Here is a 57,319-nt window from a genome sequence, read left to right on the forward strand (position 1 = left end):
TACGCCGACGCGTCCCGCGCCGGTGACCTCGGCACCGTCGCGGTGCAGGTCGGCGACGAGTTCGTGCCGTACTCGCCCGAGGCTGCCGCCGCCATCGTCGACGCCTCACCGTTCGTCGAGGGCCGTGCCGAGGGCGACCTCGCGATCGAGCTCGACCGCAGCCCCTCCGAGGGCGGCGTCTACCCGATCGTGCTGGTCAGCTACCTGGTCGCCTGCCAGGAGTACGCCGAGCCCGAGAACGTCGAGCTCGTCAAGGCCTACCTCAGCTACATCGCGAGCCCCGAGGGCCAGGATGTCGCGGCCGCGGACGCCGGCTCCGCGCCCATCTCGGACACGCTCCGCGAGAAGGTCGTGGCTGCGATCGACTCGATCCAGTAGCAGGTTCGTGCCCGACCCCGACGGTTCCACCGAACCCGGGGTCGGGCACGACCGCGTCTCCAGATACAGCACTCACAGAACCCGAGGATTGCGCCGGATGAGCACCGCATCGACCGTCATCAAGGCGAAGCAACGACCTGGCGATCGGGTCTTCTCCGGGTCGGCCGTGTTCGCCGGGTCCATGATCCTCGTGACCCTCGCGGCCGTGGCGATCTTCCTCATCGTGCAGAGCCTTCCCGCCCTGTTCGCGACGAGCGAGGACGCCTCGATCCTTCCCACGAACTTCTGGGCCTACGTCGGCCCGCTCATCTTCGGCACGGTGTGGGCGTCGGCGCTCGCACTCCTGATGGCTCTGCCGGTCTCGATCGGCATCGCGTTGTTCATCTCGCACTACGCGCCCCGGCGGCTCGCCTCGGTGCTCGGCTACATCGTCGACCTGCTCGCCGCAGTGCCCTCCGTGGTCTTCGGCCTGTGGGGCATCGGCGTGCTCGCGCCCGCGGTGCAGCCCCTCTACTCCTGGCTGGTCGACAACCTCGGTTGGTTCCCGTTGTTCGCGGGCCCCGTGTCGGGCACCGGACGCACCATCCTCACCGCGGCGATCGTGCTCGCCGTGATGGTGCTGCCGATCATGACCGCCATCAACCGCGAGGTCTTCCTGCAGACGCCGGTGCTCCACGAGGAGGCCGCGCTCGCGCTCGGTGCGACGCGCTGGGAGATGATCCGCACGGCGGTGCTCCCCTTCGGCCGTTCCGGCATCATCTCCGCCTCGGTGCTCGGACTCGGCCGCGCGCTCGGCGAAACCATGGCCGTGGCCATGGTGCTCTCCGCCAGCGGCGCGTTGACCTTCGAACTGCTCACCTCCGTGAATCCGTCGACCATCGCCGCTAACATCGCACTCAGCTTCCCCGAGGCGTACGGCCCGAACGTCAACGTGCTCATCGCCACGGGCCTCATCCTCTTCATCGTGACCTTTGCGGTCAACGCGTTCGCCCGCTGGATCGTCAGCCGTCGCAAGGAATTCTCGGGAGCCAACTGATGACGATGACGACCAAGCCCGACACGCCCGCCGCAGTCACGACCCCCATCCAGAACTCGCTCACGGCGGGGCGTCTCCCGACCCCGGCCCCGTGGATCATCCTCGGCGCGGCGATCGCGGTCTCTGCCGCGATCTTCGGTGTGATGGCTGTCGCCGGCGGAAGCGGCTACAACTGGGGCGGCGCCCTCCTGGTCGGCGCGCTCCTCTACATCCCATCGGTCTGGCTCTTCTCGGTGCTCGTCGAGGGCCGCCGTCGCGCCATGGACCGCCTCGTCACGGCGCTCGTGACGGGAGCCTTCGTGCTCGCGATGATCCCGCTCGTCTCCCTCACGATCACGGTCGTGACCTTCGGGCTCGCCCGTTTCGACGCCGAGTTCTTCACGAACTCGATGAGGAACGTCACGGGAGAGGGCGGCGGTATCGTCCACGCGATCGTGGGAACCCTCCTGATGACCGGAACCGCAGCGCTGATCTCGATCCCGATCGGCCTCATGACCTCGGTCTACCTCGTCGAGTACGGGCACGGGCGACTCGCGCGCGGGATCACCTTCCTCGTCGACGTCATGACCGGCATCCCGTCGATCGTCGCCGGCCTGTTCGCCTACGCGGTGTTCTCCATCTTCCTCGGCCCCGGCACCCGCACCGGCATCGCCGGCGCCGTCTCGCTCGCGGTGCTCATGATCCCCGTCGTCGTACGCTCGAGCGAGGAGATGCTGCGACTCGTGCCGAACGAACTGCGCGAGGCGGCCTACGCCCTCGGCGTGCCCAAGTGGCTCACGATCGTGAAGGTCGTGCTGCCCACCTCGATGGCGGGCATCACGACCGGCATCATGCTCTCCATCGCGCGGGTCATCGGCGAGACGGCGCCGCTGCTCATCGCCGCGGGATTCACCGCGAGCGTGAACTACAACATGTTCGACGGCCGCATGCAGTCGCTGCCCGTATTCGTGTACACGCAGTATGCGAACCAGGGAAATCCGCCCCAGGCGTACCTCGACCGTGCGTGGGCGGCGGCCCTCACCCTCATCCTGATCGTCATGGCGCTGAACCTCATCGCCCGACTCGTCGCCCGCTTCTTCGCCCCGAAGTTCGGCCGCTGAACCGCCAGTTAGGAAACCCGTGTCCAAGCGCATCGAAGTCCGCGACCTCAACGTCTACTACGGCAAGTTCCTCGCAGTGGAGGGTGTGAACATGGAGATCGAGCCCCGCAGTGTCACGGCGTTCATCGGCCCTTCCGGCTGTGGCAAGACGACCTTCCTGCGCACGCTGAACCGCATGCACGAGGTGGTGCCGGGCGCGCGCGTCGAGGGCGAGGTGCTCATCGACGGCAACAACCTCTACGACCCCGACGTCGACCCCGTGCTCGTGCGCCGCCAGGTCGGCATGGTGTTCCAGCGCCCGAACCCGTTCCCGACGATGTCGGTCAAGGACAACGTGCTGGCGGGCGTGAAGCTCAACAACCGGCGCATCTCGAAGTCCGACGCCGACGAACTCATGGAGAGGTCGCTGCGCAGTGCGAATCTCTGGAACGAGGTGAAGGACCGCCTCGACCGCCCGGGCTCGGGCCTGTCGGGCGGCCAGCAGCAGCGCCTCTGCATCGCCCGTGCGATCGCGGTCTCCCCCGAGGTGATCCTCATGGACGAGCCGTGCTCGGCGCTCGACCCCATCTCGACGCTCGCGATCGAGGACCTCATCGAGGAGCTCAAGCAGGACTACACGATCGTCATCGTGACCCACAACATGCAGCAGGCATCTCGGGTCTCCGATCGCACCGCGTTCTTCAACATCGCCGGCACGGGCAAGCCCGGCAAGCTCATCGAGTACGACGACACCACGACGATCTTCTCGAACCCGTCGGTGAAGGCCACCGAGGACTACGTCTCCGGACGCTTCGGCTGATCGCCGAAACCCTGTTACCATCGAGTCACGGTGTCGGCCCACCCCCGTCGGCATCACCCGCGATTCCCACCCTCCAGCGGTGAGCTAGTGGCTGCGGCGCGTACGGCGCCGCCCCACGACTCGGCAGTCACCGCATGGTGCGTATCTTCGTTCAGTGGCGACCACCCGCCCCGCACCCCGCTTCGACGCATCCGTGCGTCCGCCGTTCGAAGGATCCGACATGACCGATCGCGCCAGCGACACCAGTCCCATCTCCCTGACCGACGCCGAGATCTTCGCCGCCCATGACGGCGGCAAGCTCGAGATCGCCCTCACGTCGCCGCTCGACACGAGACGCGACCTCTCCATCGCGTACACGCCCGGCGTCGCGCGGGTGAGCCGCATGATCCACTCCGCCCCCGAGACGGCCGAGCAGTACACGTGGGCGAGCCGCCTCGTCGCGGTCGTGAGCGATGGCACCGCCGTGCTCGGCCTCGGGAACATCGGCGCGGCCGCCTCGCTGCCCGTCATGGAGGGCAAGGCCGCACTCTTCCGCCGCTTCGGCGGGCTGAACTCCATCCCGCTCGTCATCGAGACGACCGACGTCGACGAGATCGTCGAGACGCTCGTGCGGCTTCGCTCGAGCTTCGGCGCGGTGAACCTCGAGGACGTCTCCGCGCCGCGCTGCTTCGAGCTGGAGGCCAAGCTCATCGAGGCGCTCGACATGCCCGTGATGCACGACGACCAGCACGGCACGGCCGTCGTGGTGCTCGCGGCGCTCACGAACGCCGCGACGCTCGTCGGGCGGGAGCTCGAGTCGCTCCGCGTCGTGATCGCCGGTGCGGGCGCGGCCGGCATCGCGGTCGCCGAGATCCTGCTCCAGGTCGGTGTCTCCGACGTCGTGCTCCTCGACTCGCGCGGCATCGTGACGACGGCCCGCGACGACCTCACCGGGGTGAAGTCGGCATACGCTGCACGCACCAACCCGCGCGGGCTCGCGGGTGGCATCGCCGAGGCCCTCGACGGTGCGGACGTCTTCATCGGCGTCTCCTCCGGCAGCGTGCCCGAGTCGGCGCTCGCGACCATGTCGAGCGACGCCATCGTCTTCGCCCTCTCGAATCCCGACCCCGAGGTGCATCCTGAGATCGCCGCCCGCCACGCCCGCATCGTCGCGACGGGTCGCAGCGACTTCCCCAACCAGATCAACAACGTGCTCGCGTTCCCCGGCATCTTCCGAGGCACGCTCGACGCGCGCGGGACGCGCATCACGACCGGGATGAAGATCGCTGCAGCCCGGACTATCGCGGGCATCGTCGGCGACGACCTGGCGCCCGACCACATCGTGCCGAGCCCGCTCGACGAGCGTGTCGCTCCCGCCGTGGCCGCGGCGGTCGTGGCCGCGGTGACCGACCGCCGTCCGCAGCCGTAGGCTCAGTCCCGGGGGCTCAGCAGGTACGCGTTGAGTTCCCGGGCCTCGTCGGCGTCGTAGGGCAGGTCGCGGTCGTCGAGGTGGGTGACCCCGGCGGCGAGCCGGACGCTCGACACCAGCCACACGGCATCCGCCGTCTCGAGGTCGTAGACCGGGATGTCGCGATACTCGGTCTGCCGGCCGGTCGCCCCGAGGTGCTCGAACAGGCTCTGCTGCGTCGTGCCGTGCAGGATCGCACCGGATGGCGCGGGCGTCGACCACACATCGCCACGACGGATGATGACGCTCGACGTGGGCCCCTCCATGACGTAGCCATCGCTCGTGAGGAAGATCGCGTCATGGGCGCCGCGCCGCTTCGCCTCGCGCAGGGCGGCCATGTTCACGGCGTAGCTCAGGGTCTTCGCGCCCAGGAGCAACCAGGGCGCCCGTTCCGCCGTGCCGCGGCCGTACCCGCGATCGAGGGTGACGGCGCGGATGCCGCGCCGCCGCACCTCGACGAAGCCCGCCGCCGGCGCGACGTGCAGCCACGCCGTCGGGGCCGGTCCGTGCTCGACACCGCGGCTGAGCACGAGCTTCAGCGCGAACTCGCCGGTGGGCGGAAGTGCGGCCACGGCGCGGGCGATGGCGGCCTCCCACTGCGGAAGGTTCGGCTCTGGCAGCTCGCAGATGCGGGCCGAGTTGCGCAGTCGTTCGAGGTGCGGTCTCGTCTCCTGCGCGTGGCCGTCGACGACGCCGATGGTCTCGAAGATGCCGTCGCCCCGCTGCGTCGACAGCTCCCCCACGCGCAGGGCGGGCATCGATGCGTCGACCTCATGGAACGTCGCGTCCAGCCGCGTGATGTCGGCGTCAGCGGGCAACGGTTCGATGAGGAGCGTGATGGTATCGGCCATGCTCCGATGCTACGCGGGCGATGGCGGCCGAGACCGCTGGGCGGCGGCCGCCAGCGGCTCCGGGCGGCGGCGGCTCGCAGTCGCCCGGGGCTCGCAGTCGCCCGGTAGTACTAAGGCCGGGCCGCAGAACGCCTCTCGGCGCGAGGCCGCTCGAAGCGGCGAATATTGGAGCCCGGGGTTACTGCGGCCCGGCCTCGTCAAGTGTAAACGAGATCGACGGGTCTGAAATTCCCGCGATGCGGATGCCTCGTGCTCAGTCGAGCGAATCGCGGCGCCAGAGTCGTGCGCACGAGGCGAACTCGTCGGCCAGCTGCGTGAGGCGGAGCGCTCGTTGCGTCAGCCGGCCCGATCGCTCGGGATGAGCGGCGTCCGAGGCATCCGCGTCATCGGCAAGGCTGGCGAAGCCGGCGGCGACGACCCGCGCGAACGCGGCCGCGCGCTCGAGTGCGGCGGCGAAATCGCCGCCGAAGAGTCCCCGGAGGACCTGATCGGCCAGGTCCTGTACCTCGGCGGGACCGGCCGGGATCGGGGCGCCGGCGACGACCTGGTCGATCGTATGCGACACCTCGGTGCCCCGCTGGAATCCGAGGCTCACGCCGAGCGGATCCTGCCGGATGAGCGCTCGCAACAGGTACACGCGCCAGAGCGCTCCCGGCAGGCTCTTCGGAGAGGCGTGCGACCAGAGCTCGGCGATCGCATCGATGCCGTGCTCGTCGGTATACGAGACGAGGCGCGCGACGACCGCGGGATCGGGATTGGAGCGCACACGCGACAGCAGGGCCGCGGCGGTGTCGTGGGCGACGTGGCTGAGGTGCGCGGGGTCCTCGGCGCCGAGGAAGCCCTCGAACATGCCCGGCGGGAACCGCGTGGGTCGGTGGAAGTCTGAAGCCATCGCCGCAAGGGTACTCCTCGTCGCTGGACGGCGTCGGCGCGTGCCCACGGGGATCGTCTCGCGGTGACGTTCCGGTGACCCTTCCTCGGTGTGCGCCGACGGTCGCGGTCAGCCGGCGATGGCGGCCGCGCGAAGCAGGAGTGCGACCGCCAGTTCGCCCCCATCCGCTCGTAGGTGACTTTCGCGTGCCGGTTGCGGCACCGGACTTCGCACTTCGCGATCTCGGCCGTGACCCGCTGCCACGAATACGCCGCCTTCGCGAGTCTCATCACCTCCGCCGCCTTCTCGATGTGCGTCACGATGATCGACGGTGCTTCTCGAGGTTCCCGGCGTAGTACCGTCGAGCCCTGGCCGCATTGCACGCACGACAGACCGACTGCCGCCCGTCGGGCGACGCTGATCGCACGTTGAACTGCGAGTGCTCGAGTGGGAGGCCTGCGGGTCGAGCAGGTCTTCACGATTCCTCCTGTCGCAGCCTGAGGGCAGCGTAGAACCTGCCACGGGCGTTGGAGCGGATTCGACGACGGCCAAGACCTTCGGCACCGTGGACCGCTTACGCGCTGGACATCGGAGACGGCAGCAGGAGGGAGCCCGACGGTGCGGGCTGTTAGGGTGATGATGCCCCTATAGCTCAGTTGGTTAGAGCAACGGACTTCAAAACAGAAAATGGAGCGCCAGCGCCGAAATGCGTTGGATGACCGCCGCTATATGCTGGAACACCCTGAGAGCCCGAGGTACTCGCCCTCCTGGGCAGTGACAATCCGAGGGATTGGGCAATCAGCAGGTAACCGCGAGGGAACCTCAGAGACTACACGCGGCGCACCTGACCGGAGCCAGGCTCCGAAGGTGAAGATATAGTCCAGACTGCAAGCCGCTCGACGGTGGCTGGGGAAACCCAGTGCAGCAGGTTAATCCGTGGGTCCAGGGTTCGAGTCCCTGTGGGGGCACACACCACGTCGCACCGGCCGTGTGAGGACGAGAGCATGCCATGACCAGTGTTGTCAAGGCCTGTCGCTCCTTCACGGCGCCGCGTAGAACGGTACGCATCGGATCCCGAGGGGTCCGACCAGGTGGCCGGACCGGTCGGCGCAGCGCAGACGACCACGCGCTTCCCAGGACGCGTCGATCGGCTCCGGTCCACCGGGGCGACGACCGGCCCCGACGACGACCGGTGACGCAACTCGATGGGGATGGTGCCACGTCGCACGGTTCTGACGTCCGAACGGGTTCTCGCACGCGAAACCCCGGACACCGCCCGGCGGACGTCCCCGCCGTGGCGGCTCCGCCCCAGGTTCCCCTTCCTGCACCACGTCGTGCAGGTGAGTCTCACCGTAACCCCCGAATCCGGCGCACACCAGCGTTCCCCACCCGTTCTGGGGGGGCGACAGACGTGACGCGGTGCCTCCACGCTCCGTGCGGCGTCAGCCGACGAGCGCCCGGAACCCCGTCATGAGGGCCAACCGCTCCGCCGACGTACGGGCGAGCGGGGTCACCGCGAGGCTCGTCACGCCCGCCTGGCGAAAGGCGTCGACCCGCTCGGCGACGTGGGACGTCGGTCCGATGAGCGAGATCGCCCCGACGAGCTCATCGGGCACTGCGGCCGCGGCCTCCTCCTTGCGCCCGTCGAGGTAGAGGTCCTGGATCCGTGCCGCGTCGGCCTCGAAGCCGTATCCGGCGATGAGGTCGTTGTAGAAGTTCTTGCCGCGGGCGCCCATGCCGCCGATGTAGAGGGCGAGTTGCGGCTTCACGGCCGCGATCGCCGCCGCTGCGGCATCCGGCCGATCGGTGATGGCGAGCGCCGGGCTCGCGAACACGTCCAGCGGCGCGAGGCCGGCGTCGCGCTTCACCGCTCCGGCCGCGAGCGCGGCGCCCCAGGTGCCGGCGGCTCGCTCGGGGTGGAAGAACATCGGCAGCCAGCCGTCGGCGATCTCGGCGGTCTGCTCGACCGACTTGGGCCCGAGCGCCGCGACGGTGATTGGGATGCGCTCGCGCACCGGATGGTTGATGAGCTTCAGCGGCTTGCCGAGCCCGGTGCCCTCCCCCGCCGGCAGCGGGATGCGGTAGTTACGGCCCTGGTGCACGACGGGCTCGCGCCGCCACGTCATGCGGCACACGTCGACGATCTCGCGGATGCGGCCGACGGGCGCGTCGTAGCGCACTCCGTGGAAGCCCTCGACGACCTGCGGACCGGATGCCCCGATGCCGAGCTCGAACCGGCCGTCTGACACGTAGTCGAGGCCGGCGGCGGTCATCGCGGTGAGCGTGGGCGTTCGCGTGTAGAGCTGCAGGATGCCGGACGCGAGCGTGATGGTCGACGTGCGCGCCGCGAGGAAGCCGAGCTGGCTGACCGCGTCGAACGAGTACGCCTCCGGTACCATCACGAGGTCGACGCCGGCCGCCTCGAGCTCGGCGACCTCGTCGGCGGTGTCGCGGAAGCCGCCCGCGTAGTTCAGGAACATGCCGACGCGCATCCGTCACTCCTCTTCGTGTGCTGGTCGGCCGACGACGTGCGCGGCCCCTCAGAGGTTAGCTGACCGCCCGCGGGGTGCGCGCGTCGTTGTGCGTGATCGACGAGGGTCGCGGGCGAGTCCCGGTTCCTGTCGTGGGTTGCGTGCATCGTGCGTCTTCAGCGGTCTCCGAGGCGGATGCCGCAGGCTGGAGTCCCGCGCGTTCCGCGCCGGTTCGACGACCGGAGGCAGCCGATGACCTGGAGCCTGCTGCTCGACCTCCTCCTCATCGTCGTCTTCATCGCCTCGGCCGTGATCGGCTATCGTTCGGGGCTGCTCCGCACGGCCGCCGGCCTCGTCGGCCTCGTGCTCGGCGGCATCGCCGCGTACTTCGCGATGCCGTGGGTGTCGACGCTCGTGCCCCTGCCCCAGTGGCGCGCGCCTGCCGCGATCCTGGCCGCGCTCGTGCTGCTCTCGTTGGGCGCGTGGCTGGGTGCGGTCGTGGGCCGGGCACTTCGCCACGGCGCGCGGGTCGCGAAGCTCGGGCTCCTCGATCGCGTGCTCGGTGCGATCGGCAACCTCATCGTCACCGCGTTCGTGGTCGCCCTCGTGGGGTCGGGCATCTCGGCCATGGGCGTGCCCGTGCTCTCACCGGCGGTCGCAGGCTCCAGCGTGCTCTCCACCCTCGACCGGGTCAGCCCCGCGCCGGCGCGCAGCCTCCTCGCCGAGCTCCGCACGGCGACGTTCGGCGGGGCGATCCCGTGGCTCGTCGAGGTGCTCGACGCCCCGACGGAGGCACCCGAGCTGCCCACGGGCGGCGTCGGCGATGGCGAGCTCGCGCGCGCCGCGGCATCCGTCGTCCGCATCACTGGCACGGCGTACGAGTGCGGCAGCAACCTGTCGGGCAGCGGATTCGTGGTGGCCGAGGACCGGATCGTGACGAACGCGCATGTGGTCGCGGGCGTCACGGAGCCGATCATCGAGGCGCCCGGCCATCCCGCCGTCGCGGGCCGGGTCGTGGCCTTCGACTCCGAGAACGATCTCGCGCTCATCGCGGTGTCGGGCCTCGCGACGCCGCCGCTCGCGATCGCCGAGGCGGCTCCGGGCGCCGACGTGGCCGTGGCCGGGTACCCGTTCGGAGGCCCGCTCGAACTGCGCCCGGCACGCATCATGTCGATCGGGCCGATCACGATCCAGGAGTCAGGACGCACGTCGACGCGCGACATCGTGACGCTCGCGGCCGATGTCGACCACGGCAACTCCGGCGGGCCGGTGCTCACGGGCGACGGCGACATCGGTGGCGTCGTGTTCGCGAAGTCGGACTCGGTCGCGAACGTCGGCTACGCCATTCCGGTGACGACGCTCGCGCCGCTCGCGGCCGGGGCGCCGCAGCTCGAGGAGCCCGTGGACTCGGGCTCGTGCGTCGGCTGACGCCGCCAGTGCTCAGTCGGCGCTGAATCCCTCGAAGCGGATGCCCCAGGAGAGCTGCCACTCCTCACCCGGCCCGAGCCACCGCAGGCCTCGACCGGAGTTGAACGCCTCGGCCGGCGCCGTCATCGGCTCCACGGCGATGGCGACCTCGCCGTCCTCGCCGGGGAACTCGTGCGTCGTGAACGCCTGTACGTAGTCGAACTCGTCGTCCGCCCAGATCGAGACGCTCCGGCCATCTGGGGCCGTGAGGGTGTGCACGACCGTGCCGTCATGACTCGTCACCTCGCCGAACGCGTCGTCGAGCGTGACGTCGCCGACCCGGCGCCCCTCGCGGAAGTCCCACTCGGTTCCGTCGACGGGCAACTCGCCGGTCGGGAGCAGCCGGTCGTCGACCTCGATGTGACTCGCCGCCTCGAGGCGCAGCGTCAGGTCGGCCGTCGGCACACCGCCGATCTTCAGGTACGGGTGGGCGCCGATCGCGACGGGGGCGGCATCGGCGCCGAGGTTCTCGATGAAGTGCGTGACCTTGAGTCCGTCGGACACAAGCTCGTAGTGCACGGCCGTGCCGAGCAGGAAGGGATAGCCGAGCTGCGGGTAGATGTTCGCCTGGAGGGTGACCGAGTCGCGCTCGCGAGCGATCGGGCGGTACTCGGTGTACCGGAGCAGGCCGTGGATCGCGTTGTTGCGGCTCGGCTCGGTGATGGCGAGGTGGCGCTCGACGCCCTCGTGGGTCCAGACGCCGTCACGGATGCGGTTCGGCCAAGGGACGAGCACGATACCCGCGCCCATGGGTTGCGACTGGTCCTCGGGATACTCCGGCACGAGCTGGATGCCGTTGATGGTGAGGGTGCGGATCCCGGCGGCCACCGCCGTGATCGTGGCCTGGAGGTCGCCGCTTGCCGTCGATGTCTCGAGGACGAACTGCTCGCCCGTGGGAAGAGTCATGGATCCACCTTAGGGTCTCACGCGAGGTGCACCGCGAGCCCCGCAGCCTCGAGCTCGGCGACGAGTTGAAGCGGAGCTGCGGCATCCGTCACCAGCTCGTCGAAGGTGTCGATGGGCGCGATCCGGCCCAGGTGCACCTCGCCGAGTTTGGAGCCGTCGGCGACCACGACGCTGCGCGCGGCCGCCCGCAGCATGAGCGCCTTGACGGCCGCCTCGGGGAGGTTGGCGTTCGTCACGCCGTGCACGGGGTCGACACCGTTGCAGCCGATGAAGGCGAGGTCGACGTGCACCTCGTCGAGCATGGAACCCGCCAGCGGATGCACGAGCGAGTGCTGCTTGGGGCGGAGCGTGCCGCCCGTGACGACCACGGTGAACCGCGGGATCTCGTCTTCGAGCTCGAGCGCGATCGAGAGCCCGTTGGTGAACACCACGAGGTCGTCGAGGTCGTCGCGAGCCCGCAGTGCGCGGGCGATCTGGAGGGTCGTCGTGCCGACGTCGAGGATGATGCTCTGGCCGCTGCGCGCGAGCGACGCCGCGTGCTCGCCGATGCGGCGCTTCGGCTCGACGGATGCCGCGAGCGCCTCCTCGAAGGTGGGCTCGCGGTCGGGCCGCTCGACGACGAGCGCCGACGAGACGGGAACGGCGCCTCCGTGCACTCGGCGGATCTCGCCGCGACGTTCGAGCGCGTCGAGGTCGGCCCGGGCGGTGACGGTCGTGACCCCGAACGCGGCGCTCAGCTCGGCGACGCGCACGAAGCCCCGCTCGGCCACGAGCGCGAGGGCGAGCTCGCGACGCCGGGGAGCATCGAGCGGGGCGGGCGTCGTGGCCAGGGCATCCGTCGCGGCATCCGTCATGAGGGGATTCTGCGCGGTCTTCGCGCACTTTGCAATACGAAACTCGATTGTTTGTCAAACGAAAGTCGCATAGGGTTACCGCGTGCAGACCGACTCCCGCATCGTCGTTCGTCCGGCGCGGCTCGCCGACGGCCGCGAGCTCATCTACTTCGACGACGCCGACACCACGCTGCCGCCCGAACGCGCCGTCGACGAGCGTGAGCTCGACCCTCGCCCCGTGACGGCGCAGATGCGCCAGGACGCGCTCACGGGCGAGTGGATCTCGATCGCCGCGGCCCGGCAGAATCGCGTGTTCCTGCCGCCTGCGGATCTCGACCCACTGGCCCCGCAGCGACCGGGCAACCCGTCGGAGATCCCGAGTGTCTACGACGTCGCGGTGTTCGAGAACCGCTCGCCGTCGTTCGGTCCTCAGTCGGCGACGGATGCCCCGAGCGCCGACGCCCTGGCGTCGCTCCGTCGCATCGGGCTCGAGCGCACGCTGCCCTCGGTGGGCCGGTGCGAGGTGGTGTGCTTCAGCCCCGAGCACGAGGGCTCGTTCGGCACCCTGAGCCGCTCGCGCGCCCGCACCGTGATCGAGGCCTGGGCGCAGCGAACCGCCGCGCTCTCGGCCCTGCCCGGGGTCGAGGAGGTGTTCCCTTTCGAGAATCGCGGCCGTGAGATCGGCGTGACGCTGCCGCATCCGCACGGACAGATCTACGCGTACCCGTACGTGACGCCGCGCACCGAACGGCTGCTCGCGGCCATCGACGCCTACGGGCCCACGCTCATGGCCGACCTCCTCGGGCACGAACGCCGCGGCCCGCGCGTGCTGCTCGCGGGCGAGCACTGGACGGCGTTCGTGCCGTTCGCGGCGCGCTGGCCGATCGAGGTGCACCTGCTCCCCGATCGGCACGTGCCCGACTTCGCCGAGACCACGCTCGCCGAACGCGACGAGCTCGCCACGCTCTACCTGCGCCTGCTCCGCGGGATCGACCGCCTCTACGACACGCCCACCCCGTACATCGCCGCATGGCACCAGGCACCGGTGCACGAGCGTCGCGACGACGTGCGGCTCATGCTCCAGCTGACGAGCCCGCGGCGCGCCGCCGACAAGCTGAAGTACCTCGCGGGTTCGGAGGCCGCGATGGGAGCATGGATCGGGGACGTCACCCCCGAGTCGCAGGCCGAGGCACTGCGCGCGGCCATCGAAGGAGTCGAGGCATGAGCGACATCGCCGGCGCGATGCATCTGTTCGCCGAGCGGTTCGGCCGCCGCCCCGCGGGTGTCTGGTCGTCCCCCGGCCGCGTGAACCTCATCGGCGAGCACACCGATTACAACGACGGGTTCGTGTTCCCCTTCGCGATCGACCGGCGAACCACCGTCGCCCTCGGCGACCGCGACGATCGGCTCATCCGGGTCTCCTCGACGTTCTCGCCCGACGCCGTCGAACTGCACGTCGACGAGCTCTCCCCCGACGCCGTCGCAGGCTGGGCGGCCTACCCGCTGGGCGTCGCCTGGGCGCTCGGCGAGTACGGCGCCGACCTCGAACACGTGCGCGGGGTCGACCTGCACATCGACTCGGACGTGCCGGTGGGCGCCGGCCTCTCCTCGTCGGCGGCCCTCGAGTGCGCCGTCGCGCTCACACTCGACGAGCATTGGGGCCTCGGCTTCGACCGGCCGACGCTCGCGAAGGTGGGCCGCCTCACGGAGAACCGCGTCGTCGGCGCGCCGACCGGCATCATGGACCAGTCGGCGTCGCTGCTCGGCGAAGTCGACTCGGGCGTGCTCCTCGATTGCCGCAGCCTCGACGCCGACGTCATCCCGCTGCACTTCGCGGCCGAGGGCCTCTCGCTCCTCGTGATCGACACCCGCGTCGAGCATGCGCACGCCGACGGCGGGTACGCCGCGCGGCGCGCCTCCTGCGAGGCGGGAGCACGCGGACTCGGCGTCGGCTCGCTGCGGGATCTCCGCGTGGACGACCTCGATCGGGCGGCCGAGGTGCTCGACGACGAGACGTTCCGCCGCGTGCGCCACGTCGTCACCGAGAACCAGCGCGTGCTCGACACCGTTCGCACGCTGCGCGAGCACGGACCGGGCGCCATCGGGCCGTATCTCGACGCGTCGCACGCGTCGATGCGCGACGACTTCGAGATCTCGGTGCCCGAACTCGATCTCGCGGTGGAGACGGCACAGGCGAACGGCGCGATCGGCGCCCGCATGACCGGCGGCGGGTTCGGCGGCTCAGCGATCGCCCTCGTCATCAACCCACTCGTGCCCGTGATCACGCGCGAGGTCGAGGCGGCGTTCGCCGAGCGCGGCTACCGGGCGCCCACCGTCTTCACGGTGCGCGCCGATCAGGGCGCCAGGCGCGACGCCTGAACGCGCTGAACACTCGCAGTGGCAGGTACGGGGATCAGCACACCGGATGCTGCTCCAGCACTCCTCGGGACGGCTGCAGTCGGGGTCGGGCAAGGTCGCGAGTCGCTCCTGCACGGCCGCTCGGCGTTCGGCGCGTGGCTCCTGCGCGAGCCTGGCCGGGCCGCTGTACGTCGGCTGATCCGGTAGGTCGTCCAGACCGCCCGCGGCCCGCCGACTCGATTCGGGCGACCTGCGATTGATCGAGCCCGACGGCGGCGCCACCTCCGCGCATTCATCACGGCCGGAGTCGTTGGGGTCCGCGAGACTCCGGCACTGATGCCGGAGGCTGGCGGTGGGCCACCTCGGACGATCGCTCGCAGCCTGCGGGTCCGACCGTCACCCGAACGTCACGGCGCGGGATGCCACTCCTCGGCGAGGATCCCGTAGGTGAAGCCGTCGATCCAGCCGAGCTCGGTGAACGCGAGGTCGAACATGGACCGCGCGATGGCCGTCGCGTACCCCCTGCCGGCGTGCGCGGGATCGACGAGACAGCCGAGATCCGCCTCCGTCCCGCGCCAGGCGTCGCCGTCCGGCTGGCCCACGCCGTCGCGCACGTTCAGCCACCCGGTGCCGATGACGAGCCCATCGAGCTCTGTCACCGCCGCGTGCTGGTCGGGGTCCTCGACGCCGTCGAGCCACGCCCTTCGGAACGCCTCGGGATCCACGGTGGTGCGCAGCAGCAAGCGGATGACGTCGGGGGGATTGCGCTGCACGAGCACCCCGTCGAGGTCGTCGCTCATCGGCGGCCGGAGCACGAGCGATCCGGCCGCACGCGGCCACGCCACCTGTGCCGACGTCACGCGTCGGCCGTCGCCTGGCCCGGCGGTGGCTCGACCGCCCCAGGCGTGCCGCCCGTGATCCGCACCAGCTCGTCGAACGTGGTCGGGAACACCGTCTTCGCGTGCCCGGCGGCCGCCCACACCCGGTCGTAGCGCGCGAGGTCGGTGTCGACGACCGTGCGCACGGGCGACGGATGTCCCACCGGCGCCACTCCCCCGATGACCTGGCCCGTCGCCTCCTTCACGATCTCCTTCGAGGCACGCCCGATGCGACCGCCGAGCTGCTCGCCGAGCCAGTGCGTGTCGACCCGGTGTGCCCCCGACGTGAGCACGAGTATGGGCAGGTCATCGAGCGTGAACACGAGCGAGTTGGCGATCTGGCCGACCTCGACGCCGAGCGCATCGGCGGCGAGCTGCGCCGTCGTCACCGCGTCGTCGAACCAGACGATGTCGGGAGTGAGTCCGTGGCGCGCGAGCGCGTCGACGACACGGTCGACGGCGGCGTGCGAAGGTGCGGAGGTCTGCTCGGGGGGCATGCATCGATCCTACGAGTGCGAATGCGGCATCCGCCCGCCTCAGCGGTCCTCGCGACCCGTTCACGGGACTGCCGTAGGGTGCGATCGTGAGCACAACCCCTTCCCCCGCACACGACCGGCTCGCCCGCCGACTCGGACTCCGCGACGCCGTCGCGATCGGGCTCGCCGCGATGATCGGCGCCGGCGTGTTCGCCGTGTGGGCGCCCGCCGCGCAGGCGGCGGGGTCATGGCTGCTCGCGGGTCTTGCGATCGCCGCGCTCGTCGCCATCGCGAACGCCGGGTCGACGGCGCAGCTCGCGGTGCGCTATCCCGAGGCGGGCGGCGCGTACCGCTACGGCCGTGAGCGGCTCGGCGCGTGGCCGGGCTTCCTCGCCGGGTGGGGATTCGTGATCGGCAAGACCGCGAGCTGCGCCGCGATGGCGATCACCGCCGCGGCGTACCTCGTGCCGCCCGCGTGGCAGAAGCCGGTCGCGGTCGCTGCGGTGATCGTGCTCGTCGGCGTCAACGTGCTCGGGGTCACCCGCACCGCGCGGGTGGCATCGGTGATCGTGTCGGCGGTGCTCGCAGTGCTCGTCGTGGTGGCCGCGGCGGGGGTGGCCGCGATTGCGGGCGGCGGCTGGGGTGCGGGCGCCATCGGCGAACAGCCCTCCGTCGTGCCTCCGGTCGGTGCACCGGAAACCGCCTCCGCCGCGATCGCCGGGGCCTACGGCGTGCTGCAGGCTGCCGCCCTGATCTTCTTCGCCTTCGCCGGATACGCGCGCATCGCGACGCTCGGCGAGGAGGTGCGCGAGCCGACCCGGACGATCCCGCGTGCGATCGGCGTGGCGTTCGCGATCGTGCTCGTCGTGTACGCAGCGGTGGGCACGGCGGCGCTCGGTGCGCTCGGACCCGACTCGCTCGCGTCATCCGCCGCACCGCTCGTCGACGTGGTCGGCGTCGCCGGATGGCTCTGGACCGAGCCGATCGTGCGCGTGGCTGCGGGCGTCGCCGCGCTCGGATCGCTGCTCGCGCTCGTCGCGGGCGTCGGCCGCACGAGCCTCGCGATGGCGCGCGACGGCGAACTGCCGCGCCGGCTGGCCACGGTGCATCCACGGTTCGGCGTGCCGCACGTCGCCGAGATCACCGTGGGCGTCGCGGTCGTCGTGCTCGTGCTCGTCGCCGACCTTCGCGGCGCCATCGGCTTCTCGTCGTTCGGCGTGCTGCTCTACTACCTGGTCGCGAACGCCTCGGCCCTCACCCAGCCGGCCGGCGAACGGCTCGTGCCGCGCTGGCTGTCGTGGCTGGGGGCCGTCGGATGCGTCGTGCTCGTCGTGACCCTGCCGCTGCCGTCGATCCTCGGCGGTGTCACCGTGTTCGCCGTCGGCGCGGTCATCCGGCTCATCGTCGCGGCGATACGCCGCCGTCGGGGCGGATCGCCGCCCGCCGCCCCGATCCCGAGCGAATAGGCTGAGCGGCATGAGCGCAGATCCCTCGGCCCGAATCCTCACCCTCGCCGGCATCCCGGCCCCCTTCTGCGACGAGCGCGCGTTCGTCGCGGCCGGCGCCGTCATCGTCGGCAACGTGCGCCTCGCCCCCGGCTCGAGCGTCTGGTACAACGCGGTGCTCCGCGCCGAGGCGGAGCCCATCGTGCTCGGCGAGGACTCGAACCTGCAGGACGCGGTCGTCTGCCACGTCGACGCCGGCTACCCGCTCACGATCGGGCGCGGCGTCTCCGTGGGGCACGGCGCGGTGCTGCACGGCTGCACCGTGGAGGACGACTGCCTCATCGGCATGGGCGCGACGGTGCTGAACGGCGCCGTGATCGGCGCGGGTTCGCTCGTCGCGGCCGGGGCGGTCGTGCTCGAGGGCACGGTCGTGCCGCCGGGCTCGCTCGTCGCCGGCGTCCCGGCCAAGGTGCGGCGCGAGCTCTCCGACGAGGAGCGCGACGGCCTCAAGCGCAACGCGGCCCACTACCTGAAGCACGTCGAGGAGCACACCGCGCCCGTCGACTGAGCCGAGCGGGCGTCAGCGCACCGGTTGCCCGCTGGCGCTCGACGCGGTGGCCGTGACGCCGACCTCGGCCACGGTCGCAGCCGAGGCATCCGCGTCGCCCGCGAGCCGTCGACGGAGGCGCCGCACGCGGTGCACCACGATGCGGACGGCGAGCCCGGCACCCCACGCCGCCGCGCCGAGGAGGCTCCGGTCGTACGGGCCGAGCATGCGCCGTCGTTCGTACGCCGTGCGGAGCGTGCCGCCGAGGAGGTCGTGAGCGCGCCCGAGCCGCGGCAGTGGCACGATCTCGCGGGCCTCGGCGAGCGCGTGCAGGCGCCCGGTCCAGTCGTCGGCATCGCGGCCATGGAAGTAGTTGTCGGCGGTCCATGCGGGATCCGCGTGTCGGAAGCGGCCCTCCACCAGGTCCTCCGTGGAGCCGAACAGGCCCGACCCCTCGAACACGGTGTTGATCATCGACGGCGACACGCCGAAGTCGTCGAGGAGGAGCACCGGCATGCCGAGGGCCACCGCTTCCAGGGCGGCCGTCGAGCTCACCGTGACGAGCGCGCCCGCCCGCGCGAGCTTCTCGGCCATGGGGCCGTCCTCGACCACAAGGTTCGGCGGTACCCCGTCGGCGAGGTCCTCGACGAGGTCAGCGTAGTCGTGCTCCTCGAAGTGGGTCTGCGCCTCGCCGCGACGTGCACGCACCTTGACCACGACGCGCCGCTCGAGGTGTCGGCGGGCATGCGCGGCGAGCGCCTCGAGCACGCGGAGCCGGTCGTCGCGCGCGGCGGGCACCTTCGCCTGTGCGGCGAAGACGACATCGGTGCGGTCGGATGTCGCGTCCGAGGCGGCCTGGCTCGCGACCTCCGTCGCGAGGAAGGGAAGGGTGGCCAGTCCGAACCTGCGGTCGAGGTCGAGCTCGGCGGCGTTGGCGCGGAACTCCCGCACCTCGCGGCGGCTGTGCAGCACCACGAGGTCGGTCTGCTCGCGGTAGACCACGGCCTTCGGCACCGCCGGGATCGTGAGGCCGGGGAAGCCGCTCACGAGCACGGGCCGGTCGTCGCGACCCTCGAGGCGTGGCGCCACGACCCGCACGAACGGCCCCCGCAGCGAGAGCAGCACGGCGTGCGGGTCGAACCCGTCGACGAGCGCGTCGAGGTCGTCGAGGTGGAGCACCCGCACGTCGGCCGCGGCGAAGCGGGTGCCCGCGAGCGCGTCGACGAGCTGACGCCCGCTCGGCATCACCGGCGAGGCGAGGATCACGAGTCGGCTCTTCCACGTGGGCGGCAGCGTCGAGGCGAGCGCCGCGCCCCACTTCACGTAGGAGTCGGAGTCGGCGACGACGAGCAGGCGCCGCGCCGCGACAGCCGTCATCGTGGTCGACGACGGAGTCACGCGGCGACCCGGCGGAGCTTCGCGCGCGGTGCCTCCTCACCGGGGAACACACGCTTCACGCCGTCGCCCATGGCGTCGCCGATGATCCGGATGTCGCGCACGAGGTGCGCGAAGCCCTGCGGCTCGAGCGACGCGGCCTGGTCGCTGCCCCACATCGCCCGGTCGAGGGTGATGTGCCGCTCGACGGCGACCGCGCCGAGCGCGACCGCGGCGAGCGAGATCTGCAGCCCGTGCTCATGTCCCGAGTAGCCGACCGGCACACCCGGATAACGCTGCCGCAGCGTGTCGATCATGCGGAGGTTGGCCTCCTCGGCCGGCATCGGGTAGCTCGAAGTGGCGTGCATGAGCACGAGGCGCTCCGTGCCGAGCGTCTCGAGCGCCCGGTCGATCTCCTCGATCGTCGACATGCCCGTGGAGCAGATGACGGGCTTACCCGTCGCGGCGAGTGCGGCGAGCAGCTCGAGGTCGGTGAGCGACGCCGACGCGACCTTGTGCGCGACCACGCCCAGCCCTTCGAGGAACCCGACCGACGGCACGTCCCACGGTGAGGCGAACCAGTCGATGCCGGCGCGCAGCGCGTACGACGCGATCTCGAGGTACTCGCGCTCGCCGAACTCCACGCGGCGGCGGTAGTCGAGGTAGGTCATGGTGCCCCACGGGGTCTCCCTCGGCAGGTCGCGCATGTGCTCGGGCGTCGCGATCTCGGGCGTGCGCTTCTGGAACTTCACCGCCTGCGCACCCGACTCCACGGCCACGTCGATGAGGCGCTTCGCGATCTCGATGTCGCCGTTGTGGTTCAGGCCGATCTCACCGATGACGTAGACGGGGTTGTCGGTGCCGATCTCCGATCGGCCGATGCGGACGGACATGTCGTGCTCCCTCACTCGGGGTCGCGCGAGTGCGCGGGGTCGGATGCGCCGCGACGGGCGCCTGGCTCGCGGGCCGCGAGGATCAGGTCGGCGAGCTCGCGCACGGCGCCGTGCCCGCCGGGGCTCTGCAGCACGTGCCGGGCCGCCTCGAGCGCCTCGGGCGCGGCATCGGGCACCGCGACGGGCCAGCCGGCGAGGTCGAGCGCAGGTACGTCACCGCGGTCGTTGCCGAGGTAGGCGATGCGATCGAGCCGGATGCTGCGGGCCGTCGCCCAGTCGCGGAGCACCTCGCCCTTGGCGGGGACGCCCTGCGCGCACTCCACGCCGAGCTTCTCGGCGCGGCGTCCGACCACGGGGTTCTCCTCGGCGGAGATGATGAGCACGGGGATGCCGGCGGCCCGCAGGCGCGCGATCCCGTGGCCGTCGCTGCGGCTCACGCGCACCGACTCGCGGCCGAGCTGGTCGACCATGACGGTGTCGTCGGTGTGCACGCCGTCGAAGTCGGTGACGAGTGCGTCGACGTCGATGAGCGGATGCCGCGGTCCGAGCTCGCGATCGATCCGCACGGCGAGCGTGCGCGCGCGCTCGAGGTCGGCGTCGTCGTCGATCTCGATGGCGTGGTCGGGGTGCACGGGCTGGACGCCGACGCGGCCGAAGAAGCGGTGCCCTGCCTCTCGGAATCCGTCGGTGGCGAACACGTAGAACGCGCCCGTCTCGGCATACTCGGGCGTGCGGTCCTGCCGGCGCGGGCGGTGGGACATCTCGTGGTTCACGCCCACGGCGGTCGCGCCGATCTCGCGCCAGAGGAACACGTGCGTCGGCGCCGCGGCGAACACGACGTCGCGCTCGCCGCTCGCCACGCGCTCGACGGCCGCGTCGAGGTCGGCCGGGTCGATGAACGGCGACGTCGCCTGGATGAACACGGTGACTGCCGCGGGTTGCAGAGCAACCGAAGGGAGCGTCTCGAAACCCGCCCCCACCCGCTCCAGCTCGTCCAGCGCGTGCAGCAGCGCCGACTCGCTCGTCGCGGTGCTCCCCGCCAGCTCGGCCGGGCGGCCGATCACCTCGGCGCCTGCAGCGCGGGCAGCCTCGGCGATCTCCCCGTCGTCGGTCGTGACGACGACGCGCCCGATCCGATCCGCGGCGAGCGCGGCGCGCACGGCGCGGGTGATGAGCGGCACGCCCCCGACCCGGGCGACGTTCTTGCCGGGCAGGCCCTGCGACCCGCCCCGCGCCGGGATGATCGCGGTCGCGACGTCGGGTGCGGCATCCCCCCGCCCTTTTCGCGTGCCCGAGTGCTGCACGGCGGCGACGGCGGCCGGAGCGTCGGCGAGGTCGATCTGGGCCATGGCGCGAAGCTACGCGCGGCAGGCAGCCGAACGGTGAACGGACGGTGAACGCGAACCGACCGGGAGGTCGATGAGCGGTGCTGCGGCGGCCGCGGAATCCGTTCATCGGGCGGGTTGGGCACCCGAAGATGGCCAGTGCTCCGGCTCCGGTTTCCGCGGGGTCGTGCCCGAGTTCACGGCCGATGTCGGCATCAAGCGGGGCGAGAAGATCGACGACGCCATCATGCGCGACAACGAAGTTCGGATCCTGATCGAGTCCAAGAGTTCCACCGCTCCGCTCAAGGTCGAGCACGCGTCCCGACTCTTCCGCTACTTCGCCGTCACGAACGCCCGCGTTGCTGTGCTCACGAGCGGTCAGATCTACCACTTCTTCACGGACCTCGATGCGCCAGATCGAACAGTCGACGCGTTCGCAGGTTCGCGACATCCGCTCGCCGAAGGCGGCCGATCTTCGCGACGACGCACCGAACTCCGCCCGCCGTCGCGAAACGGAGCCGCCGTCGGCGTGACCGGCGGTGGCGAGGCTCCAGCGCCTACCTGTGTTGCAGGCGCAGTTCCGCGGCCTTCACGACGTTGGCGAGCAGCATCGCGCGGGTCATCGGGCCGACGCCGCCCGGGTTCGGCGAGAGGTGCCCGGCGACCTCGGCGACGGCGGGGTCGACGTCGCCGGTCAGCCTGCCCTTGCCGGTCTCCTCGTCCTGCACGCGCGTGATGCCGACGTCGAGCACGGCGGCGCCCGGCTTCACCCAGTCGGCCTGCACGAGGTGCGGCACGCCCACGGCCGCCACGACGATGTCGGCGCGTCGCACCTCCTCGGCGAGGTCGACGGTGCGCGAGTGCGTGAGCGTCACCGTGGCATCCAGGCCCTTGCGGGTGAACAGCAGGCCGAGCGGGCGACCCACGGTGAGACCGCGGCCGATGACGGTGACGTGCCGACCGCGGATGGGCACGTCGTACCGGCGCAGCATCTCGACGATGCCGGCCGGCGTGCACGGCAGCGGCGAGTGCAGGTCGCCCTCGATGCCGAGCACCAGCCGGCCGAGGTTCGTCGGGTGCAGGCCGTCGGCGTCCTTGTCGGGGTCGATGAGCTCGAGCATGGCGTTCTCGTCGTGGCCGGCGGGCAGCGGGAGCTGCATGATGTACCCGGTCACCTCGCGCGCCGAGTTGAGGTCGCGGATCGCGGTGCGCACGTCGGCCGTCGACGCCGACGTGGGCAGGTCGACGCGGATCGACTCGATGCCGACCTCGGCGCAGTCGCGGTGCTTGCCCGCGACGTAGGAGCGCGATCCGGGGTCGTCGCCGACGAGCAGCGTGCCGAGTCCCGGCACGACGCCGTGGGAGCGCAGGGCGGTGATGCGGGAGGCGAGCTCCTGCTTCACCGCGGCGGCGGTCGCGACGCCGTCGAGCGTGATGGCGGTCATGGTCTCTCCTCCTGGTGGCGACTCCGCGTTCAGAATTCAGAATCCGGTGTTCGGAATTCAGGAGCGCGGAGCGCGGGTGCGCTGGTCGCACCGGCGATTCGGTCAGTTCGGAACGACGCCGACCGCCGCGCTCCTGAATTCTGACCGCCACGCTCCCGAATTCCGAACGCCGCGCTCCTGAATTCCGACCGCCACGCTCCTGAATTCTGAACGGTGGCGGTGGGCTGGTGACTACTGCTGCAGGCCCGGGTACAGCGGGAACGCCGCCGTGAGGGCCTCGACGCGCGAACGGAGCGTCGGGACATCCGCCTCGCCCTTGAGCGCGAGGGCGATGATGTCGGCGACCTCGGTGAACTCGGCGTCGCCGAAGCCGCGGGTCGCGAGCGCCGGCGTGCCGATGCGCAGGCCCGAGGTGACCATCGGCGGGCGCGGGTCGAACGGCACGGCGTTGCGGTTCACGGTGATGAGCGCGTCGTGCAGCAGGTCCTCGGCCTGCTGGCCGTCGATCTTCGAGTTGCGCAGGTCGGCGAGCACGAGGTGCACGTCGGTGCCGCCCGTGAGCACGTCGACCCCCGCGGCGCGCGAGTCGTCGGCGTGGAGGCGCTCGGCGAGGATCTTCGCCCCGCGCAGCGTGCGCTCCTGACGGTCCCTGAAGTCGTCGGATGCCGCGATCTTGAACGCCGTGGCCTTCGCCGCGATGACGTGCATGAGCGGGCCGCCCTGCTGTCCGGGGAATACGTTGGAGTTGAGCTTCTTCGCGAGGTCGGCATCGCGCGAGAGGATGAAGCCCGACCGCGGGCCGCCGATCGTCTTGTGAACGGTCGACGAGACGACGTCGGCGTACGGCACGGGGTTCGGGTGCAGCCCCGCGGCCACGAGGCCCGCGAAGTGCGCCATGTCGACCCAGAGCTGCGCGCCGACCTCGTCGGCGATCTCGCGGAACGCGGCGAAGTCGAGGTGACGCGGGTAGGCCGACCAGCCGGCGATGATGACCTGCGGCGTGTGCTCGCGGGCCTTGTCGCGAACCACGTCCATGTCGACGAGGAACGTCTCGGGGTCGACGCCGTAGGACACGGCGTTGTAGAGCTTGCCCGAGAAGTTCAGCTTCATGCCGTGCGTGAGGTGACCGCCGTGCGAGAGCTCGAGGCCGAGGATGGTGTCGCCGGGCGTCGCGATCGCGCTCAGCACCGCGGCGTTGGCGGTGGCGCCCGAGTGCGGCTGCACGTTCGCGTACGCGGCGCCGAAGAGCGACTTGGCGCGCTCGATGGCGAGGCTCTCTGCGATGTCGACGTACTCGCAGCCACCGTAGTAGCGCCGGCCCGGGTACCCCTCGGCGTACTTGTTCGTGAGCACGGAGCCCTGGGACTGCAGCACCGACACGGGCACGAAGTTCTCGCTCGCGATCATCTCGAGGTACTCGCGCTGGCGTCCGAGCTCGAGCTCGAGCACCTGGGCGATCTCGGGATCGACCTCGGACAGCGGCTGGTTCATCACCGATTGCTGGGAAATGGCGGTTTCGGCCAAGACTGGCTCCTTCATGACATGCGGACCTGTTGGGTGCTGCCTGCTGCGACTCGCGCAGGGACATGCGTACCGGCCCAGGCGTACGGTCGGTCCGTGCCAGTCGCTCCCCGATGGTGACCATCTCAACGCCAGTCGCGACGCTCGCAAGCATAGCAACGGATGCCGCGATCCGCCCGACCGGGTCGGGTCGGTCGCAGACCGCGGCGGCGGCGGGAAGCAGCAGGCTCCGCTCCGCTGCGACCCACTTGGACCCTGCATGACGGCACCGCGCCATGGCAGGATGGGCTCGACCATGTTCGTAAGGATTCCTGCTCTATTACTCGTCGCGGCGGCCGTCGTCAGCGCAGCGAGCGCGTGCGGGTCGCCCGACAGAACGGAGACGCCGTGACCGGCATCGTCCCCGCGCCCACCTCGTTCGAGCTGCGCGGCGAGGACGCGCCGTTCCGGTTGACCGAGGACTCCCGCATCGTGGCGCGGGGCGGCGGCGCGGCGGCCGTCGCAGAGACATTCGCCGCGCGGGCCCGGGCGACCACGGGATTCGCGCTGCCGGTCGTCGGCGGTGAGCCCGCGGCATCCGACCTCGCGTTCGTGATCGCGGGCGGCGAGGCACCGGGCGGGGCGACCGAGGGCTACACGCTCGAGGCCGGCGCCGGCGGCGTGCGACTCGGCGCCGACACCGCCGAGGGGCTCTTCCGGGGCACGCAGTCGCTGCGGCAACTCCTGCCCGCCGAGATCGAGCGAGCGGATGCCCCGAGCACGCCCGCGGGCGGATGGACCGTGCCCGCGGCATCCGTCGCCGACGCCCCGCGCTTCGCCTATCGCGGCGTCATGCTCGACGTGGCACGCCACTTCTTCCCCGTCGAGGACGTGCTCGATCTCGTCGACCACATCGCGCTGCTGAAGTTCAACGTGCTGCACCTGCATCTCACCGACGACCAGGGCTGGCGGCTCGAGATCGAGTCGTGGCCCGAGCTCACCGGTACCGGCGCCTCGACCTCGGTGGGCGGCGACGGCGGCGGCTTCTACACGCGAGACGACTACCGCCGCATCGTCGCGTACGCGACCGAGCGCTTCGTCACGATCGTGCCCGAGATCGACCTGCCCGGTCACACGAACGCGGCGCTCAGCGCCTACCCCGAACTGAACTGCGACGGCGTGGCGCGTGCGCCGTACGAGGGCACCGAGGTCGCGTTCTCGTCGCTGTGCGCCTCGCCCGAGCGCGCCCAGGCGACCGACCGCTTCCTCGCCGACGTCACCCGCGAGGTCGCCGACCTCACGCCCGGCCCGTGGCTGCACCTCGGCGGCGACGAGTCGCTCGCGACGAGCCCCGCCGACTACCGCGACCTGGCGCGACGCATCGCCGCCGCCGGCGCGGCGACCGGCAAGACCGTCATCGGCTGGCACGAGCTGGGCGCGTCACCCGAGCTGCCGCCGGGCACGGTCGGCCAGTACTGGAGCTTCGTGGAGCCGGCGGCGGACGCCGCGGAGCTCACGCGCTCGATCGTCGACCAGGGCGGGAAGATCATCATGTCGCCGGCGGATGTCGCGTACCTCGACATGCAGTACGCCGATGATCGCCAGGGCCCACTCGGCCTCGACTGGGCGAAGGGCCCGACGACCATCGACGAGGCGTACCTGTGGGACCCTGCGGCGATCGTGCCCGGGGTCGGCGAGCACGAGATCCTCGGCGTGGAGGCGCCCGTGTGGACCGAGACGCTGGGCACGATGCCGGAGGTCGAGTTCATGCTGTTCCCCCGCGTCGCGGCGATCGCTGAGGTCGCCTGGTCACCCGCCGAGCGGCGCGACTTCGACGGGTTCCTCGACCGCGTCGCCGCGCTCGGGCGGCACCTCGATGCGCTCGGAGTCGAGTACCACCCCGTGCGCGGGGTGCCCTGGGCGGAGTGGGGCGCCGCGGCGGCATCCACTCGGCTACGTGACGCTGCCGGCCGTGAGGCCGCCCACGAGCCGCTTCTCGATGAGCATGAAGAGCACGACCACGGGGATGATCGCCACGATCGAGACGCCGAACACGTAGTGCCATGACGTCTCGTACTGGCCGACGAACTTCGTGAGGGCCACGGAGAGCGGCTGGTCGCCTGCGGTCGAGAGGATCACGAGCGAGGCCGCGAACTCGTTCCAGCACGCGACGAACGTGAACACGATCGCGGTCACGATGCCCGGCCACACGAGCGGCAGCATGATGCGGAACAGCACCGCGAGTCGCCCGGCACCGTCGATCTGGGCGGCCTCGTCGATCTCCTTGGGCACGCCGGCGAAGAACGAGTGCATGATCCACACCGCGAACGACAGGTTGAACGCTGCGGCGTCGTAGCCGGGGATCGAGCCCGTCATGACCTTGAGGATGGTCAGCGAGTTGAACACGTTGATGATGTTGATGAGCACCGCCACCGACAACGCGCCGCGCAGCTGCGGCAGGACGACGTCCCAGTAGGTGCGAGCGGGGCCGGCGCCGTCCATCTTCGCCGCCTCGAGCACGTCGCCCGGCACGGTGGCGAGGCCCGCGAGGATCGTGTAGGTCGTCGAGCTCGTCGGGGCGTACGCCGACGCCGTGCTCGGCAACATCACCCTCGACCTCGCGTTCATCGGCGTCATCGGCATCGACGCGATCGTCGGCCCGACGTCGCACGACGAGCGCGAGGCCGCCGTGAACGCGCTCATGGCATCGCGCGCGACGCAGGCCGTGCTCGTCGCCGACGCCTCGAAGATCGACAAGCGCGCATTCGCCGCAATCGGGCAACGCCGCCTGTTCTCGACCGTCATCACCGACGCGGCCGCCACCGACGACCAGCGACAGCGCCTCATCGACGGCGGGTACGACGTTATCGTTGCCGAGTGAGGATTCCTGCCACCGTCATCCACTCGGCGCGCGTCGTGAGCGGCCGAGACACGGTCACCGACGCATGGGTGCGCTTCGATGGCAGCCTCGTCGCCGCCCGGGGCATCGGCGAGGGCTGGCGGGAGGCACTGTCACCCGGCGACCAGGTGACGGATGCCGCGGGCCGCCACCTCGTCCCGGGGTTCATCGACCTGCACTGCCACGGTGCGGGCGGCGCATCCGTGGAAGAGGGCGACCAGGCCATCGACCGCGTCCTCGGGGTGCACAACGCGCACGGCACCACGCGCTCCGTGCTCTCGCTCGTGACGGCGCCCGTCGAGGCGCTCGCCGATCGGCTCGAGACCATCGGGCGGGTCGCGGCATCCGACCCGCGCGTGCTCGGCGCACACCTCGAGGGCCCGTTCCTCGACCACGAGTTCCGCGGCGCGCACGACCCAGCCCAGCTGCGCGACGCCGACGCGGCATCCGTCGACCGGCTGCTCGAGGCGGCGAACGGATGCCTCCGCCAGATCACCATCGCCCCCGAGCACCCGGGGGGGCGCGACGCGATCGCCCGGTTCGTCGACGCGGGCGTCGCGGTGGCCGTGGGCCACACGGGCGCCGACTTCGAGACGGCGCTCGCGGCGTTCGACTCCGGCGCGTCCATCCTCACGCACGCGTTCAACGGCATGCGCGGCATCCACCACCGGGCACCCGGGCCGGTCATCGCGGCCATGCACGCCGACCACGTGACGCTCGAGATCATCAACGACGGCGTGCACGTGCATCCCGACGTCGTGAGCCTCGCATTCTCCGGCGCGCCCGGGCGGCTGGCACTCATCACCGACGCGATGGCGGCGGCGGGCGCGGCCGACGGCGAGTACCTGCTCGGCTCGCTCGAGGTCATCGTGGCGGGCGGGGTCGCCCGGCTCCTCGCAGGCGGGTCGATCGCCGGCTCGACGCTCACGCAGGACGAGGCGCTGCGCCGCGCCGTCGTCGACAGCCGCATCCCGCTGGCGGATGCCGTGGGCGCGCTCACCGAGACGCCCGCCGCGGCCGTCGGCCGAGCTGCCGACCTCGGACGCCTCGACCCCGGGTACGCCGCCGACGCCGTGCTCCTCGGCGACGACCTGTCCGTCGACGCGGTGTGGGGCGCGGGCGCGCGGCTCGCCTGAGGAGACCGGGATGGAGCGGATCGGCGACAAGCTCCTGAGCTGGGCGTCCGTGCTCGATCCCGAGGCGCGCGACCAGGCGCTCGCGACGGCGTCGCTCGACATCGTGCACCCGTACGTCGCGCTCATGCCCGACGCGCATCCGGGCCTCGGCGCGACCGTGGGGTCGGTCATCCCGACCGTCGGCGCCGTGATCCCCGCGGCTGTCGGACTCGACATCGGGTGCGGCATGATCGCCGTGCGCACCCAGCTCGGCGCCGTCGATCTCCCCGCCGACCTGCGCGAACTGCGCGAACTGCGCGAACTGCGCGAGTCGATCGAGCGGGCGGTGCCGCTGTCGGCCGGACACTACAACGACGTCATCACGCCGTCGGCCGAGGCGCGCGTGCACGAGCTCGAGGCGCTGGCGGCCGACGCGGGATTCGATCCCTCCGATCCGACACGCAACTGGCGGCTCCAGCTGGGTTCGCTCGGCAGCGGCAACCACTTCATCGAGGTGAGCCTGGACGAGCACGACCGGGTATGGCTGTTCCTGCACACCGGGTCCCGCGGCGTCGGCAAGAACATCGCGGATCGGCACATCCGGATCGCGAGGAACGAGGCGACCGCGAGGCGGCTCGACCTTCCCAGCCGCGACCTCGCGTGGCTCGTGGAGGGCACCGCCGCGTTCGACGCCTACCTCGCCCAGATGCGCTGGGCGCAGCGGTTCGCGCTCCTCAACCGCGAAGAGATCATGGATCGCGTGGTGACGCAGGTCGGGCGCTGGGCGGACACGGGCATCGTCGAGGAGGAACGAATCAACTGCCATCACAACTTCACCCGGCGCGAACGGCACTTCGGCGAGGACGTGTGGCTCACGAGGAAGGGCGCGATCGACGCCGGTAGCGGCGTGCCCGGCCTCATCCCCGGTTCGATGGGCGCTCGCTCGTACGTCGTGGTCGGCAAGGGGAACGCACTCGCCCTGAACTCGGCGCCGCACGGCGCCGGCCGCGTGTACTCGCGCACCGCCGCGCGCCGAACCTTCACGGTCGAGCAGCTTCGCGAGGCGATGGCGGGCATCGAGTACCGTGACACCGCCGCCTTCCTCGACGAGATCCCCCAGGCGTACAAGCCCATCGACCGGGTCATGGCGGACTCGGTCGATCTCGTGGAGATCCGGCACACGCTCCGGCAGGTCGTCAACGTGAAGGCCGGGAACGGGCGCATCCATGACGCGCGTTCCGGAGAAATCTGCTGGAATGTCGGAAGATCCCGCGCCGTTTCGGTTGGTGCGCAGCGTGCCCGCTCAGGCGGGCACGCTGCGCACCAACGGAAACGGCCGACCGGGCGTCATGATCGGCATGTCTCCGCGTCTCCATTCATGAAGCCCGAACCCGAACCTGGAGGCGACGTGCCACCCCTGCGCACCGACCTGTCCGATGGCGCTCTCATCGAGCGCGCCCGTCGTGGCGACCGCGCCGCCTACGGCGAGCTCTGGCAGCGGCACGCGGCATCCGCCCGCACGGTGGCGCGCTCGTACAGCTCGCTCGACCCCGACGACCTGGTGGCCGAGTCGTTCACGAAGATCTACGATTCGATCCTCGCCGGCGGCGGACCGACGAGCGCCTTCCGGCCCTACCTGTTCACGACGCTGCGGAACACCGCCGCGAGCTGGGGGCGCGGCCGACGGGAGACGAACCTCGAGACGCTCGAGTCGTTCGAGGATCCCGCTTCGAGCGACGCCGCAACGCTCGACGCCCTCGATCGGTCGACGACCGCCCAGGCATTCCGCTCGCTGCCGACCAGATGGCAGGAGGTGCTCTGGTACTCCGAGGTCGAAGGCATGGGACCGCAGCAGATCGCCCCGCTCGTGGGCATGAGCGCGAACGCCACGGCGGCACTCGCGTACCGCGCGCGCGAGGGCCTGCGGCAGGCGTGGATCCGGGCGCACCTGCGCAACGCCGAGGCCGAGCCCGAGTGCCGGTGGACCATCGACCGGCTCGGCGGCTACACGCGCGGCAAGCTCCGCGCGCGCGACACCGCCAAGGTCGAGGCGCACCTCGACGACTGCGCGCGATGCACGATCGTCGCGGCGGAGGCACGCGAGGTGGGATCCCGCCTCGCGCTCGTGCTCCTGCCGCTCTCGGCCGGGGTCGGGGGCGCGACGGCGTACTCGGCGTGGCTGTCGCAGGGCGCGCCCGCAGTCGACGTCGCCATGGGTGCGACCGGGCTCCCGGCGGTGCTCGCCGGCGTGCCGGAAGTCGCCGGCGGGGCCGGGGGTGGGGCGACCGGGGGTGGGGCGACCGGGGGTGGGGCGACCGGGGGTGGGGCGACCGGGGGTGGGGCCGCTGGCGGCACGGCGACCGGCGGCTCAGCGACCGGCAGCACGGCGGCCGGCAGTGGCACGGCCGGGAGTTCGCTCGGCATCAGCGGCATCGCCGTTGGCGCGGGCGTCGGCACGCTCGTGGTCGCCGCGGCTGCGCTCGCGGTGTTCATCGCGGTGCCGAACCTCAACGCCGCGAACGAGGCCCCGCCCGCGGTGGTCGCCGAGCCTGCCATCGATGCGGCGCCCGCCCCCGTGCCTGCGCCCATTCCGGCGCCGATCGCGCCACCGGCCGTGCCGGATGCGTCGGTCGACGTCGACATCCCGGTCGAACCCGTCGCGCCGGGGCCGCCCGCACCACCGCCCGTGCAGCCCGTCCCGGCTCCCCCGCCCGTGCCGGTCGATGACGGCCTGCCCGCCCCGTCGTTCTCGGCCGACACCGCAGGCGGACTCGTCGACCCGCTCCTCACCGGCACGGCCAGGGCCGGCGCGAGCCTCGTGGTCACGGCCGACGACGACCGCACGTGGACGACGACCGCCGATGCGGCGGGCGCCTGGAGTCTGGTCGCCAATGACCTGCCGGCTGGCACCACGATGCTCACGGCGACGCAGGCGGATGCCACGGGCGAGGTCTCGCCCGTGGCAGAACCGGTCGCCGTCGACCTCGTCACCCCGGCGCTCGCGCTGCGCCGGAGCGGCCACCTCGTGTGGCATGCGACGTTCACGGGCGTGCCCGGCGCGAGCGTCGAAGTGCTCCTCGGCGATTCGTCCCTCGCCATCGTCGAACTCGACGATTCGGGGTCCGCGAAGGCCGTCGCGCTCACCGGCGACGACGAACTCGCCGACGCGCTCGTGCGCTACACCGCCGGCGGACGCACCGGGCCCACCGCCGGGGCGGTCGTCGAGCCCGGCTGACGCGTCGCACCGAACGCCTCGCGTGCGAGCCCGATCATCAGGAGGGCCAACACAGCCGCGTACGCGAACGGCAGGGCGGCCACGCCCAGGCGGTCGAACAGCACCGCGCCGAGGAGCGCGCCACCGCCGATGCCGATGTTGAACGCCGTCGTGTAGAGCGCGCTCGCGGCGTCCCGATGGCCAGCGGGCGCCACCCGCAGCAGCCGCGTCTGCAGGAGCGGCGGGATCGCCCCGAATGCGACGCCCCACACCGCGAAGGCGACGATCGACGGCCACGCGCCGGGTGCGAGTCCGAGCACGACCAGCGACGCCGAGACGAGCCCCATCGCGATCACGAGCGCCCGCATCGGACGAGCGGCGAGCCGTGAGCCGGCGAGGGCCAGCCCGGCCGCCCCCGCAACGCCGTAGACGAAGAGCAGCGGACCCACGGCGCCGACGTCGAGGCCGACGACCTCGGTGATGAGGGGCGCGACGTAGGTGAACACGGCGTACTGGCCGAGCATCGTGACGGCGGTCACGGCGCTGACGAGCAGCACGGGTCCGAGCGCCACGTCGCCGCGGCGGAACCGCGACGCCGTCTCGCCGTGTTCCCCGAGCACGGGCGGGAGGAATCGCCAGACCAGGAGCCCGCCGACGAGCGTGAGCGCTCCGACGATGGCGAACACCGGCCGCCATCCGATGACGTGGCCGAGCATGGTCGTCGCGGGGACGCCGGCCACGAGGGCGAGCGTGCCGCCGCCGAGCGTGACCGAGACGGCGCGACCGATCTGCTGGTCGGGCACGAGCCGCGCTGCGTACGCGGCCACGAGCGCCCAGAACAGGCCGTGCGCAATGCCGCCCACGACACGGATCGCCACGAGCATCCAGTACTCGGGCACGAGCGCCGAGGCGAGCGTCGTCAGGCCGAGGACCGCGAGCACGGCGACCAGGAGGCCGTGCCGCGGCATCCGGCTCGTGAGGGCCGTGAGCGGCGTCGACGTGACCACGACGGCGAACGCGAACGCGGACACGAGGAGCCCGACGAACGGCTCCGCGACGCCGAGGCCCTCGCTCATGCCGGGAAGGAGCCCGGTGGGCAGCATCTCGATCGTGATGGACAGGAAGACCCCGGCGGCCAGCACGACGAGGCCGGGCCAGGGCAGACGAGGTGCGCGCACGCTCACGGATTCGGTGACGGACATTGTGGATGTCTCTCCGACGGCGTTCCCCTGCGGGTGCGTTCACCGCGCGGGTCGGCTACGCGCTCGTGTGCGCGCCCAGGGCCGTGCGTCGTCCGCCGACCACGGACCAGTCTACCCGACGCAGTACTCTGGGCGGATGACCACGGCTGCCCCGCCCGCGCACCTGTTCCACTGGGTCGTGACGCTCAGCTGCATCGACGGGCCCGGCATCGTGCACGCGGTCAGCGGCGCCATCGTCGCCGCCCGCGGCAACATCACCGAGAGCCAGCAGTTCGCGAGCCACGACACGGGCCGGTTCTTCATGCGCATCCAGGTCGAGTCGCCGGCGGGCCGGTCGGAATTCGAGGCGGCGCTCGCGCCCGTGGCCATGCGCTGGGACATGACGTGGCACCTCGACGAGGTGGGGCGGTCGCTGCGCACGCTCGTGCTCGCCTCAACGGCGGGGCACTGCGTGAACGACCTGCTGTTCCGCCAGCACGCAGGCCAGCTGCCGATCGAGATCCCGCTGGTGCTCTCGAACCACGGCACGCTGCGCGACCTCGTCGACTTCTACGGGGTGCCGTTCGAATCCCTCGCGGTGACGGATGCCGCATCGAAGGCGGCGTTCGAACGACGCGTGCTCGAGGCGGTCGAGGAGTTCGACATCGAGCTGGTGGTGCTCGCCCGGTACATGCAGATCCTCACGCCCGAGCTGTGCGACGCGCTCGCCGGACGCTGCATCAACATCCACCACTCGTTCCTGCCCGGCTTCAAGGGCGCGAACCCGTACCGGCAGGCGCACGCGCGCGGCGTGAAGCTCATCGGCGCGACCGCGCACTTCGTGACGAGCGACCTCGACGAGGGACCGATCATCGAGCAGAACGTCGTGCGAGTGGACCACTCGCGCTCCGTCGCCGAACTCGTCGCGATCGGACAGGACGAGGAGAGCCGCACGCTTTCGCAGGCCGTGAAGTGGTTCGCCGAGCGGCGCGTGCTCCTCGACGGCGCGCGCACGATCATCTTCCGCTGAAGCGGCAGCTAGGCTGGGAAGCCGTGAGCACCACCCAGCCGAACGAGTCCCTGCCGAAGGTCGGGCCGAACGACGTCCTCCGATTCCTCCTCGAGCTGTTCGCCTTCGCCAGCCTCGGGATCTGGGGCTTCGCCGCCTTCCCCCTGCCGTGGCCCGGGGTGCTCATCGGCCTCGGCGCACCCGCCCTGGCGATCCTGCTGTGGGCCCTCTTCGTATCGCCCAAGGCCGTGTTCCGCATCGACGTGTTCGGCAAGGCGCTCGTGGAGATCGCGGTGTTCTCGGCCGCGGCCATCGGATGGTGGATGCTCGGGCAGCCGGTCGTGGCGGTGGTGTTCGCGATCGTCGCGGCGGTGAGCGGCATCATCAACGGGCGCAAGCAACTCGCGGACTGAACGGCGGATGCGAGCCCTCCGCGGCCGGCCGTGGTCAGCGGGTGAGCGTCGGCACCGGCCCGGCGGCATCCGCCTCCACGTCGTCGGCGTGCGCCGCCAGCGCGTCGGGCTCGGCGCCGCCCGCGGTGCGGAAGTGGCCGATGAACGAGAGCAGGACGCCGCCGACGGCCCATGCCACGAGCACGAGCCACGGGAACGTCGTGTCGGCGTCTGGGAAGTACGACAGGTCGCGCAGGAGCGTCGCCGCGGCGCCCGGCGGGAACCACTGGCCGACCGCGCCCCACGGCTCGAGCAGGAACTCGACGGGCACCGCCGCCGCGGAGATCGGGTTGGCGACGAGGATGAACGTGACCACACCGAGCGCGATGCCCGGCCGCCCCATGAGGGCGGCGAACCCCGTGATCGGCGCGGCGATCGCCGCGATCGCGAGCGCGATGGCGCCGGCGTTCAGCCAGTAGTCGCCCTGCAGCACGCCGTACCAGCCCTGCAGGATGCCGGCGAGCGCGAGCCCCGCGACCGTGGAGTACACGGCCACCGCGACGACCCGGCGCACCGCGCCGATCACGAGCAACGTCAGGGCGATGCCGCCGGCCAGGCCGCCGAGCACGAGCGGGAAGATCGCGGCCACGAGCCCGGTGCCGCGCGGGTCGGAGTCGGCGAGCGGTACGACGTCGGTGACCTCGACGGTGATCTGCGGGATCTCGGGAGCCGCGCCGGGCGACCCGGCCCCCGGCCCCGTCTGCCCGGCGGGCGGCGCCTGGCCCGCGACCAGCGCCTGGATCGTGGCGGAGGCCCGCTCGAGCGCCGCCTGCACCTGCGCGTCGACCTGCGCGTCGATCTGGTCCTGGAGCTGCGCGGCGAGGCCCGTGAGCAGCTGGGCCACTGCGGGGCTCGCCGCAGTGGCGATGAGCACCTCGGGGGCGTCGGTGGGCGCGTCGCCGAGGATGATCGCACCGTACGCCTCGCGCCGCTCGATCGCTGCGACCGCCGCGTCGCGGTCGTCGACCCGCTCGAGGGCGACGGCCCCCTCGGCCCGCTCATCGACGGCGGTCTCGACCTGCTCGACCGCCGCGTCGGTGCCGCTGATCGCGACGGGGAGGTCCTTCGGCTCCGAGGTGATCGCGGGCCAGGAGAACGCGAGCACGATGACAGCGACGACTGCCGCAATCAGGGTCGCGGCGCCGAACACGCGCCCGTACGGCGTGTGCGGCGGACGGGTGGTGGAGCGGCGGGATGTGGCGCCGGCGCGGGCGGAGCTGGTCATGACGACTCCCTGATCGCGTGATTCGCAAGAAAAACGAACCTTCGTTCTTTATACTGGAACGCGATCCTATGCATGTCAAGAACGTTCATTCTGTTTGGGGGTCCGATGCCGAAGGTGACCGAGGCGTATCGTGAGGCGCGGCGCGACGAGATCATCGGCGCCGCGCTGCGCTGCTTCTCGACCCGCGGATTCCAGCGCACCTCGATGGCCGACATCATCGCCGAGTCCGGCCTGTCGGCCGGCGCGATCTATGGCCACTTCGCGGGCAAGAAGGAGCTGTTCTCGGCGGTCGCCACGCGCATCCTCACCGCCCGCCGGAGCGAGCTGCAGGCTCGTCGGCGGGAGGGGCCGCCGCTGTCACCCGGGCAGGTGATGGCGACGCTCATCGACGGGATGCGTCGCGAGCCGTTCAGCGGCGTGCTGATCCAGCTATGGGCCGAGGCCGCCATCGACAAGGAGATGCGCGAGCCCGTCCACGAGGTCCTGGCCTTCGTGCGCGAGACGGTGCGCGCCGCCTTCGCCGAATGGGCCGCCGCCGAGCCCGGGCGGGTCGACAGCGATCCCCGGGAGTGGGCCGCCCGCCTCACACCCGTGGCCCTGGGCCTCATGCCGGGATTCATGGTGCAGCGAGCCATCGCGGCCGACTTCGACGAGGACGCCTACCTCGCCATGCTCGCCGAGGCGCTCCCCCACTGATCCGGGTCCGCCGGGCGCCGGCTCAGATGCCCTGCCAGCGAGGCTTGTTCGACCACGCGTGCCGGTAGTAGGCGAGGTTCACCAGCTCCGACGCCGCGGCCTCGTCGACCACGACCGTCGCGTGCGGGTGCAGCTGGATCGCCGAGCCGGGCTGGCTCGCCGTCACCGGGCCCTCGACCGCTGCCGCCACCGCATGCGCCTTCGCCTCGCCGAACGCGAGCAGCACGAGGTGCCTCGCCCGCAGGATGGTGCCGATCCCCTGCGTGATGCAGTGCATCGGCACGTCGTCGGGTGCGTCGAAGAAGCGGGCGTTGTCGGCGCGGGTGCGCTCGGTGAGGGTCTTCACGCGCGTGAGGGAGGCGAGCGACGAGCCCGGCTCGTTGAAGCCGATGTGACCCGTGCGTCCGATGCCGAGGATCTGCAGGTCGACGCCGCCCGCCGCGCCGATGGCCGCCTCGTAGTCGGCACCGGCATGCTCGATCGACGCCGGATCGCCGTTCGGCACGCGCACGAGTTCGGGCGTGAGACCGAGCGGCTCCACCACCTCGCGCGTGATCACGGCACGATAGCTCTCGGGGTGACCGGCCGGTAGCCCCACGTACTCGTCGAGCGCGAATCCACGCACCCCGCGCACGTCGATCGACTCGTCGGCGATGCGGTCCGCGAGGGCGCGGTAGGTCGCGAGCGGCGTCGAACCCGTCGCGAGGCCGAGCACGGCGTCGGGCTTGGAACGGATGAGGGACACGATCGCGTCCGCGACGAGGCGGCCCGCGGCCTCCTCATCGCCGACGATCACGACTTCGGCCATGGCGGTTCTCCTACGAGAGCGGCACCGACGGCGGCCGCCGGGAATCCGAGTGGGATGACCCGCACCCGCGACGCGAGGTCGAGCGAGGCGAGGAAGGCCGATTCGGCGGCCCACCCGTTCAGGATACGACGGGTGCCGTCGCCGAGCCGGTCACCGAGCGCCGAGAGCCCACCGCCGATGACCACCTCGTCGACGTCGGTCGCGAGCACGAGGAGACGCACGGCGGCCGCGACGCCCGCGAGGAAGCGGTCACGTGCGTCCACCGCTCGTCCGTCGCCCGCCGTCGCGGCTGCGAACAACGCTCGCGCGGGCTCCGGGTCGGCCGTCGGCCACATCCGTGCGACCGCCGAGCCCGAGGCGACGGTCTCGAGGCATCCGCGCTGGCCGCACGCACAGGTGACGCCCGACGGGTCGACCGGGACGTGCCCGATCTCGCCCGCCACGCCGTGCCCGCCCCGCAGCAGCCGCCCGCCGATCACGATGCCCGCGGCGAGGCCGGTGCCGAGGTTCAGGTACGCCATGGAGTGCGCAGCGACGCCGTCGGCCGCGCCGAGCAGGTGGTGCGCACCGAGTGCGGCAGCCTTCACGTCGTTCTCCACGCGCACCTCGACACCGAGTCGATCCGCGAGCCGCGGTCCGAGGTCGAGCCCCTCGAGGCCGAGGTTCACGGCGTGCGTCACCAGGCCGGTCGCGGCGTCGACCGTGCCGGGGATGCCGATGCCGATCGAAGAGATCGCGGATGCCTCGACGCCCTCGATCCGGGTCATCCGCTCGACCGTTCGCAGCGCGGTCTCGACCACCGCCTCCGCGCCGAAACCCGTCGGCATGCGCACCTCGCCGCTCACCGCGCCGTCGTCGCCGATCGCGACGGCGGCCGTCTTGGTGCCGCCGATGTCGATGCCGAGCCTCACGTCGCCTCCACCGCGGCGAGCGCCACCGACCGGCCGACGAACGCGATCAGGGCCTCGCCCACGAGGCGGGAGGCACCGAAGGTGGCGACGTCCGCGAGGGCGCGGTCGTCGGAGGGCCAGCCCATGTCGACCGTCACGACGTCGTCGCGCGCCGCGCGCAGGGCCGCCACCGCGGCAACGGCGAACGGATGCCGGTGCAGGTCCTTGCCGACGACGAGCACGGCGCCATCCAGCGACGAGGGATCGGGAAGCGGCGCCTTGGCCGAGACGGTGACGAGCCGCGCGGCGTCGAGCCAGGTCGTGGCCCGGGTCGCCGCAAACGCGGCGAACGGCCCCCACGGGGCGGACCCGATCGCGATGTTCGCCACGGTGTCGATGCGGACGACGGTGCCGATCCGCGGCGCCGCCGCGAGGCGGGTGCGCGCGGCATCCGTCGCCTCGAACGCCCCTGCGACGCGGCCCAGGTCGACCGCGCCGTTCCGTGGTTCCACGACGGCGGGCGAGGTCGGCACGGCGGGCGCCGTCGCAGCGAGCGCGCGCACCCGGCCCGCGGCCTCGCGCACGCGGTCGACGGCGGCCCGGCCGGTCGCGATCGCACCCTCGATGGCCGCGACGATGCCGTCGAGCTCGTCGTCGGTCGTGTCGCTGCCGAGGCAGAGCAGGTCGCAGCCGGCGATGAGGGCGCGCACGGCCGCCTCCGGGATGCCGTGCACGCCGCTCGCCCCGTGCATGTCGAGGGCGTCGGTCACGACGACGCCCCCGAAGCCGAGCTCGTCGCGGAGCAGATCCTGCACGAGACGCGGCGAGAGCGTGGCCGGCTGCTCCGCGTCGAGCCGGGGCAGCAGGATGTGGCTCGTCATGATCGTGCGCGTGCCCGCGGCGACGGCCGCGCGGAACGGCACGAGCTCGCGTGTGCGGAGCGTTTCGAGCGGCACGTCGACCACCGGCAGCGCCAGGTGCGAGTCGGCGGCGGTGTCGCCGTGGCCCGGGAAGTGCTTCGCGCTCGCCGCGACGCCCGTGCCCTGGAGTCCACGCACCCAGGCCGCGGCATGCCGTCCGGCGAGCCCGGGATCGGCCCCGAAGCTCCGCACGCCGATCACGGGATTGTCGGGATTCGAGTTCACGTCGACGTCGGGTGCGAAGGCGAGGGTGCAGCCCGTCGCCGCGAGCGCCTCGCCCACGGCCCGCGCGACGCGTTCGGTGAGGGCGACGTCGTCGATGCGGCCGAGCAGCGCGTTGCCCGGGTAGGGCGCACCGACGTCGTGGAAGAGGCGCGTGACGTCGCCGCCCTCCTCGTCGATCGCGACGACGGCAAGCGGATTCGCGGCCCGCAGCGACGCGTTCAGCGCGCGCAGCTGCTCGGCGCCCGCGATGTTGCGCCCGAACACGCAGACCCCGCCGAGGCCGTCGGCGAGCCGGCGCAGGAGCCACTCGGGCGCCTCGGTGCCCGCGAATCCCGGGAGCAGGGTCGTGAGGATGTCCCGGCGCAGGTCGGCACCCGCACCGGTCGTGGCCGCGTCGCTCATCCCTTGACGGCCCCGCTCACGAGTCCGCTGGTCATCCGGCCCTGCACCACGAGGAAGAACACGATGACGGGAACGGCCATGAGCGTGGATCCCGCCATGAGCCCAGCCCAGTTGGTCGTGCCGTTGGCGACGAGGAAGGTGCGCAGCCACACCGGCAACGTCATCATCTCGGGCCGCGCATTGAGCACGAGCGCCATGATGAACTCGTTCCACGCCTGGATGAACCCGAACACGCCGGTCGCGACGAGCCCGGGAGCGAGCAGCGGGAACGTCACCCGCCAGAAGGCGCCGGCCCTGGAGCATCCGTCGATCATCGCAGCCTCCTCGAGCTCGACCGGTACACCGTTCACGAAGCCGCGCAGGGTCCAGATCGTGAAGGGCAGCACGGTCGCCACGTACACGAGGGTGAGGCCCACGATGGTGTTGAGCAGGTGCCAGCCGTCGATCACCCGGAAGATCGAGACGATCATCGCCTCGCCCGGGATCATCTGCACGACGAGGATCGTGATGATGAAGGCGCGGCGGCTCGCGAAGCGGAACCGCGTCACGGCGACCGAGGCGAGGAACGCGAACACGAGCGCGATGACGACCGTGAGGATCGTCACGGTGAGCGAGTTTCCCGCCGCCGGGAGGAACGGGGTGCGGCCGGGATCGAACAGGACCGTCTCGTAGTTGCGCAGCGTGAGGTTGTCGGGCCAGAAATGCAGGTCGGAGCCGCGGATCTCGTTGTTCGGCTGGAGCGACGTGTTCACCATCCAGTAGACGGGGAAGACGAAGAACGCGAAGAGCACGACCGAGACGGCGCTGTACGCGACGGTCGCGAGCCGGGCGCGGGTCACAGTTCCTCCTCCTTGGCGAGGTGGCGGATGTAGAAGACCGAGATCGACATGAGCAGGATCGCGGTGATGACGGCGGTCGCGCCGCCGTGGCCGAAGTCGCCGCCGGCGATGGAGGTCTGGTAGATGTACACGCCGAGGGTGCTGGTGAGGGCCCGGATGCCGCCGATGTCCTGCAGTGCGAAGATCTGCGTGAAGACCCGCAGGTCCCAGATGATCTGCAGGATCGTCACGATGAGGAAGATCGGCTTGAGGTACGGGAACACGATGAGCCGGAACCGTGCGACACCGCCGGCGCCGTCGAGCTGTGCGGCCTCGAGCACCTCGTCGGGCACCTGGGTGAGGCCCGCGTAGAGCGTGAACGCGACGAACGGCACCGCGCCCCACACGATGATGAGGCCGGCCACGACGAAGAAGCTCAGCGGGTCGATCAGCCAGGAGTGCTGGAAGTACTCCGCCAGGCCGAACCAGTTCACGAGCACGTGATTGACGACGCCGTAGGCCGTGTCGAACATCCAGCCCCAGACGACCGTGGCGGTGAGCGCGGGCATGGCCCACGCGAGGAGCATGCCGATCGAGAGCAGGATGCGGAAGAACTTCGTCAGCCGCGTCATCATGAGCGCGACGAGCGTGCCGAACAGCATCGTGGTGACGACGCAGGCGGCGGCGAAGGCGAGGCTGCGCAGGAGCACCCCGTGGAAGACGGGGTCGGTGAGGACGTCGGCGTAGTTCTCGAACCACACCCAAGCGGGCGGTGCGCCGAACACCTGCGCGCGACCGAACTCCTGGAACGAGGTGACGACGAGCTGCACGAGCGGCCAGCCGACGATGAGCGCGAGGACGATGAGCGCCGGCGTGAGAAGCGCATACGGTGTGAGCCCGCCCCGGCGGGAGCGGGAGCGGCTCGCCCGCGTCGGCCGCGGAGGTGTCGGGCGCCGGCCCTCGCCGGCGCCCGGCGCCAGGTCGGGGCCGGCGGTGTCGACCGTGGTCATGGAGGTGCTCCTGGGTATCGGGATCAGGATCGAGGGAGGGCGGGCGCAGAACTCGGCCCGCCCTCCGGTCGGTCGGGTGGCTCGGTCAGCGGTTGAGGATCGCTTCGATCTCCTCATCTGCCGCCTCGGCCAGGGCCTGGACGTCGCCGCCCTGTGCGACCTTGACGAAGAGGTCCTGCAGGATGCCGGCCGCCTCGACGTCGGCCCACTTCGGCGAGGCCGGGGTGAGCTTCGCGTTCCCGGCGGCGGCGGCGATGGCCTGCGCGACCTCGTCGGTGCCGACGGTGTCGGCGAGCGAGAGCTTCGCCGGGACGAGTCCGTTCTCACCGTAGATCGTCTGGAACCCGTCGGAGAGGATGATCTTCAGCGCGTCCACGGCGAGCTCGGGGTGCGTCGACTTCGCCGACACGCCGATGTTCGAGCCGCCCGCGAAGACCTGGGCGGCACCGCCGTCGATGCCCGGCAGTGCGTACACGCCGAGGTTCTCCTCCTGGTCGGGGCATCCGGGCGCTTCGGCGTCGGCCGGCGCGAGGATCGACCACTTGACCCAGCTCGGCGCCGACAACTGCAGCGTCGTGCCGTCGCAGAAGCCGACCTCGGGGCTGGTCTCGTTGGCATCCTTGGGAGCCCGCGACGCATTCGTCATCACCTGCTGCACCTGCTCGAGTCCGGCGACCGACTCGGGGCCGGAGAGCTGCGCGTCCCACTCCTCGCCGTCGGGAACGGCGACCTCGCCGCCGTTCTCCCAGATGTACGGGAGCGCGTTGTACCAGTCCTGGCCGGGCCACCAGATGCCCGACTTCCCCGGGTTCGCGGCCGCGAGCGCCTCGCCGTTCGCGATGTACTCGTCGAGCGTCGTCGGAACCGAGAGGCCGGCCGCGGCGAGGGCGTCCTTCTTGTAGAAGACGAGACGCGAACCCGAATAGAGCGGTGCCGCGTAGAACCGGTCGTCGTACGAACCCGCCTCGACGAACCCGGGCAGGAGATCGTCGCCGCCGAGCTCGTCGTAGAACTCGGTGAGGTCGAGGAACGCTCCGGCCGACGTGAACGCCGAGGCCTGCGTGTTGCCGACCTCCACGACGTCGGGGCTGTCGGAGCCCGACAGGCTCGTCGTCAGCCGGTCGACGAGCCCGTCCCAGGACTGCTCCTCGATGACGAGGGTCGAGCCGGGATGCTCCTCCTCGAAGGTCTCCACCAGGTACTCGCGCGCGGCGTCGGGCGTGTCGATGCCGACCAGCCAGACGCGGATCTCCGCGCCCTCCTCCGGGGCGGCCTCGCCGCCGGAGGCGCAACCGGCGAGGGTGAGCGCAGCAGCGGCGCCGAGCGCCACGATGCCGAGTTTCCTCATTGTCGTTTCCTTTCCTGGGTTGAAGGAGACAGCGGGGGTTCGCTGTGCCCTTGGTGCGTGGAATCCCTCACGAGACCCCGAGTTGTCCGGACAGGACCATCACGGCCGCGCCGCGGAGCACGATGTCCTCCGCCTGCTCGGTCATCCGGAGCCTCAGATCCCGGCCGAGCTCGGCCATCGTCCGCATCCGGAGCGTCTCGACGGTCGCTTCGTGCAGCGGTCCGTCGAGGAGTTCGGCGGGGCCGCTGAGGACGACCTCCGACAGGTTGAGCGCGCCGACGACCGGAGCGAGCACGATGCCGAGCCGTCGGCCGGCCTCGGCGAGGATGCGTTCGCGAGCGGATGCCGCATCCGGCGCGTCGGGGTCGAGCGCGTCGAGCTGGGTGGTCAGCCGAGGCACGGCGAGCCACGCCTCGAGACATCCGTGCCGCCCGCACGCGCAGCGCGGACCGCCGTCGGTGCCGACCACGACGTGGCCGATCTCGCCGGCGGCGAACCCGCCGCCCACGACGGGTCGTCCGCCGATGATGAGGCCGGCGCCGACGCCGTGGCCGATCTTCACGAGCAGCAGGTCGTCGCGATCCGTGGCGCCGTGCTCGGCGAGCACCGCGACGTTGGCGTCGTTGGCGACGTGCACGGGCAGCCCGAACTCCGTCGCGAGTCGCTCCTGCAGGTCGAGGTCCGCCCAGCCGAGGTTCGGCGCCGAGCGCACGGTCCCGCCCTGATCGACGACACCGGGCGATCCGACGCCGATGCCGAGCACGGGCGTCCCGGTGCGGGCGAGGAGGCCGCGCACCAGCTCGACGACCAGCCCGACCGCCCGCTCCCCCGTCGCATCCGCGCGATCCACCTCGGCACGCGCGACGATGCCGCCGTCGAGGTCGACGATCGCACCGAGGAACCGCCGGTGCCCGGAGAGGTCGACCCCGATGATCCGGAACGCGTCGCGGTCGACGTCGAGGAGCGTGGCCGGTTTGCCGGGGCGGGCCTCCCCACGCTGGCCCAGCTCGACCACGACGCCATCGGCGATGAGTTCGGCGACGAGGTCGGAGACGGTGACGCGGGTCAGTCCGGTCGCACGTGCGACGTCTGCGCGGCTCTGCGCGCCCGCCGAGTAGAGCGTCTGCAGCACGAGGGCGCGGTTGTGCGTGCGGGCGTGCTCGGGCAGGACCTTGCCGACGGGCCGGAGCTCGCGCGGACGCGAAAGGGGCGGCGTGCCGCCGCCCGACTGCGCGCGGGCCGGCGCCGGCGCGTCGTGGCCGAGGCCCATGGGAGCGGTGGCCCCCGCGGTGGTGCCTCGCTGCGCTTCCGTCGTCACATTGGTTAGTAAACCTTACGAACAAACTCGACGCAAGCGTTCGGCCGGATTTCGCCGGCTCGTTACCGAGCCGTGACCGAGTGGATTCGACGCCGCGGCGAACCGGGTTCAGCGCGAGGCGACGGAAGCCGGCGACGGCGAGGCCGCCGCCGCGGCGGCGGCGTCACGCCGTCCGCCGATGGCGCGCAGGGCCGCGAGGATCGTGGCGAGGTCGACGACCTCCTGCAGGAGCGCCCCGGCCGTCGCCGGGATGAGACCGAACGCGGCGACGATCATGAGTCCGACGCTCACGGCGATGCCGAGCCAGATGCTCTGCAGCGCGATGCGCACCGTGTCGCGTCCGATCTCGACGGCCTTGGCCGTGCGCGACACGTCGTCGACGAGGATGACCGCGTCCGCCGACTCGCTGGCCGCCGTCGCACCGCGCGCGCCCATCGCGATCCCGACGTCGGCGGCGGCGAGCACGGGAGCGTCATTGACCCCGTCCCCCACCATGATCACGGGGCGCTCGGGAACCTCCGCGACCTCGCGCACCTTGTCGGCGGGCAGGCACTCGGCGCGCACGCGCTCGATGCCGAGCTCGGCGGCGATGTGATCCGCGGTCGCCTGCCCGTCGCCCGTGAGCATCATCGTGTGGGTGACGCCGAGCGCGTTCAGGCGGGCGAGGGTGTCACGCGCATTGTCGCGGAGCCGGTCCCGTGCCAGCAGCGCACCCGCAAACGCGCCGTCGACGGCGACGTACACGGCGAGCTCGCCGGGCGCGATGTCGGTGCGCCGCGCATCCGGTGCGTGGTCGAGTACGTACGCGTACTTGCCGACCACGACCTCGCGGCCGCCGATGCGTGCCACGACGCCGTTGGTGGCGGCCTCGCGCGCCGTCTCGGCTTCGGTGAGGCGCAGCCCGCGGCCGGCCGCCGCGTCGATCATCGACGCGGCGAGCACGTGCGACGAGTACTGCTCGGCGGATGCCACGAGCGCCAGCAGCCCGTCGGCGTCGAAGCCCGGCTCGGGTCGGATCGCGACGACTTCGGGCTCGCCGTGCGTGAGGGTGCCCGTCTTGTCGAACACGGCGGTGCGCACCTTCGCCAACTGCTCAAGCACGCCGCCGCCCTTGACGATGATGCCGTTGCGGGCGGCTCGGCTCATGCCGCCGATGAACGCGACGGGCGCGGCGATGAGCAGCGGGCACGGCGTGGCGAGCACGAGCACCTCGGCGAAGCGCACGGGGTCGCCCGAGAGCCACCACGCGACCCCGCCGAGCAGCAGCGAGAACACCGTGAACGGCACGGCGTAGCGATCGGCCAGCCGCACGACGGGCGCCTTGCTCGCGGCCGCCCCCGCGACGAGCGCCACGATCTGCTGGTACTGGCTGTCGGCGGCGGTCGCGGTGGCGGTCATCTCGACGGCGAGGTGCCCGTTGACCGAGCCGCTCAGCAGTTCGTCGCCGGCGCGCTTCTCGACGGGCATGCTCTCGCCCGTGATGGACGACTGGTCCATCGACGTCTCCGCCGACCGCAGCGTGCCGTCGACCGGCACGATCTCGCTCGGTCGCACGAGCAGCACGTCGCCTGGTCGCACCTCGTCGATGGCCACGTCGACGAAGTGGTCGTCGACGATGCGGTGCGCGTACTGCGGCGCACGCGCGAGGAGCGCGTCGAGCTCGCGCTTCGCCCGGCGGCCGGCGTAGTCCTCGAGCGCCTCGCCGCCCGTGAGCATGAGCACGACGATGAGGGCGGCGATGTACTCCCCCACGACCACCGTCGCCACGATGGCGGTGACCGCCAGGACGTCGAGGCCCCAGTGCCCGCGCAGGATGTCGCGAATCATGCCGACGGCCTGCCAGGCGGCGACGGCGAGCGCGTAGACGCCGAACAGCCACGGAACCGCTGCGCCCGCGCCGGTGAGGGCGAGCACGATGCCGGTCAGGCCGACCCCGAGCGTGAGCGTGACGACCCAGTACCGCCGGGCGACCCTCACCACACGTCCCATGCGTCCATCCTCCCCCGGATGCGGAGTCGTCGTGACCGCCCTGCGGCCGCCCGGCGGGAACGACGACGGGCCGGATGCGGCATCCGGCCCCGTCTCGACCACGCGGGCCGCGCGACGCTCAGCCCAGGCGCGCCTTGAGGTTGTCGGAGAGCGTGTGCAGGAACTCCTCGGTCGTCTGGTACGGCTGGTCGGGGCCCACGAGGAGCGCGAGGTCCTTCGTCATGGCGCCCGACTCGACCGTCGTGATGACGACGTCCTCGAGGGTGTGCGAGAACTCGATGAGCTCCTGGTTGCCGTCGAGCTTGCCACGGTGCGCGAGGCCGCGCGTCCACGCGTAGATCGAGGCGATGGGGTTCGTCGAGGTGGGCTTGCCCTGCTGGTACTGGCGGTAGTGGCGCGTGACGGTGCCGTGCGCCGCCTCGGCCTCGACGACCTTGCCGTCGGGCGTGGCGAGCACGCTCGTCATGAGGCCGAGCGAGCCGAAGCCCTGCGCGATGGTGTCGGACTGCACGTCGCCGTCGTAGTTCTTGCACGCCCAGACGTAGCCGCCCTCCCACTTGAGGCTCGCAGCGACCATGTCGTCGATGAGGCGGTGCTCGTAGGTCAGGCCCGCGGCGTCGAACCGCTCCTTGAACTCGGTGTCGAAGATCTCCTGGAAGATGTCCTTGAACCGGCCGTCGTACACCTTGAGGATGGTGTTCTTCGTCGAGAGGTAGACGGGGTAGTTGCGGTCGAGGCCGTAGTTCAGCGAGGCCCGCGCGAAGTCGCGGATCGAGTCGTCGAGGTTGTACATGCCCATCGCGACGCCCGAGCCCGGCGCCTGGAACACCTCGAACGACTGCGGCTCGGAGCCGTCCTTCGGGGTGAAGGTCATGGTGAGGGTGCCCTCGCCCTCGAAGCGGAAGTCGGTGGCGCGGTACTGGTCGCCGAACGCGTGACGGCCGACGATGATCGGCTTGTTCCAGCCGGGCACGAGCCGCGGGATGTTCGAGATGATGATCGGCTCGCGGAAGATGACGCCGCCGAGGATGTTGCGGATGGTGCCGTTCGGCGAACGCCACATCTTCTTGAGCCCGAACTCCTCGACGCGTGCCTCGTCGGGCGTGATGGTGGCGCACTTGACGCCGACGCCGTGCTTCTGGATGGCGTGCGCCGCGTCGATCGTGATCTGGTCGTCGGTCTCGTCGCGCTTCTGGATCGAGAGGTCGTAGTACTCGAGGTTCACGTCGAGGTACGGGCGGATGAGCTGATCCTTGATGGCCTGCCAGATGATCCGCGTCATCTCGTCGCCGTCGAGTTCGACGACCGTGCCTTCAACCGTGATCTTGGACAAGACGATGTCTCCTTGGGTTTCTCGAGGGGGAAATCAGAAGTCTTCGGGGGCGGTGCGACACGCCGTCGTACAGCTTAGCGCTTCGCACGAATATCTCGACATCGAGACAAATGGACGCGGTCGGCGAGGCCTGCGCGACACCGTCGGACCCCATGCTGCAGCGATCGCGGAGGGATCCGGGGACTCCGCTACCGACTGCAGCGGGCGACGGGTTAGCCTTGGCAGCATGGCTGAGCTGAGACTTGAAGAACTGTCCGCGTCGAACATCGTCGCGGCGAACTCACTCTCACTGAAGCCGGGGCAGGAACAGTTCATCGCCCCCGTGACCTACGCCGCAGAGACCGCGGTGGTGAACCCCGCGAACGCCTGGCAGCGCGTCGCCCGCATGGGCGACCAGGTCGTCGGCTTCATCCACGGCAACTTCGACCCCGAGAACGAGCACGAGGAGTTCCGGGCCTGCATCTGGCGCATCAATGTCGATGCCGAGGTGCAGGGCAAGGGCGTCGGCCGCTTCCTCGCAACCGCCCTCGCCGAGGAGGCGAAGCGCCGCGGCTTCGACCGCATCACGGTGCTGTGGGAGCCCGGCGAGGAGGGCCCCGAGGCGTTCTTCCACCGCATCGGGTTCGTCGACGTCGGCGAGAGCGCCTACGGCGACGTGATCGGCGCGCTCGAGCTCTGACCCCGGGGCATCCGACGTGCCGGCCCGGCCTGCAGGACGCCGCCCCGAGACGGCCGAAGGCTTCGTCGCGGCGGTGCTCGCCATGGTCGCCGACATCCCGGCCGGACGCGTGGCCACCTACGGCGACGTCGCCGCGCTGCTCGGCTCGCGCGGCGCGCGTGCCGTCGGCCAGGTCATGGCCAGGTACGGGTCGGATGTCCCGTGGTGGCGCGTCGTCCGCGCGGGCGGCCGGCCCCCGTCGGGGCATGCGGCGAGCGCGCGACCGCACTACGAGGCCGAGGGCGTGCAGCTCCGCCCGTCCGACGACGCCGACGGCTACCGCATCGACCTCGCCGCGAGCCGCTGGCGTCCCTGATTCAGTGTTCGATGAGCGGCCCGCCGAGCGGGATGTGCACCGTCAGGGTGGTGCCAGCGCCCGGCGGGCTCTCCACCTCGATCGTCCCGTCGACCGCGTCGACGCGGTCGGAGATGCCGACCATCCCGGTTCCGGCGTCGAGACGGGCCCCACCCCTGCCGTTGTCTCGCACGACGAGCTCGAGCCGATCGCCGTCGACGATGTGCGCACGCACCCACGCCCGCGTCGCGGCGGAGTGCTTGGCGATGTTCGCGAGCGCCTCGGCGAGCACGAAGTAGGCGGTCGACTCGATGAGCTCGGGCAGCCGTCCCTCGGCCTGCACGTCGACGACGACGGGCACCGGGCAGCGTCCGGCCAGCTCGGGCACGGCGAGTGCGAGGCCGCCCGACGAGAGCAGGCTCGGGTGGATGCCGTGCGCGAGCTCGCGGAGTTCCTTGAGCGACTGGTTCAGCATCGTGATCGAGTCCCCGAGCTCGGTTGCGAGCCGCTCCTCCCCCGCGCCGCGCGCCGCGTTCGCGGCGAGCCGCAGCCGCATCCCGAGCGACACGAGGTGCTGCTGCGCGCCGTCGTGGAGGTCGCGCTCGATGCGGCGACGGGCCTCGTCGCCCGCCTCGACGATGCGCTGGCGAGACTGGCGCACCTGCTCGAGCGTGCGTTCGATCTCCGAGCGCAGCCGTCCGTTGTCGACCGAGAGGCGGAGGGCGCTCGAGACGCCGTCGAGCAGGCGCATGTTGTCGGTGAGCACCCGGTCGTGCCGGATGAGCGCGATGGGCGTGCCGAGGGGCGAGGCGACCGGCAGGATGCTGTGGCTGCCTCGCGAATCGGCGTCGACCTCGTCGATCGGCGTGCCCGCGGCATCCACGTACCGGCCGCGCTCCTCGTCCCACCAGTAGACACGCACCGAGGCGTCGCGAAGCGTGCGGGCGAGCGACTCCGCCCACAGCCCCCGATCGGCGCCCTCACGGGTGATGCGCATGAGGTCGGCGACGCGGGCGCGCATGTTCCGCGCGTGTGCGACGCCGGCGTCGAAGCTCACGGGGATCGAGGCCATCGCGATGAGCGACACGGTGTTCAGCACGGTGTTCGCCGTCGACGACGCCGCGTAGTTCACGGCCTGCGCCGCGAGGGTGGTCGCCCAGGCGAAGAGGGCGAGCGGCATGAGGAACGCGACCGTGCGCGCGGGCACGCTCGCCCGGACCCAGCGCACGAGCAGGCGCCCCGCGATGGCGAGCGCCAGCGCGCCGCCGACAACGCGATAGCCGATATCGATGAGGGCGAACAGTGCCGGGGCGTCCGCGATCCGGTAGGGGTTCGGCACGACGCACTCGCAGGCGACGGCCTGCGGGGATGCCAGCAGGAGCACTGCGAGGAGGTTGACGATCGACGTGACGACGGCGATGCCCGCGATCCAGCGGTCGAAGCGGTCGCCAAGGAAGCCCTTCGGGTAGACCATCACGAGGACGCCCGCGATCACCCCCCAGCCGAGGTCCACCCCGCGCACGAGCGGCCACAGCCAGTCGATGCCGCCGATCACGTGGTAGATCGACTGCGGGATCCACAGCACCACGAACGCCACCATGAGGCGCGGTGGCGCCCGAGTGGGTCCGATGCGCCACGCGATGCCCGCGCAGGCGGCGAACACGAGCGGCACGATCGCGTGCAGCGTCGTGTACGACACCTCGGGCCGCTCGGCCTCGGGAGTCGCCATGAAGCCAGCGATCTCCATCCACAGGCTGAGCGCGACGACGAACGTGATGACGGCGGTGCGCCTGACGATCCGGCCTCTGCGGCCGGGAGCCATCACCGCTCGCCGAGGAGCGTGAGCACGGCGAGCACACGACGGTGGTGCTCGGGCGACTCCTCGAGGTCGAGCTTCTGCAGGATGCTGCGCACGTGCGTCTCGACCGTCTTCAGGCCGAGGAACAGCGTCTGGGCGATGCCGCCGTTCGAGTAGCCCTGCGCCATGAGCTCGAGCACCGAGCGCTCGCGCTCGGTGAGGCGCGAGAGCGGATCGTCGGCGCGTGTGCGCTTCACGAGCTGCTCGACGACCTCGGGATCCACCACCGAGCCGCCCGACGCGACCGTCTCGACGGCGCGCACCAGCGTCTGCGGCTCCGACACGCGCTCCTTGAGCAGGTAGCCCGTGCCGCTGCCCGCGCCCATGACGCGCAGTGCGTACTCGGGCGTCGCGTACATGGACAGGAGCAGTACGCCGATGGTCGATCCACCCGAGCGGATCGTCTCGAGCGCGGTGATCCCCTCGTCGCGGTAGCTGGGCGGCATGCGGATGTCGAGGACGGCGGCGTCGATGCCGCCGGCGCGCACGACCTCGAGGAGCTCGTCTCCCGTGCCGACCGAGCCGACGACCTCGATGCCACCGCCCTCAAGCACCTTGGCGATGCCCTCGCGCAGCAGCAGTGCGTCATCCGCGATCGCGACGCGCAGGGTTCGGGCGTCGTTCATCGCACCTCCGTCCGCAGGCAGGCGTCGCCTCCGGGGGTCACCACCCGCCTCTGGCGACTGTACCGCGAGCGCTCTCCGGCCGTGCGACCCAGTTCTGGGGACAACCGCGCACACGAGATGCGCGGATCGTGCCACGCTTGGGGTACCGTGCGTCTTTCCCCCGCCGCGCGGCATCCGAGGCGCCGATGGACCCGCGCCGACCGAATCAGGAGCACCATGGTCAACAGTGACGCGCCCGAAGCCGCAACCGCACGCATCACCGGGTCGACGCGTCACGTCCGCGTCATCGTCGTCGGTCCCGGCGAGCGCGTCGAGCAGGTCGCGGCACGCCACCGGGGTGCGATGCCGTCCTTCAACCGCACCCTCCGCGTCGCGCTCGCGATGCGGGGTGGCGTGAGCCTCGCGGTATGGATCGGGGGCGCCGTCGCCGAACTCGACCTGCTCCGTCGCATCCGCCTCTACGACGCCGGCGGCGAGACCCTGGCGTTCGTTCCCGAGACCCCGGCCACCCCGCTAACGCCACCGGTGATCGCGCGCCTGCGGGCGTATGCCGAGATGCTCGACGCCGCCGGGTACGACCGGGTCGAGTTCGACCTGCTCGCGGGCGCGAGCGCGGGCGGCCTCAACGCCGTCGTCTACGCCGTGGCCCAACGGGCGGGCACCGGGCTCGAGCGCCTCCTCGACACGTGGAGCCGGGTCGGCGGCTTCTGGGGCCTGCTGCACCCGCCAGGGGCGCGGCGCATCCTCGCGCTCATGCGGGGCGAGGACTACTTCCGCGCCCGCACGTTCGAGGCGCTCTGCGAGATCTACGAGACCGACGACCGGCACCCCGACCTCGTCTCCGAGTTCACGAGCGTCGATCTCTCCGCCACGGTCATCGACGCGAGCGACGAGTTCGAAGAGGACGTCAACGAGGGACGCGGGCACTTCCGCTTCGTCGGCAGCGACGAGCACCGCTTCGACAACCGGATCCCGACTCGCGCCGAAGACCTCGACGAGGCGGAGCGGCTCGACGACCTCGCGAATCTCTCCCGGCTCGCGCTCGCCGCCCGGTCGACGTCGTCGCTCCCCGGCGGGTTCGAGCCGGCCCACGTCGATTCGTTCGGCGGCGAGGCCGGCGTGCCTGAGGAGGCCGAGGAACGCGGCATGCGGTTCGCCTTCGCGGCCCACCGCGAGGAGCCAGGCACGCCCTATCGCATCGTCGACGGCTCCGTCTTCGACAACGTCCCGATCGACCGGGCCCTTCGGGCCGCGCGTTCGCGTGCGTCCGACCGACGGGCCGACCGGGTCATGCTCTTCCTCGACCCCGAGCCCGACGCGCCCGTCGGCGGCGCGGTCGCGTGGGACGAGCACGCATCGCGCTTCTTCCGCGCGATCGGCGCGATGCTCTCGCGGCAGCTGCGACGGGAGTCGGTCGCGCGCGAGGTGGCCGAGCTCGCGCGCTTCAACGCCGAGCGGCTGGTCGCCGCCGCCCGGTTCGACAGCGCGGCGCCGCTGATCGCGTCGGCGGCCTGGTCGCACCCCGCCGTCACCGAACGCCAGGAGGCCTACGTCCGGGCGCTGGGCTCGAACCTCGCCGATCACCTCGCCGACACCCTGTCGGCGCCGAGCGTGTGGCAACTGCAGTCGACGCTGCCGACCCGCCGGCGCTACCGGCCCATCGAGCGGATCGCGCTCGCGGGGCTCAGCGCGGCCTGCGAACGTCGCTTCGCGGAGCTGTCGTCGTCGGATTCCCTGGCGATGGCCCGCTCCCCCCTCGCACTCGCCGACGCCGCCAACTGCGTGCTCGGCTGGACGCGCGCACTCGAGTCGCTGCCCGAAGACGAGGGCTCGCGCCGCGGGATGGCCTTCCCCGAGGTGCGCCGCACGGCCTACGACGCGCTGTCGGCGGCGCTCAGGTGGCGCGATGAACTGACCGCCGCGGTCCTGCGCAGCTCCGACCGCGTGGCCCGGAGCGGCATCGCGCCCACCGCCGCCGACTTCGACGAGTGGATCGACGAGTGGCTCCGCGCCTCGGCCCGTATCCGCACCTCCGCGCAGTGGCGCGACCTCGACATGGCGGTCGCGCGCCTGCGCATCTCGAGCTCCGGGGCCGAGCGCGACGCCCGCGCCTCGCGCCGCTCACTGCCGACCGCATGGACGGGCTCGGCCTGGCGTCCGCTCGCGAGCGCGCCCGGATCGCTCTCGGCGGCCGACCTCGCGCCGCTGTACCACGCGAGCGGCATCCCGGCCGCCCTCTCGCACGTGCGGTACTGGGCGATCGGGGTCGACGAGGAGCCCGACGATCCCGCGAGCTTCCGCACGCTCGCGGTCGACCGCTGGTACACGACGCTGGGGCGCGCGATGCGACGGCCGCGGGCCACGGCCGACGACATCGCCGCGACCGTCAACGCGGCATCCGACCGCGTGGTCCTCGATCGGCAGACGAAGCTCGCGGGCTACGGGTTCGGCAACTTCCTCGGATTCCTCGCGCGCGACTGGCGCGTGAACGACTGGTGGTGGGGCCGCCTCGACGCCGCGGCGGGACTCACCCGGTTCTTCACGTCCCTCGCGCCCGACGCCGTGCGCACCGGCTCAGCGATCCGCCTGCTGCAGGACGCCGTGCTCGAGGAGGCGGACGAGCCCGCCGTCGCGGACCGCGGGCTCTCCCCGCTCGAGCCGGCGTCCACGTCCACCCCGGCCGACCCCGAGGCGCAGCGGGCGGCGCGGCGCGTGCGCCTCCGCGCCGGCACCGACACGATCGCGAACCTGTCGCCCTCGTATCGGTTCGCGATCGCCTCGCGCACCGTTCGGCTCCTCGACCGGGTGGTCGTGCACCCCGTGAACCGAGGCCTCAGCGCGCTCGCCGGCGCGGCCCTGGCGCTCCTGCGGCCGGTGCTCGTCGCCCTCCCGACGGTCGCCGACCCACCTCGCCTCGCCCTCGTCGCGGGCCTTGTGGCTGCCGTGGCCTGGCTCCTCACGTGGTCGCCGATCAGGCCGCCGAGCGCCGGGTGGATCGCGGGCACCGCGATCATCACGCTCGGCCTCGCCGCCATGATCGTCGTGGGCGTCTGGTCGACCCGCAGACGGTGGGCGGACGTCGCGCAGGCGCTCGACGTGCCGCTCGACGGGTTCGCGCGCACCGCGGCCGATCGTGCGTGGGCGCCGACGTTGCGCCTCACCGTCCTCACTCTGGCGAGCCTCATCCCGCTCGTCGTGGCGCTGCTGCAGACCAACGTGCTGCTCGTGCTGCTCTGCCTGGGCGTCACGGGCGTACTCATGGCCATCACCCTGCGGGTCGCATCGTCGGCGCAACGCGCTCGGATCCCGGGCCGCGACCTGCGCACCGGCCTCATGATCGGGGTGTTCGGGGTGTTCGGCGGGCTGCTGCCGCTCGTGCAGCTCATCTTCGCGACGCAGATCGGGTGGCTCGCGCCGCCGCCGTCGTGGAACCCCTGGGTGCTCGCGGCCGGTGCCGCGGCGGTCACCATCGTGCTCACGGCCGACTGGTTGCGCATCGGGAGTTCACCCCGCGCGATCGCGCTCACGCGCGGCGTCAACTGGATCACCGTGACGCTGTTCTCGGTCGCGGCCGGACTCGCCGGGTACGCCCTCGCGTGGGTGCTCACGGCGGGTGTCGTGCCCCTGATCGCCGAGAACCTCCGCGCGGCGGTGTTCATCCTCGCGTGGGCCAACGCGCTCTGGTGGCTGCCCGAGCTCGCCAAGGCGACACCCGACATCGAGGACCGCGTGGAGCGCGCGCGACTCGCCGCCGCCGATCTCGTGGCGACCGAACGCGCCGCGGACGCGCACGCCGGGGACGCGCTCGCCGGGGACGTCGCGCGCGACGCCTGACCCACATGGACCGTCATCATCCGCACGCGATGGCGCCGGCGAGGCTGGCTCGCAGCCAGTCGCGATACCGAGGCGCCGTCCGCTCGTGCACCTCGACGAACCAGTCGGCGAGCATGTCCAGCAGCGCCTCGGCGTCGACCGCCTGCCCCGAGCGCTCCGCGAGGAACTCCGGCACGCTTCGAGGCGCCTCGGGGCCCTGCGCGTGGGCGTCCAGCACCGCCGACAGGATGTCGGCCTTGGAGCCGACCACGTTGTAGATGGTCTGCACGGCGACGTCCGCTTCGCGAGCGATCGCCGCGATGGAGGTTGCGACGTACCCGTTCTCGCGGGGGCAGCCTGTCGGCAGCGGCGACGACGACGCCGCGCGACAGCGCCGACTGGGCCAGTCGGAGCGTCGTCGAGGCCCGGTCGGCCCGTCGCTGCGGCGTGGCAGCTGCAGCAACGAGGTCGTCCGAGCGTGGTCCTCGAGGCCCGCGCGCGTCGGGAAGATCTGGCGGGACCGATGGGACTCGCTCCGGCTCTTCACGCCCGCGCGCCACAGTGCCCTGCCCGGCGCACCCCACCCTTCGGGAGAACTGTTCCTCGGCAAGGACGCCTTCGCCGACCACCTCGAATCGAACGCGGAGCGCTTCGGCCTCCCCGTCCGCACAGGGGTTCGGGTGCAATCGGTCCTCACTGAGGGTCTTGGAGCGGGTCGTCACCACGACCGACGGCACCGTCCGGGCAAGGCACGTCGTCGTCGCGTCCGGACCGAACGCACTGCCGAAGGTGCCTCTGCTGGCCACCGCGACCGCACCATGCATCAGCTGCATTCGCACGACTACCGGCGGCCCGATCAGGTTCCCGCAGGTGACGTCCTGATCGTGGGCGCGGCGACCTCCGGGCTGGAGATCGCGCTGGAACCCGCTGCGACGCACCGGGTGTCGCCATCATGGCCGACGCCGTCGTGCCGGCCTGATCGGCACGGCACGGCGAAGTCGGATGCCGCGACCGCGCGTCACACGAGCGAGTCGCGCCAGGCCGCGTGCAGCTTCGCGAACCGCCCCGAGCCGCCGATCAGCTCGGCGGGCGAGCCGTCCTCGACGATGCGGCCGTGCTCCATGACGAGCACCCGGTCGGCGATCGCGACCGTCGACAGCCGGTGCGCGATGATGATCGCAGTCCGGTCGGCGAGCAGGGACTGCAGCCCCTCCTGCACGAGGCGCTCGCTCGGGATGTCGAGCGAGCTCGTCGCCTCGTCGAGGATGAGCACGGCCGGGTCCGCGAGGAACGCGCGCGCGAACGAGATGAGCTGCCGCTGACCCGCGCTCACGCGACCTCCGCGCTTGTTCACGTCGGTGTCGTAGCCGTTCGGCAGGCTCTCGATGAACTCATGCGCGCCCACGGCCCTCGCGGCCGCGACGATCTCCTCGAACGACGCATCGGGCTTGCCGAGCGCGATGTTGTCGGCGACCGACCCCGAGAAGAGGTACGCCTCCTGCGTGACCATGACGATGGCGCGACGCAGGTCCTTCGGGTGCAGCCGTCGCAGGTCGACGCCGTCGAGCTCGACCACCCCGTCGCTCGGGTCGTAGAACCGGGCGATGAGCTTGGCGAGCGTCGACTTGCCCGCGCCGGTGGAGCCCACCAGCGCGATCGTCTGGCCCGCCGGCACGTCGAGGTCGAAGCGCGGCAGCACCACGCGGTCGGGCGTGTACGCGAACTCGACGCCCTCGAACCGCACCCGGCCACGCGCCGTCCACAGGTCCACCGGGTGGATGGGATCGGGCACGCTGGGCTCCTCTTCGAGCACGCCCGAGATCTTCTCGAGCGCGGATGCCGCCGACTGGTACCCGTTGTAGAACATCGCCATGTCCTCCATCGGGTCGAAGAACCGCTTCGTGTACAGCAGCGCCGCGAGCAGCACGCCGATGGCGAGCTGGCCGTCGACGACCCGGAAGCCGCCGACCACGAGCACGGCTGCCACGCACGCGTTGCCGATGAGGAGCAAGCCGGGGTCGTAGATGCCGAAGAGCTGGATCACCTTGGCGTTGATGTCGCGATAGTCCTCGACGAGGTCGCCGAACTCCCGCTCGTTGCGCTTCTCGGTGCGGAACGCCTGCACCGCGCGAATGCCGGTCATGGTCTCGACGAAGTGCACGATGAGCTTCGCGGACGCCACGCGCGAGCGCCGGAACAGCCGCTGTGAGCGGGTCTGGAACCAGCGCGTGAGCACCACGAGCGGCACGAGCGCGACGACGAGCACGAGCGCCGACATCCAGTCGAGCAGCGCCAGCGCGATCCCGGTGAACGACATGTACAGCGCGCCGCGCACGAGCTGGTTGATGCCCTCGTCGAGGAGCTCCCGGATCGCGTCGAGATCGCTCGTCTGCCGCGAGATGATGCGGCCCGACGTGTACGACTCGTGGAACTCGAGCGAGAGCTTCTGCGTGTGCAGGAATACGCGGGTTCGCAGGTCGAGCAGCACGGCCTGGCTGATCCTCGCCGAGAGGCGGATGTACCACGCGATGAGGAACGCGCCAGCGGCGCCCGTGAGGAGGTACGCGACACCCGCGAAGCCCACCGGCATCCAGTCGCCGTCGATCAGGGCCGGCAGGCCCCGGTCGATGCCGTACGCGATGAGCGCGGGCCCGGCGACCTGCGCGCCCGTGGACACGATGACGATCGCCATCGTGAGCCACAGCCGCGCCCGGACGGGTCGCAGCAACGACCCGAGCAGCCGGAGCGAGCGCTGCC

47 protein-coding genes, 3 pseudogenes and 1 riboswitch (2 of these 51 only partly in view) are annotated in these 57,319 nt (G+C 71.6%); of the genes and pseudogenes, 22 read left to right on the forward strand and 28 right to left on the reverse strand.

Annotation, left to right across the window (positions count from 1 at the left end; genetic code table 11):
* The 5 genes from IEX31_RS06055 to IEX31_RS06075 form a co-directional block, all read left to right on the forward strand.
* Nucleotides 1-378: the final stretch of a phosphate ABC transporter substrate-binding protein PstS gene (locus IEX31_RS06055; RefSeq protein WP_188742550.1), read on the forward strand. 714 nt of this gene lie to the left of the window's left edge; the window shows 378 of its 1,092 coding nt (coding positions 715-1,092); its start codon lies off the left edge, out of view; the stop codon is at nt 376-378.
* 97 nt (nt 379-475) lie between these two features.
* The gene (gene pstC / locus IEX31_RS06060) at nt 476-1,414 is read left to right on the forward strand and encodes a phosphate ABC transporter permease subunit PstC (RefSeq protein WP_188742551.1); all 939 of its coding nucleotides are present in this window, start codon (nt 476-478) and stop codon (nt 1,412-1,414) included.
* On the forward strand, nt 1,414-2,514 hold the full coding sequence (gene pstA / locus IEX31_RS06065; protein ID WP_188742552.1) for a phosphate ABC transporter permease PstA: 1,101 nt from the start codon (nt 1,414-1,416) through the stop codon (nt 2,512-2,514). Before pstC ends, pstA begins: the two co-directional genes overlap by 1 nt.
* A gap of 19 nt (nt 2,515-2,533) precedes the next feature.
* The gene (gene pstB / locus IEX31_RS06070; protein WP_188742553.1) at nt 2,534-3,313 is read left to right on the forward strand and encodes a phosphate ABC transporter ATP-binding protein PstB; all 780 of its coding nucleotides are present in this window, start codon (nt 2,534-2,536) and stop codon (nt 3,311-3,313) included.
* A gap of 220 nt (nt 3,314-3,533) precedes the next feature.
* On the forward strand, nt 3,534-4,721 hold the full coding sequence (locus IEX31_RS06075) for an NAD(P)-dependent malic enzyme (protein WP_188742554.1): 1,188 nt from the start codon (nt 3,534-3,536) through the stop codon (nt 4,719-4,721).
* Nucleotides 4,722-4,723: 2 nt separating this feature from the next.
* Here the strand turns inward: IEX31_RS06075 and IEX31_RS06080 are convergent, their stop codons facing one another.
* The 3 genes from IEX31_RS06080 to IEX31_RS06090 form a co-directional block, all read right to left on the reverse strand.
* Nucleotides 4,724-5,611, reverse strand: a complete 888-nt coding sequence (locus IEX31_RS06080; protein WP_188742555.1) for an aminodeoxychorismate lyase — start codon at nt 5,609-5,611, stop codon at nt 4,724-4,726.
* A gap of 253 nt (nt 5,612-5,864) precedes the next feature.
* On the reverse strand, nt 5,865-6,503 hold the full coding sequence (locus IEX31_RS06085) for a DNA-directed RNA polymerase subunit beta (RefSeq protein ID WP_188742556.1): 639 nt from the start codon (nt 6,501-6,503) through the stop codon (nt 5,865-5,867).
* Between the two features lie 1,421 nt (nt 6,504-7,924).
* Nucleotides 7,925-8,974 (reverse strand): LLM class F420-dependent oxidoreductase, encoded by a 1,050-nt coding sequence (locus IEX31_RS06090; RefSeq protein WP_188742557.1) that lies wholly within the window; start codon nt 8,972-8,974, stop codon nt 7,925-7,927.
* A 231-nt stretch (nt 8,975-9,205) separates the two neighbouring features.
* Here IEX31_RS06090 and IEX31_RS06095 point away from each other — a divergent pair, with 231 nt between their 5' ends.
* Entirely contained in the window at nt 9,206-10,381 is a 1,176-nt protein-coding gene (locus IEX31_RS06095) for a MarP family serine protease (RefSeq protein WP_188742558.1), read from the forward strand.
* Between the two features lie 12 nt (nt 10,382-10,393).
* On the opposite strand, the gene IEX31_RS06100 is transcribed toward IEX31_RS06095, so the two are convergent.
* Together IEX31_RS06100 and IEX31_RS06105 are read right to left on the reverse strand one after the other, a co-directional pair.
* Nucleotides 10,394-11,326 (reverse strand): aldose 1-epimerase family protein, encoded by a 933-nt coding sequence (locus tag IEX31_RS06100; protein WP_188742559.1) that lies wholly within the window; start codon nt 11,324-11,326, stop codon nt 10,394-10,396.
* Between the two features lie 17 nt (nt 11,327-11,343).
* Nucleotides 11,344-12,180 carry a DeoR/GlpR family DNA-binding transcription regulator gene (locus tag IEX31_RS06105; protein ID WP_188742560.1) on the reverse strand — a complete coding sequence of 279 codons (837 nt, stop codon included), beginning with the start codon at nt 12,178-12,180 and terminating at the stop codon, nt 11,344-11,346.
* A gap of 82 nt (nt 12,181-12,262) precedes the next feature.
* Between IEX31_RS06105 and galT the strand changes: the two genes are divergently transcribed.
* Nucleotides 12,263-13,384: a galactose-1-phosphate uridylyltransferase gene (gene galT, locus IEX31_RS06110; RefSeq protein WP_229662142.1), complete on the forward strand. Its 1,122-nt coding sequence runs from the start codon at nt 12,263-12,265 to the stop codon at nt 13,382-13,384.
* Nucleotides 13,381-14,538, forward strand: coding sequence for a galactokinase (gene galK / locus IEX31_RS06115; RefSeq protein ID WP_188742561.1), 1,158 nt, complete (start codon nt 13,381-13,383; stop codon nt 14,536-14,538). Before galT ends, galK begins: the two co-directional genes overlap by 4 nt.
* 386 nt (nt 14,539-14,924) lie before the next feature.
* Here galK and IEX31_RS06120 read toward each other — a convergent pair whose 3' ends face one another.
* Nucleotides 14,925-15,377, reverse strand: a complete 453-nt coding sequence (locus IEX31_RS06120; protein WP_188742562.1) for a GNAT family N-acetyltransferase — start codon at nt 15,375-15,377, stop codon at nt 14,925-14,927.
* Complete coding sequence (locus tag IEX31_RS06125) at nt 15,374-15,892, reverse strand: YbaK/EbsC family protein (protein WP_188742563.1); 519 nt, start codon at nt 15,890-15,892, stop codon at nt 15,374-15,376. The genes IEX31_RS06120 and IEX31_RS06125 overlap by 4 nt, the downstream gene beginning before the upstream one ends.
* Nucleotides 15,893-15,978: 86 nt before the next feature.
* Between IEX31_RS06125 and IEX31_RS06130 the strand changes: the two genes are divergently transcribed.
* Nucleotides 15,979-17,337, forward strand: coding sequence for an APC family permease (locus IEX31_RS06130; RefSeq protein ID WP_229662143.1), 1,359 nt, complete (start codon nt 15,979-15,981; stop codon nt 17,335-17,337).
* Nucleotides 17,338-17,347: 10 nt separating this feature from the next.
* The gene (locus tag IEX31_RS06135) at nt 17,348-17,884 is read left to right on the forward strand and encodes a gamma carbonic anhydrase family protein (protein ID WP_188742564.1); all 537 of its coding nucleotides are present in this window, start codon (nt 17,348-17,350) and stop codon (nt 17,882-17,884) included.
* A 12-nt stretch (nt 17,885-17,896) separates the two neighbouring features.
* Here IEX31_RS06135 and IEX31_RS06140 read toward each other — a convergent pair whose 3' ends face one another.
* The 3 genes from IEX31_RS06140 to IEX31_RS06150 are packed head-to-tail and all read right to left on the reverse strand — an operon-like array spanning nt 17,897 to nt 21,479.
* A complete protein-coding gene (locus IEX31_RS06140) occupies nt 17,897-19,240 on the reverse strand; it encodes a DUF6716 putative glycosyltransferase (RefSeq protein ID WP_188742565.1) in 1,344 nt (447 codons plus the stop codon).
* A 17-nt stretch (nt 19,241-19,257) separates the two neighbouring features.
* Nucleotides 19,258-20,130 carry an N-acetylneuraminate synthase family protein gene (locus tag IEX31_RS06145; protein WP_188742566.1) on the reverse strand — a complete coding sequence of 291 codons (873 nt, stop codon included), beginning with the start codon at nt 20,128-20,130 and terminating at the stop codon, nt 19,258-19,260.
* A gap of 11 nt (nt 20,131-20,141) precedes the next feature.
* Nucleotides 20,142-21,479, reverse strand: coding sequence for an acylneuraminate cytidylyltransferase (locus tag IEX31_RS06150; protein ID WP_188742567.1), 1,338 nt, complete (start codon nt 21,477-21,479; stop codon nt 20,142-20,144).
* Between the two features lie 160 nt (nt 21,480-21,639).
* On the opposite strand from IEX31_RS06150, the pseudogene IEX31_RS18745 reads away from it, so the two are divergent.
* Nucleotides 21,640-21,876: pseudogene (locus IEX31_RS18745) on the forward strand (restriction endonuclease); the annotation flags it as partial.
* Between the two features lie 136 nt (nt 21,877-22,012).
* On the opposite strand, the gene IEX31_RS06155 reads toward IEX31_RS18745, so the two are convergent.
* Nucleotides 22,013-22,900, reverse strand: coding sequence for a bifunctional methylenetetrahydrofolate dehydrogenase/methenyltetrahydrofolate cyclohydrolase (locus IEX31_RS06155; RefSeq protein WP_188742568.1), 888 nt, complete (start codon nt 22,898-22,900; stop codon nt 22,013-22,015).
* Between the two features lie 231 nt (nt 22,901-23,131).
* Nucleotides 23,132-24,391 (reverse strand): serine hydroxymethyltransferase, encoded by a 1,260-nt coding sequence (gene glyA, locus IEX31_RS06160; RefSeq protein WP_188742569.1) that lies wholly within the window; start codon nt 24,389-24,391, stop codon nt 23,132-23,134.
* Nucleotides 24,392-24,489: 98 nt separating this feature from the next.
* Nucleotides 24,490-24,570: riboswitch (ZMP/ZTP riboswitch) on the reverse strand.
* A gap of 238 nt (nt 24,571-24,808) precedes the next feature.
* On the opposite strand from glyA, the gene IEX31_RS06165 reads away from it, so the two are divergent.
* Nucleotides 24,809-26,467 carry a beta-N-acetylhexosaminidase gene (locus tag IEX31_RS06165; RefSeq protein ID WP_229662144.1) on the forward strand — a complete coding sequence of 553 codons (1,659 nt, stop codon included), beginning with the start codon at nt 24,809-24,811 and terminating at the stop codon, nt 26,465-26,467.
* On the opposite strand, the pseudogene IEX31_RS18750 reads toward IEX31_RS06165, so the two are convergent.
* A pseudogene (locus IEX31_RS18750) lies at nt 26,354-26,965 on the reverse strand (carbohydrate ABC transporter permease); the annotation flags it as partial. The gene IEX31_RS06165 and the pseudogene IEX31_RS18750 sit on opposite strands and share 114 nt — an antisense overlap.
* Nucleotides 26,966-26,993: 28 nt before the next feature.
* On the opposite strand from IEX31_RS18750, the gene IEX31_RS06180 reads away from it, so the two are divergent.
* The 4 genes and pseudogenes from IEX31_RS06180 to IEX31_RS18760 all read left to right on the forward strand — a co-directional run bounded on the left by IEX31_RS06180 (nt 26,994) and on the right by IEX31_RS18760 (nt 31,649).
* Nucleotides 26,994-27,281, forward strand: a complete 288-nt coding sequence (locus tag IEX31_RS06180; protein WP_188742571.1) for a DeoR/GlpR family DNA-binding transcription regulator — start codon at nt 26,994-26,996, stop codon at nt 27,279-27,281.
* Nucleotides 27,278-28,435 (forward strand): N-acetylglucosamine-6-phosphate deacetylase, encoded by a 1,158-nt coding sequence (locus tag IEX31_RS06185; protein WP_373285504.1) that lies wholly within the window; start codon nt 27,278-27,280, stop codon nt 28,433-28,435. Before IEX31_RS06180 ends, IEX31_RS06185 begins: the two co-directional genes overlap by 4 nt.
* 10 nt (nt 28,436-28,445) lie before the next feature.
* A pseudogene (locus tag IEX31_RS18755) lies at nt 28,446-29,621 on the forward strand (RtcB family protein); the annotation flags it as partial.
* A 171-nt stretch (nt 29,622-29,792) separates the two neighbouring features.
* Complete coding sequence (locus IEX31_RS18760) at nt 29,793-31,649, forward strand: sigma-70 family RNA polymerase sigma factor (RefSeq protein ID WP_229662153.1); 1,857 nt, start codon at nt 29,793-29,795, stop codon at nt 31,647-31,649.
* On the opposite strand, the gene IEX31_RS06195 is transcribed toward IEX31_RS18760, so the two are convergent.
* Nucleotides 31,592-32,830: an MFS transporter gene (locus IEX31_RS06195; protein WP_188742573.1), complete on the reverse strand. Its 1,239-nt coding sequence runs from the start codon at nt 32,828-32,830 to the stop codon at nt 31,592-31,594. The genes IEX31_RS18760 and IEX31_RS06195 overlap by 58 nt on opposite strands.
* Nucleotides 32,831-32,966: 136 nt before the next feature.
* On the opposite strand from IEX31_RS06195, the gene purU reads away from it, so the two are divergent.
* Both purU and IEX31_RS06205 read left to right on the forward strand, forming a co-directional pair.
* Nucleotides 32,967-33,839, forward strand: coding sequence for a formyltetrahydrofolate deformylase (purU, locus tag IEX31_RS06200; RefSeq protein WP_188742574.1), 873 nt, complete (start codon nt 32,967-32,969; stop codon nt 33,837-33,839).
* A 23-nt stretch (nt 33,840-33,862) separates the two neighbouring features.
* A complete protein-coding gene (locus IEX31_RS06205) occupies nt 33,863-34,231 on the forward strand; it encodes a YrdB family protein (protein WP_188742575.1) in 369 nt (122 codons plus the stop codon).
* A 34-nt stretch (nt 34,232-34,265) separates the two neighbouring features.
* Here IEX31_RS06205 and IEX31_RS06210 read toward each other — a convergent pair whose 3' ends face one another.
* The gene (locus IEX31_RS06210; protein WP_188742576.1) at nt 34,266-35,495 is read right to left on the reverse strand and encodes a hypothetical protein; all 1,230 of its coding nucleotides are present in this window, start codon (nt 35,493-35,495) and stop codon (nt 34,266-34,268) included.
* A gap of 105 nt (nt 35,496-35,600) precedes the next feature.
* On the opposite strand from IEX31_RS06210, the gene IEX31_RS06215 reads away from it, so the two are divergent.
* A complete protein-coding gene (locus IEX31_RS06215; protein ID WP_188742577.1) occupies nt 35,601-36,191 on the forward strand; it encodes a TetR/AcrR family transcriptional regulator in 591 nt (196 codons plus the stop codon).
* A gap of 22 nt (nt 36,192-36,213) precedes the next feature.
* Here the strand turns inward: IEX31_RS06215 and nagB are convergent, their stop codons facing one another.
* From nagB to IEX31_RS06260, 9 genes are all read right to left on the reverse strand, one after another.
* Nucleotides 36,214-36,999 carry a glucosamine-6-phosphate deaminase gene (nagB, locus tag IEX31_RS06220; protein WP_188742578.1) on the reverse strand — a complete coding sequence of 262 codons (786 nt, stop codon included), beginning with the start codon at nt 36,997-36,999 and terminating at the stop codon, nt 36,214-36,216.
* Nucleotides 36,984-37,910: an ROK family protein gene (locus IEX31_RS06225; protein WP_188742579.1), complete on the reverse strand. Its 927-nt coding sequence runs from the start codon at nt 37,908-37,910 to the stop codon at nt 36,984-36,986. Before IEX31_RS06225 ends, nagB begins: the two co-directional genes overlap by 16 nt.
* Complete coding sequence (locus IEX31_RS06230) at nt 37,907-39,436, reverse strand: glycoside hydrolase family 3 protein (RefSeq protein WP_188742580.1); 1,530 nt, start codon at nt 39,434-39,436, stop codon at nt 37,907-37,909. Before IEX31_RS06230 ends, IEX31_RS06225 begins: the two co-directional genes overlap by 4 nt.
* Nucleotides 39,433-40,275: a carbohydrate ABC transporter permease gene (locus IEX31_RS06235; RefSeq protein ID WP_229662146.1), complete on the reverse strand. Its 843-nt coding sequence runs from the start codon at nt 40,273-40,275 to the stop codon at nt 39,433-39,435. The genes IEX31_RS06230 and IEX31_RS06235 overlap by 4 nt, the downstream gene beginning before the upstream one ends.
* Nucleotides 40,272-41,264 (reverse strand): carbohydrate ABC transporter permease, encoded by a 993-nt coding sequence (locus IEX31_RS06240; protein ID WP_188742581.1) that lies wholly within the window; start codon nt 41,262-41,264, stop codon nt 40,272-40,274. Before IEX31_RS06240 ends, IEX31_RS06235 begins: the two co-directional genes overlap by 4 nt.
* A gap of 85 nt (nt 41,265-41,349) precedes the next feature.
* Nucleotides 41,350-42,612, reverse strand: coding sequence for an extracellular solute-binding protein (locus tag IEX31_RS06245; RefSeq protein ID WP_188742582.1), 1,263 nt, complete (start codon nt 42,610-42,612; stop codon nt 41,350-41,352).
* Nucleotides 42,613-42,679: 67 nt separating this feature from the next.
* Nucleotides 42,680-43,882: an ROK family transcriptional regulator gene (locus tag IEX31_RS06250; protein ID WP_188742648.1), complete on the reverse strand. Its 1,203-nt coding sequence runs from the start codon at nt 43,880-43,882 to the stop codon at nt 42,680-42,682.
* A gap of 156 nt (nt 43,883-44,038) precedes the next feature.
* Nucleotides 44,039-45,919: a heavy metal translocating P-type ATPase gene (locus tag IEX31_RS06255; protein ID WP_188742583.1), complete on the reverse strand. Its 1,881-nt coding sequence runs from the start codon at nt 45,917-45,919 to the stop codon at nt 44,039-44,041.
* 118 nt (nt 45,920-46,037) lie between these two features.
* Complete coding sequence (locus IEX31_RS06260; RefSeq protein ID WP_188742584.1) at nt 46,038-47,252, reverse strand: NADP-dependent isocitrate dehydrogenase; 1,215 nt, start codon at nt 47,250-47,252, stop codon at nt 46,038-46,040.
* A gap of 226 nt (nt 47,253-47,478) precedes the next feature.
* Between IEX31_RS06260 and IEX31_RS06265 the strand changes: the two genes are divergently transcribed.
* Entirely contained in the window at nt 47,479-47,931 is a 453-nt protein-coding gene (locus IEX31_RS06265) for a GNAT family N-acetyltransferase (protein ID WP_188742585.1), read from the forward strand.
* Nucleotides 47,932-47,947: 16 nt separating this feature from the next.
* Complete coding sequence (locus tag IEX31_RS06270; RefSeq protein WP_268236954.1) at nt 47,948-48,286, forward strand: MGMT family protein; 339 nt, start codon at nt 47,948-47,950, stop codon at nt 48,284-48,286.
* 1 nt (nt 48,287) lies between these two features.
* On the opposite strand, the gene IEX31_RS06275 is transcribed toward IEX31_RS06270, so the two are convergent.
* Both IEX31_RS06275 and IEX31_RS06280 read right to left on the reverse strand, forming a co-directional pair.
* Nucleotides 48,288-50,087, reverse strand: a complete 1,800-nt coding sequence (locus IEX31_RS06275) for a sensor histidine kinase (protein ID WP_188742586.1) — start codon at nt 50,085-50,087, stop codon at nt 48,288-48,290.
* The gene (locus tag IEX31_RS06280; protein WP_188742587.1) at nt 50,087-50,749 is read right to left on the reverse strand and encodes a response regulator transcription factor; all 663 of its coding nucleotides are present in this window, start codon (nt 50,747-50,749) and stop codon (nt 50,087-50,089) included. The genes IEX31_RS06275 and IEX31_RS06280 overlap by 1 nt, the downstream gene beginning before the upstream one ends.
* 216 nt (nt 50,750-50,965) lie before the next feature.
* On the opposite strand from IEX31_RS06280, the gene IEX31_RS06285 reads away from it, so the two are divergent.
* Entirely contained in the window at nt 50,966-54,583 is a 3,618-nt protein-coding gene (locus tag IEX31_RS06285; RefSeq protein ID WP_188742588.1) for a DUF3376 domain-containing protein, read from the forward strand.
* A gap of 16 nt (nt 54,584-54,599) precedes the next feature.
* On the opposite strand, the gene IEX31_RS19245 is transcribed toward IEX31_RS06285, so the two are convergent.
* Together IEX31_RS19245 and IEX31_RS06295 are read right to left on the reverse strand one after the other, a co-directional pair.
* Nucleotides 54,600-55,259, reverse strand: a complete 660-nt coding sequence (locus tag IEX31_RS19245) for a TetR/AcrR family transcriptional regulator (RefSeq protein ID WP_308423479.1) — start codon at nt 55,257-55,259, stop codon at nt 54,600-54,602.
* A 321-nt stretch (nt 55,260-55,580) separates the two neighbouring features.
* Nucleotides 55,581-57,319, reverse strand: partial view of an ABC transporter ATP-binding protein gene (locus IEX31_RS06295; RefSeq protein ID WP_188742590.1) — the 3' portion only. The gene runs 70 nt beyond the window's last position; only the last 1,739 of its 1,809 coding nucleotides appear in the window; the start codon falls outside the window, past its right edge; it ends in the stop codon at nt 55,581-55,583.

It is taken from the genome of Agromyces bauzanensis (assembly GCF_014645655.1).
GTDB classification, from domain to species: domain Bacteria; phylum Actinomycetota; class Actinomycetes; order Actinomycetales; family Microbacteriaceae; genus Agromyces; species Agromyces bauzanensis.

Bases quoted from the DNA above. Each gene is read 5' to 3' on its own strand.
- pstC (WP_188742551.1), top strand. From the start codon at position 476: ATGAGCACCGCATCGACCGTCATCAAGGCGAAGCAACGACCTGGCGAT.
- pstA (WP_188742552.1), top strand. From the start codon at position 1,414: ATGACGATGACGACCAAGCCCGACACGCCCGCCGCAGTCACGACCCCC.
- IEX31_RS06075 (WP_188742554.1), top strand. From the start codon at position 3,534: ATGACCGATCGCGCCAGCGACACCAGTCCCATCTCCCTGACCGACGCC.
- IEX31_RS06080 (WP_188742555.1), bottom strand. From the start codon at position 5,611: ATGGCCGATACCATCACGCTCCTCATCGAACCGTTGCCCGCTGACGCC.
- IEX31_RS06085 (WP_188742556.1), bottom strand. From the start codon at position 6,503: ATGGCTTCAGACTTCCACCGACCCACGCGGTTCCCGCCGGGCATGTTC.
- IEX31_RS06090 (WP_188742557.1), bottom strand. From the start codon at position 8,974: ATGCGCGTCGGCATGTTCCTGAACTACGCGGGCGGCTTCCGCGACACC.
- IEX31_RS06095 (WP_188742558.1), top strand. From the start codon at position 9,206: ATGACCTGGAGCCTGCTGCTCGACCTCCTCCTCATCGTCGTCTTCATC.
- IEX31_RS06100 (WP_188742559.1), bottom strand. From the start codon at position 11,326: ATGACTCTTCCCACGGGCGAGCAGTTCGTCCTCGAGACATCGACGGCA.
- IEX31_RS06105 (WP_188742560.1), bottom strand. From the start codon at position 12,180: ATGACGGATGCCGCGACGGATGCCCTGGCCACGACGCCCGCCCCGCTC.
- galK (WP_188742561.1), top strand. From the start codon at position 13,381: ATGAGCGACATCGCCGGCGCGATGCATCTGTTCGCCGAGCGGTTCGGC.
- IEX31_RS06125 (WP_188742563.1), bottom strand. From the start codon at position 15,892: ATGCCCCCCGAGCAGACCTCCGCACCTTCGCACGCCGCCGTCGACCGT.
- IEX31_RS06135 (WP_188742564.1), top strand. From the start codon at position 17,348: ATGAGCGCAGATCCCTCGGCCCGAATCCTCACCCTCGCCGGCATCCCG.
- IEX31_RS06140 (WP_188742565.1), bottom strand. From the start codon at position 19,240: ATGACGGCTGTCGCGGCGCGGCGCCTGCTCGTCGTCGCCGACTCCGAC.
- IEX31_RS06145 (WP_188742566.1), bottom strand. From the start codon at position 20,130: ATGTCCGTCCGCATCGGCCGATCGGAGATCGGCACCGACAACCCCGTC.
- IEX31_RS06150 (WP_188742567.1), bottom strand. From the start codon at position 21,479: ATGGCCCAGATCGACCTCGCCGACGCTCCGGCCGCCGTCGCCGCCGTG.
- IEX31_RS06155 (WP_188742568.1), bottom strand. From the start codon at position 22,900: ATGACCGCCATCACGCTCGACGGCGTCGCGACCGCCGCCGCGGTGAAG.
- glyA (WP_188742569.1), bottom strand. From the start codon at position 24,391: ATGAACCAGCCGCTGTCCGAGGTCGATCCCGAGATCGCCCAGGTGCTC.
- IEX31_RS18760 (WP_229662153.1), top strand. From the start codon at position 29,793: ATGAAGCCCGAACCCGAACCTGGAGGCGACGTGCCACCCCTGCGCACC.
- IEX31_RS06195 (WP_188742573.1), bottom strand. From the start codon at position 32,830: ATGTCCGTCACCGAATCCGTGAGCGTGCGCGCACCTCGTCTGCCCTGG.
- purU (WP_188742574.1), top strand. From the start codon at position 32,967: ATGACCACGGCTGCCCCGCCCGCGCACCTGTTCCACTGGGTCGTGACG.
- IEX31_RS06210 (WP_188742576.1), bottom strand. From the start codon at position 35,495: ATGACCAGCTCCGCCCGCGCCGGCGCCACATCCCGCCGCTCCACCACC.
- IEX31_RS06215 (WP_188742577.1), top strand. From the start codon at position 35,601: ATGCCGAAGGTGACCGAGGCGTATCGTGAGGCGCGGCGCGACGAGATC.
- nagB (WP_188742578.1), bottom strand. From the start codon at position 36,999: ATGGCCGAAGTCGTGATCGTCGGCGATGAGGAGGCCGCGGGCCGCCTC.
- IEX31_RS06230 (WP_188742580.1), bottom strand. From the start codon at position 39,436: ATGAGCGACGCGGCCACGACCGGTGCGGGTGCCGACCTGCGCCGGGAC.
- IEX31_RS06240 (WP_188742581.1), bottom strand. From the start codon at position 41,264: ATGACCACGGTCGACACCGCCGGCCCCGACCTGGCGCCGGGCGCCGGC.
- IEX31_RS06245 (WP_188742582.1), bottom strand. From the start codon at position 42,612: ATGAGGAAACTCGGCATCGTGGCGCTCGGCGCCGCTGCTGCGCTCACC.
- IEX31_RS06250 (WP_188742648.1), bottom strand. From the start codon at position 43,882: ATGGGCCTCGGCCACGACGCGCCGGCGCCGGCCCGCGCGCAGTCGGGC.
- IEX31_RS06255 (WP_188742583.1), bottom strand. From the start codon at position 45,919: ATGGGACGTGTGGTGAGGGTCGCCCGGCGGTACTGGGTCGTCACGCTC.
- IEX31_RS06265 (WP_188742585.1), top strand. From the start codon at position 47,479: ATGGCTGAGCTGAGACTTGAAGAACTGTCCGCGTCGAACATCGTCGCG.
- IEX31_RS06275 (WP_188742586.1), bottom strand. From the start codon at position 50,087: ATGGCTCCCGGCCGCAGAGGCCGGATCGTCAGGCGCACCGCCGTCATC.
- IEX31_RS06280 (WP_188742587.1), bottom strand. From the start codon at position 50,749: ATGAACGACGCCCGAACCCTGCGCGTCGCGATCGCGGATGACGCACTG.
- IEX31_RS06285 (WP_188742588.1), top strand. From the start codon at position 50,966: ATGGTCAACAGTGACGCGCCCGAAGCCGCAACCGCACGCATCACCGGG.